This is a genomic window from Pseudomonas sp. HMSC066A08, assembly GCF_001813025.1.
In the GTDB taxonomy this organism is placed as follows: Bacteria; Pseudomonadota; Gammaproteobacteria; order Pseudomonadales; family Pseudomonadaceae; genus Pseudomonas; species Pseudomonas aeruginosa.
Window position 1 is genome coordinate 1 of record NZ_KV811263.1, and the last position, 51,369, is coordinate 51,369.

The following is a 51,369-nucleotide window of genomic DNA, read 5'->3' on the forward strand; positions in this document are numbered from 1 at the left end:
CCTCGGCATACTTGTTGGTCAGGCCGCTGCCCTGTGCCTGCATGACCCGCTTGCTGGTGTAGTTCTCCGAGGCGATCAGTTCGAGATGGTCTTCCTGGCGGGCCTCTTCGGCGTCCATCGCGGCGAGCAGCTCGTCGTCGTAGCCGCGGATCTGGTCATGCTTGCTGAACATCGCTGGGTCTCCCTGCGGCGCCGGAACCGCGCCGGAATGGCTGCAACGGGACACGCGGTCCCTTTGCCAGCGATGGTATGACCGGCCCTGCCGGCCCAGATGCCTATGCACGCCACGGGGAAGTGCGTTTGCGACATGTCGGAAAACCCCGAAAACGGACACTTTTCATGGTGGGAACCGCTCCGGACGCCCAGAATGCCCGTTGGAAACCACGTCAGGAAGACACTCCGGCCCCCGGGCCGTTCTCCATGCGCACGGAGCGAGACATGTCCAAGCCCGCCGCCCGTCTGGGCGATACCAATGCCTGTCCACTGCCCGGACACGGCAGCAACCCCACTGTCAGCGGTTCCCCCGACGTCCTCATCAATGGCCTGCCGGCTCTTCGCGTCGGCGACAGCAGCGCCTGCGGTGACGCCGTCGCCGAAGGAATAGGCTGCATCCTGGTCAACGGCCAGCCCATTGCCTTCCTCGGCAGCGCGACCGCCCATGGCGGGGTGATCGTCAGCGGTTCCGGCGACGTCCTCGTCGGCACCCAGCACACCCCCGCACCGTTCGTGGCGCCGACGCCAATGCCGGGTGGGTTCAATTGCCAGTTGCGGTTGTCTGCCGCCAATGGGCAGCCATATTCTCACCTGTCATACCGCGCCGTACTCGAGGATGGTTCGGTCCGCCAGGGTGTGACCGATTCTGCCGGTGCGACGCAGCCGATCCGTACGGCTACGCAGATGACAATCATCAGTATCCAACTGCTGCCGCCAGCGATTGCTGCTTGTTGTAGCCGACACGATCCTGCTCAGGGCGGTGGTCTGACGATGCCGCTGAGCGGAGTGCGAACCGCGCCGGCCAAAGGACAGAATGTGAATACGGTTCCCTTGAGCAAGGACGACAAGTCCCGAGCGCTGACCAGCGGCGAACTGGCGATGGCACAGAGCTTGTTCAAGGATTCGATCGACTACTCCAGAGTGAAGGTCCACAACGAGGAGTACCTGCCTTTCGGCCTGCAACCAGACAACACGGCCATGACCCCGAACGGCGAGTTGTACTTCAATCCCGACTACTACAAGGACGACTTTTCCATTTCGGCCACGGACCAGCACTGGTTCATGCACGAGATGGCGCATGTCTGGCAGTACCAGTTGGGCTATTGGGTAAAGCTGCATGGACTATTGCTGCATCCCGGTTCGCTCTGGGGTCTGCTGGGCGATCCTTACCGGTACGAGTTGAAGCCTGGCGACAAGCTTCAGGATTTCAACATGGAGCAGCAGGGCGACATTCTGGCCGACTATTACTGCTGGACAATCGGAAACCCGACCAGAAGCACCAGCGGTCAAGCAGTTGCCAATATCGGGTTGCATCAGTCCGTACTCAGTGACTTCCTGAGAAATCCCAATGACAAGAATCTCCTTCCTTAGGCTGCTGTCGATAGTGTTCGCCATCGCCTGTGTCAGCCATGTCCAGGCCATGTCCCGTCATCACGATGGCGCGGCGCGGGTCTGGATGCAGGGTGGCCGGCTCTGCCTGGGCGTCGGCGCCGACTATGAGGTCGGCGGCTTCTTTTCCGGCACTGCGCAGGTCGACGAGAACCAGGTCGGTCTATATGCCATACAGGTGAGCCAGCAACAGGCGCCGGCCTGGGTGCAGAACCGGCCTCCGGGCACGCTGGGTGCGTTTGTGCGCCTGCGTTCGGATACCTGTGTCGAATACGGTCGGGCAATCGGATCGTTCGATACTCAGGTTCCGGCCAGGCGCTTGGAGCCCGGCGTCTACGAGGTGATGTTGCAGGCTGGCGACCAGAAGAAGCGGCGAGCCTGGTTTTACAAGCGCTTCTGTCTCGCCGGCAAAGATGGGGAATGGTCGGTTTCCGGGGTTCACCGTGTCGAAGGGACTGCCGAATGGCGTTGCGACGAGTAGTCGGGAACCTGCTCGGGGGCGTGCTATCCGGCGATGCCAGCGATAGCCGGAGGCGGACTGGAGGCCTCCATGGCCTGTCGCTCGCGGGTCTTGTCATGGCGCTGCTCGCTTCCGGCGTAGGCCATGCCCGCACAGCCTTTCCCGTCGAGTCCCGGCCCATCGGGGGCGACGAGTCATTTTTTCGGTTGGCCGAAACCTCCGAGAGTCCGGTGGAGTACATGGGCAGGCTCCCACCGCGGAATCCGCGAATCGAGGAGGGCCGTTTTGACGAGGAGAGCGGCCTGTTGCGCTACAAGGTACGCAACGACGATGTGGAGCCTGGCCGGGATTTCTTCTTCCTGGCCAAGATCCTGGACTTCGATTGGTCCTACTACCTGTATCACGATCTCTACGCCGCATCGTTCCGCTTCCTTTCGGTCAGGGCCGTTGCAGTGCTGGACTCCGGTGACCGGCAGGCCGCCTAGCTGCCGGCCAGGACGGACATGTCATATCTCATGGAAAGTCCTGCGCTCGAAAGGGCGCTGTATCGGAAGGCCCTCGACCAGGGCGCTCCCGATCTGCCGTGCATGAATGCCCGGGACCGTGCCGGGTAGCCAATGCCGCGTTGCACGAGGCCCCGGCCAGGAATGTAGGCCAACGCCGGAACCCCTGACTTCCACATGCCCATACAAGCGATGCGAAACGCCCCGCGCTGCGGCTAAACTGCCAGCTCTTCGTCCTGCGAGAACACCATGAAACGCCCGCTGATCTTCCTTTCCGCCGTGCTGCTCGGCGCATCCCTGCAGGGGTGCGGGGGCGGCGATGAGAAACAGGCCGCCGTGCCCGCGCCACCGGCCGATTCCTGCACCGGCCATGAACTCGAAGTGGCCTTGCCACCGGCCGGCAAGCCACTGTTCGGCTACGACTTCCTCTCCCGCCAGTGCGGCTACAACGATGCAACCGTGGTCTTCGGCGCCGCCGACGGCGGCAAGCGCCTGGAGATCGTCCTCACCGACACCGGCCTGCCGGCGCCGCCGACCGAGGGCGACGCGCTGGCCTATCGGGCGGCGCAGGACAAGCTGCGCGAGATGACCCAGACCAACCTGACCCTGCTTCACAAGACCCGCGAGACCGCGCTGAAGAACGGCACCGCCGAGCGCTTCGGCGGCGAGGACTACCTGCCGCTGATCGATACCACGCGGATGGGCGACCCGCTGGGAGTGATGGTCCCGGCCAAGGGTGAGGAGGGCGTCTCGACCCTCAGCGGAGTGATCAAGAACCGCTACGTACTGACCCTCAGCACCCGCGACACGCCCAATGGCGGCAGCGCCACGGCGATGCGCCAGGTGCTGGTGCCGTTCGTCGAGCAGATGAAGCTGACCAAGCTACCCTGACAGACTGTGTCGGCACGTACCCGTGCCGGCACGACCGCACGGAGCCCCACAAGGGCTCGGCAACCGTTCCATCCGAGGCCCACATGACCGATCACACCCAACAGTTCGCCAGCGACAACTATTCCGGCATCTGCCCCGAAGCCTGGGCGGCGATGGCCGAAGCCAACCGTGGCCACGAACGCGCCTATGGCGACGACCAGTGGACCGCGCGTGCTTCGGACTACTTCCGCCAGTTGTTCGAGACCGATTGCGAAGTGTTCTTCGCCTTCAACGGCACCGCCGCCAACTCCCTGGCCCTGGCTGCGCTGTGCCAGAGCTACCACAGCGTGATCTGCTCGGAGACCGCCCACGTCGAGACCGACGAGTGCGGCGCGCCGGAGTTCTTCTCCAACGGCTCCAAGCTTCTGCTGGCGCAGACCGAGGTCGGCAAGCTGACCCCGGCGTCGATCCGCGACATCGCTCTCAAGCGCCAGGACATCCACTATCCGAAGCCGCGCGTGGTGACTCTCACCCAGGCCACCGAGGTCGGCACGGTGTACCGCCCGGACGAGCTGAAGGCGATCAGCGCCACCTGCAAGGAGCTCGGCCTGCACCTGCACATGGACGGCGCGCGCTTCTCCAACGCCTGCGCCTTTCTCGGCTGCTCGCCGGCGGAGCTGAGCTGGAAGGCCGGGGTCGACGTGCTCTGCTTCGGCGGCACCAAGAACGGCATGGCGGTGGGCGAGGCGATCCTGTTCTTCAACCGCGACCTGGCCGAGGACTTCGACTACCGCTGCAAGCAGGCCGGCCAACTGGCCTCGAAGATGCGCTTCCTCGCCGCGCCCTGGGTCGGCGTACTGCAGGACGATGCCTGGCTGCGCTACGCCGATCACGCCAACCGCTGCGCACGCCTGCTGGCCGAGCTGGTGGCCGACGTTCCGGGCGTCAGCCTGATGTTCCCGGTAGAAGCCAACGGCGTGTTCCTGCAGCTTTCCGAGCCGGCGATCGAAGCCTTGCGCGCGCGCGGCTGGCGCTTCTACACCTTCATCGGTGAAGGTGGCGCGCGTTTCATGTGTTCCTGGGATACCGATATCGAGCGGGTCCGCGAACTGGCGCGGGACATCCGCCTGGTGATGGGCGCCTGAGTCCGCTCTCGGCCGCCTCCATGGCGCGGGGCGGCCGCTCGTTCCCCAAATCCTGTGGATAACTCTGTGGGCTAACTGTTCGGGAGCTATGCAAAAGTGCTCCCTGGAACGTCCTTCCTGTCTCCGCCTGAGACGCCGAAAGCCTTTATTCACGCGGCTCCACTCCAGTGGCGGGATAACCAGTCCAATCCACAAACACTGTGGAACCGAATGTGAATAACGTGTTCGCAGTCGCTTCCGGGCGGCGCCCCGCCGGGCTCTCCGGAGGCTGGTCGGTTTTTGAGCGAAAACAGCCGTTTGTGAACAGAGGATGACGGTTCGGGTGAAATGCGCTGACGAAACGGTGACGGGTATTGTCCCCTCCAGGCCCATGCAAGCCTGTGGATAGAAAAGAAGGGAGCGAAGTGGGCGCAAAAGTCGAAAACACCCTGCGCGGACGTAACAGCTTGAGGAAAAAGACAAAACTCTTCCGTTCCGAAGTCGCTGGGAGAATGGAAGCAATCGCCCAGGGGAATTTCCCCCAATTCCTGTTGAGGTCGATGTGAAGAGCCTGTTTATAGAGTGCGGAGAGCCAGAGGGGGCGCGCCTTTCAGGGTACTGGTCAAGAATTGATCGGATATTCTGTCAACAGGTGGTGGGCTTGCTTTAGGGAGCTTGTGTATAAACGCAAGGTTGCCCACAAAAGGCCTGGAAAGTCTTGTGGACAACCTGTATGGATAGCGCCAGAAGCCGCATAGGGCTGGGCCTGCGCTGGCTTGATCAATAAATGATCGGTGCATATGGGAAGAGCCGGATTGCCAGAGAAGGCAGAGGTTTTTCTTCATGCTGTGAATATTTTTTTGTTTTTCCCCAAGGGAAGTGCAAAGCCCTGTGGAAAAGTTGTTCGCTCACGCTTGGGCGGGCCGTACGGCGGGGTCTCTGGCGTATTGATCGTTAAATGAGCAGGAGAGTGCGGCCAGCCCGAGCGTGCGGCGAAGCGCGATTTACCCGGAAGGGAAGCCGGATGGGCTTGCGGAGCCCTCGCGCCACGGAGGGGTATTGTCGGTATGTTGTTCCTGGAGCCGCAGGACATAGGGGAGGCGATGGATTGCACAACTTGTGGATAAGTCTGTGATCAACCTAGCCTGGAAAGGGCTTCCCGGAGGCAGGGAAGGGCTGAGTAACCGGGCCCTGAAATGCACTTGTATCTTTAAAATTTACCTTTTATTTCAAATGCTTGAGTGAATATATGGCGAGCATCCACGCGGCGAGGGAACACCTGTATGGAATTCCAGTCCGTATGTGGACAACCTTGGCGCCCTGGTGTTTTCCAGTATGAGAAGGTCAGCTTCGCCGTGGCTCTGGTGGTTGGCCGGAGCCTTGATTACCCTTGGCTTTTGCCAGGAAAGTGGGATGGATCATGGATGATCGGATGTCAGACAAGCCGCTCGGCCGCTTGTTGCTCGAAGGCCTCGGCGAGATCGCCTGGATCGCCGTGCTGGTGGCCCTTGGCGTCCTCCTGCCGTTGCCGCTGGTAGCGCTGGGTTGGGCGCTGCTGCTGGGCGCCGAGTGGGCCACGGATCGTTGGCGCGGCAAGGTGCCGTATCGCCTGCAACAGGCGCTGTTCTTCTGGGTTCTGGGTGGCGGCATCGCCCTGGGCCAGGCACTGCCGGGCTTCTGGCTGGGACTGGGTGGTGGCTTGCTGGCGGTGATCGGCGGCGTGCTGTTGCAGATCCGTTTCGAGCGCGGCCTGCGCCTGGAGCGCCAGGCTCCGCAAGCGCTGGACGTACCGCTGCCGGCCGGAGGTAGCGCCTGGGGCGGCGCAGCGCCCGAGCGGACCCCCGAGGGCGAGGCGATCCGCCTGTTCGACGGCGGCGAGATCGCCATGGGCGGCCCGCTGGTATGCCACTACCTGATGCCCGACGGCTGCTTCATCCCCGACTGCAATCCTTCGGCACGCTTTTCCAGCGATGGCCGCCACTTCGTTTCGCCGCTACCGAGCCGAGGCGCCTGGGGCCTGGCGATCTTCGACCGGCAGGAGCGGTTGCTCTACCGCTGTGCCGTGGACAACTTCTGGGAGCTGGACAGCGTCACCGAGCGCGAGGTGATCGGGCGGCACAGTCCGCTGACGTCCAACGCACCGCAGCGCCTCGAGCTACAGATGCTGAAGGCCGGCAGCGAGGCCGAGTCCTTCGTTGCCATCGGCGACCTCTGGCTGCCCGAGAGCGAATGGCAGCGCTGGAGCAGGGATCTGCGAGCGCAACCGTTACCGACCCCGCTTGGCGGACCCGCGCTGGAAATCCGCCCCTGGCTGCCGGACAGCCTGCTGGCCCTGGACGATCCTTTCGCGCCGCTGCGCGCCAACCGCGGCGAGCTGTGGATAAACGGCGAGGCCAGCGGCCTCTACCTGTCCCGTGAAGCGCCGCCATTGGTTTGGAACGATGACGGCCGGGCGCTGGCGCTGCAGGCTGCAGGCGAGCCGCTGGGGCAGGGTACCTACTGGCTTTGGCGAGAGGACGGCGGTCTGCGTGCGCTGGGCGAGCCGTGGTCGGCGTTGCCTGCCGAGCCCCATGCCGGCGGGCCCGAATTGCTCGGGCTGGAGAGTGGCTGGCTGCGTTTCGGCCTGGACCTGGCGCAACCCTGCCTGACCTACGAACGCTACGGCACGCTGGGTTCGTACAGCCATTCCAGCCTCTACCTTCTGCACGCTCGCGATGCGGACGACCGGCCGCGCTGGCGTGAGGCCGACATGCCGCGCCTGGACCTGTTGCTGCCGCTGGATGGCGCGGCTGGCAGGCCGGGATGCCTGTTGCAGAGCGCACCGCTGGCCGATGGCAGCCGGGCCGTCTGGGAGTGGTTGCGCGACGATCAGGAGGCGGAGCGTGGCGCCTATGCCTTGCGCCTGGGCGACTGGCGCCTGGATGGCGAGTGGACGCTCGACCACCGCGTGTCCGATTGCGGTCGCTACCTGGCCGTGGTGGCCTTCGCCGAGGCGCCGACCCTGCCGCAGCGCCTGGCCATACTCGATAGCCGGGAGCGGCGCCTGGAGTGGCTCGCCGAGCCGCTGGCCGATCTACACCTGCAAGGTTTCATCGATGGCCAGGTGCATCTGCTCCACCTGCTCGGCCGCAACGCCTACCAGCCGCCGGGCGGGCCGGGCGAAGGCGACCCCGGCCTGTTGCGACGCTTCGACGAAGGCTTGCCCGAGCCCGGCGCCTGGCACGCATTCGGCCGCTTCCACGACGACTGGCGGCATTACTACGAGCAGGCGCGGGTGGCGTTCGATGGCACGGCCTGGCGGCTGTGCCCCGCGTCGCGCTGGCTGGAGGCACCGCCGCGGCCCTGGAGCGACGGCGACTTCGTCTTGCCGTCGGTGGGCGCGGAGGACGCCGCCTGGGGCTTCGGTTTCCACTACGAGGGCATGCACCGCGACGAGGACGTGCGCGCCGGGTTCAGCCGCGACGGCTACCTGCTGACCGCGTCGGGCATCGGCTTGGGCAACCTGGCGGCGCCAATGATCTGGTCGGCGGACGGTCGCTACCTGGCGCTGACCCGGCACGTCCAGCGCTACGAGGAAAGCGACCTGGAACGGGACCAGTGGCGCCTGCTGCTGCTCGACGTGCAAGAGCGGACGTTGCGTCGCTACCGCGACGACCTCGGCGAGTACCCGTGCTTCGACAGCTTCGACGACGACCTGTGCTTCCGCTGCGCGGGGACGGGGCGCTACGTGCTGGCCCTGGACTCGCTGCTGAAGGCTCCCGCCGAGCCGCTGCAGGCCTGCGCCGGACGCTGGCTGCCGGCCGAGGAACTGCCGCGGCGGCGCTACTGGGAGCGCCTGGCGTTTCCCTCGCGCCCTCAGTAGTCGATGACCACGTCGCCCTTGAGTACGCTGCAGCAGGAGAGGATGTAGCCTTCGGCGACATCCTCGTCGGTGATCCCGCCGTTGTGCTCCATCTCCACCTCGCCGGCGGTCTTCATCACCTTGCAGGTGCCGCAGATGCCCATCCCGCAGGCCTTCGGAATGTGCAGGCCGAGCTTGGCGGCGGCAGCGTGCACGGTTTCCCCGGGGCTGACGCGGATGCTCTTGCCGGTGGCGGTGAATTCCACCTGGTGCTGGTCGGCGACCGGTACCTCCGGCGCCTCGGCGGCTTCTGCGGCCAGTTCCCTGACGTCGGCGCGGACCTCCGGCGGAGTCGGCCCGAAGGCTTCCTCGTGGTAGCGGCTCATGTCGTAGCCGTGGCCCTGCAGCAGGTGCTTCACCGCGCTCATGTAGGGCGTCGGGCCGCAGCAGAAGATTTCCCGCTCGAGGAAGTCCGGGGCGATCAGTTCCAGCATGCGCAGGTTCAGGTAGCCACGGTAGCCGGCCCAGGCTTCGCCGAGGCCGTGGCGCTCGCAGATGATGTGCAGGCTGAAGTTGTCGATCCGCGAGGCCATGTGCTCCAGCTCGCGGTGGTAGATGATGTCCTTCGGCGAACGGGCGCTGTGGACGAAGACCATGTCGACGTTGGCGTTGGTGTCGAAGAACCAGCGCGCCATGGACATCACCGGGGTGATGCCGACCCCGCCGGAGAGGAACAGCACCTTGTCGGCCGGGAAGTCGATGGCGTTGAACAGGCCGACCGGGCCGTGCACCGGTAGCTCCTGGCCTTCCTTGAGGTTGTCGTGCAGCCAGTTGGAAACCCGCCCACCCGGTACCCGCTTGATGGTGATGGAGAAGCTGTAGGGCACCGAGGGCGAGCTGGAGATGGTGTAGGAGCGCATCACCGGCTCGCCGTCGATCTCCAGCTCCAGGGTGACGAATTGGCCCGGCTTGAAGAAGAACAGGATCGGCTGGTCGGCCATGAAGCAGAAGGTGCGCACGTCCCAGGTTTCCTGGATGACCTTGACGCAGCGCACGAGGTGCCGGCCGTTGGCCCAGGTCTGGGTGGTGACCGGATTGAGGAAGTTGCTCGACATGATGATCTCTCCGCGCGCCCGGGGCCGGACGATGGCCTGATGGGGCGGATTGTGCGCATCGCCGTGGCCGCTCATTTACCTGCCAGCGACATTTACATGCTTATCGCGACCTGCCTGCTGGGGCGCGGCCCGGAGCGTCGGAAACGGATGCGGTCATGTCGCCCATGGATAAGGTCGGTGGCGGGCGCGGGCCCACACTCCAGACCAGCCGAGACGAGGGTTTGCATGAACCCCGGGAGGGTAGAGCCCGGACGTGTAGAGCGACTGACCTTCATTCCCGCCACGGCGGGGCCCGTCCATCGGCAGGGCGGGATTCCGGACGCCGCGCCGGGATGAGGAAGGCTGTGAACGCCACCTTGCGTAGCAACCGTATCAGCCACTTTTTCCGCCGCCACCCGCGCGGGGGCGGCATGAGGAGTTACCGATGGACGTCACTTCCACCCTGAGTCTCGGCGATCCCCTGGAACCGGCCCGCAAGGCCACCGCCGACATGCTGCGCAGCCGCGACCACGGCTTTTCGCTGCCGCAACCCTTCTACTGCGACCAGCGCCTGTTCGAGATCGACATGCAGGAGATCTTCCACAAGGAATGGCTGATCGCCGGCATGACCTGCGAGATTCCCGCCAAGGGCAATTTCCTCACCCTGCAGATCGGCAAGAACCCGGTCCTGGTGATCCGTGGCGCCGAAGGCCAGGTGCATGCCTTCCACAATGTCTGCCGGCACCGTGGCTCGCGCCTGTGCGTGAGCGAGAAGGGCAAGGTGGCCAAGCTGGTCTGCCCCTACCACCAGTGGACCTACGAGCTGGATGGCCGCCTGCTGTTCGCCGGCACCGAGATGGGCGCCGACTTCGACATGAAGGAGTACGGCCTGAAGCCGATCCAGGTGAAGACCGCCGGCGGCTACATCTTCATCAGCCTGGCGGAGAACCCGCCGGCCATCGACGACTTCCTGGCGACGCTCGAGCACTACATGGAGCCGTACGACATGGAGAACGCCAAGGTGGCGGTGCAGACCACCATCCGCGAAGCCGCCAACTGGAAGCTGGTGATCGAGAACAACCGCGAGTGCTACCACTGCAACGGCTCCCATCCGGAACTGCTGAAGACCCTGCTGGAGTGGGACGACGTCACCGACCCGCGCGCCAGCCAGGCGTTCAAGGACCAGGTGGCGGCCTGCACCAGCGCCTGGGAGGCCGAGAAGATCCCGTACGCCCATGCCAGCTTCGGCCTGCGCAATCGCATCGTGCGCATGCCGCTGCTGGACGGCACGGTGTCGATGACCATGGACGGCAAGCAGGGCAGCAAGAAGCTCATGGGCCGGATCAAGAACCCCGACCTCGGCTCGATGCGCATCCTGCACCTGCCGCACTCCTGGAACCACTGCATGGGCGACCACCTGATCGTCTTCACCGTGTGGCCGATCAGCGCCCAGGAGACCCTGGTCACCACCAAGTGGCTGGTGCACAAGGACGCGGTGGAAGGCGTCGATTACGACGTGGCGCGCCTGCGCGAGGTATGGGACGCGACCAACGACCAGGATCGTCGGCTGGCCGAGGAGAACCAGCGCGGGATCAACTCCGATGCCTACCAGCCTGGTCCATACTCGAAGACCTACGAGTTCGGCGTGATCAATTTCCTCGACTGGTACAGCGAGCGCATGCTGAACAACCTTGGCGAGGAGTCCGCCCACGTGCGCAAGGTGGCCGGCAGCTGAGCCGGACGAGGCGCCCCCTGGCGGGGCGCCGCTGCGGAGGAAAGGTCATGGACAACCTGCTGTTCTACGTCAGTTCCGCTTTCGTCAGCCTGCTGCTGGCCTGGAACCTGTTCGCCTGCTGGCGCCGCCAGCGGCCGCCGGAGAAGTCCCGGCCCTGAGCCCGCGCGCTCGCCTTGCCTCCCGCCTCCGCCCCCTGACAGCCTCCCGGCAAAAGGACTAAGGTGAGAGGACTCAACCTGAACGGGCCGCTCAAGGGCGGCCTCTGGAGGCAAGCGTGGAAAACAATCCCCTGTGGGCCGAACTGGGCAAGCACTGGAAACTGGTGGCCCTGCGCGGCGTGGCGGCGCTGGTGTTCGGCGTCCTGACCCTGCTCTCGCCGGCCCTGGCGCTGACCGTGCTGGTGCTGTTCTGGGGCGCCTACGCGCTGGTGGACGGAGCGTTCGCCCTGATCGCCGCGTTCAACATGCGCAGCGATGGGCAGTTCAACTGGCCTCTGGCGCTGGTCGGGGTGATCGGCGTGGCGGCCGGCCTGGTTGCGTTCTTCTGGCCGCAACTGACCGCCATCGGCCTGCTCCTGATCATCGCCGGCTGGGCGCTGGCGATGGGGATCTTCCAGATCGTCGCGGCGATCCGCCTGCGCAAGTCGATCCAGAACGAGTGGTGGATGATCCTCTCTGGCGCCATCTCGGTACTGTTCGGCGTGCTGATGATCGCCAACCCCGGCGCCGGGGCGCTGGCGGTGGTCTGGGTGATCGGCGCCTACGCGGTGTTCTTCGGCGTGCTGCTGGTCATGCTCGCGCTGCGCCTGCGCAAGACCTCGACCCTGAAGGCCTGACGCGGTGGCGGCGAAGCCGGCGGAGGAAACGCGCTGGTGCCTGTGGCGCCAGGACGACAACGGCAATGCCTTCGTCATGCGCCGCGACCTGACGCGCGACGAGGCCTGCGCGCTGGTCAAGAATTACCAGGCGCGCGGGCATCGGCAGCTGTATTGGGCGAGTCCGCAGGCGCGCGACTAGCCGGATGCCCCGGCGATCCGCTCGACCAGCGCCTCCAGGCGCTGCTCCACCGCCCGCAGGCGCGGCGACTCGCCGTCGTTCGCGCCGAGCTGGCGGGCGCAGAGATTGAGCGCGGAGAGCACCACCAGCTCGTTGCTGGTGACGTAGGGAAACTTGCGCTTGTTGGCGTCCACTTCCGCCTGCAGCAACGCGGCGGCGTCCGCGAGGGCCCGCTCCTCGCCGGCCGGCACGCGGATCGAATAGTCCCGACCGAGGATCGACAGGACCTGGACGCCGTCGCGGCTCATGCGCTAACCGGTTGCTGCGCGCTGAGGCGCTCGACCAGGGCTTCCAGGCGGGCCTGGGTGCCGCTCTGCTTTTCTTCCTGCTCGAGCATGGAGAGTTGCAGGGTTTCGTTTTCCTCGGTGGCCTGGCGCAGCTGCTGCTGAAGCTGGTCGTGGCTGTCGCGCAGGGCCTGGTTCTGTTGCAGCAGCTCGGCTACCAGGGTTTCCAGGCGTTCCAGGGTGTTCTCCAGCATGATCTCGTCCCAGTCGTTCAAAGGGCGCGCAGGATAAAGAAAAGCGTCTGCCGAAGCCAGGTCCGTGGTCGGTTGCCAGGCTTCGGCACCCGGCTTCACCAGTGAAAGCTGCCGCCCAGCGAGTAGTGCCCGGGGTCGGCGACGAAGGGATCGCGATCGGTGGCCGGCGGGCAGTTGCGCCGTTTCAGGCAGTCTTCGGCACGCTCGGCGTAGCTGCGTTCGTCGCCGCTGACGCGGACGTCCGGAAGGATGCCGGAGAAGGAGGGATAGCCCTGGGCGCAGCCGACCAGGAACAGGAACGGCAGAAAAGGGAAGAGGCGTCGGCTCATGGGGATACTCCGGTGGGCGGGGATCATTGGGGTTGCTCGACGATGCGACGGATGGTGCCGCCGCAGATGTCGGTGAAGCAGCGGTCGTAGTCGGAACTGCAGTTGAAGTTGCCGGAGCCGCCGAAGCCGTTGTAGCCGAACGAGGAGGAATAGCCTGGTGCCAGGCACTCCTTGCGCGCCTGCTTCTTGCTCTTGCCCTGGCTGCAATAGTGGTAGCTGCGCCGTTCCGCTTCGCGCAGGCGGTTTTCGTTCTGCCATTCCAGGCGCGCGAGGCTTTCGCACTGGCTCTGTTGCGTGCGGCACTGGGCGACGCAGGTGCGTCCCGCCTCGCTTGGCGGCATCACGTACTGGTAGCGGACGGAGGGGCCGCAGCCCGAGGTCAGGGCGAGCGCGAGCGCAACGCCTGAGAGGTTCAGGTGTCTGTTCATGGTTTCTGGTTGGGAAAGGGTGGAGCGGGGATCAGTCGTCCGCGACGTATTCCAGGATGTCGCCCGGCTGGCAGTCCAGGAAGGCGCAGATCTTCTCCAGGGTGTCGAGGCGGATGCCCTTGACCTTGCCGTTCTTCAGCAGGGACAGGTTCTGTTCGGTGATACCGATGGCTTCCGCCAGCTCCTTGGAGCGGACCTTGTTCTTCGCCAGGATGACGTCTAGTCGGATGATGATCATGAGGTCGTCATATGAAGGCTCTTACTTCTTCGTCCAGTTTCCTGGCTTCGCTCATCATCAGGCCGAACGAGCAGAGAAAGATCGCCTTGAGAAACTCGTAGGCCGCTTCGGAAGTGAGTCCTATCGAAACGCTCAGGACACGCTCGCCGTCGGGCAGGTCGAGAGATAGTACAAGACCTTGCAGCGTATTGATAAATGGCTGGAGCAAGAGTGCCAGGAAGGACAGCAGGCCGATGTGCACCAGGGTCCTGGCGTTGCGCTGCGACCAGCGTTCGCCCTTGGCCAGGCGGCGGAAGAACAGGCCGGTGAGCGCCAGGCCGAACGCGGAAAGCAGGGTCGGCAGGTAGTCCAGCAGCATCAGCAGCGCCCGGCTGCTCCAGGACAGGACGAAGCCGTCGCTGGCCAGGCGCGGCATTTCATCGCTCCAGGCCTGCAGGTAGCCCTGCTCGCTGAGGCCGGAGAACCAGAGGTGGGTGTTCGCTCCGAGTTCGATGCAGGCCATGCCCCAGGCCAGGATGGCGCAGAGCATGCCGAGCAGATAGAGCTTGTGGTTGCTGAGATGCGTGGACAGCGCCATGCCGGGTTCCCCTGTGTGTTTCGCGTCTGGATGGCGAAACTAGGGAATAAATTATCGTAAAACAATAATTTATCGTCACCACGTCATAATCTGTGATCTGGCGCACAGTGCGTTCTGACCCGCTTCAGCGGATCACGCCTTCCTCGCGCAGGAGCTTGAAGATGGCTTCGGCGCCGGCTTCCGCCGATACATCCTTGAGTACCTGCCCGGTACCGCCGGAGGCCTTGGCGGTGGCGGCTTTCATCCGCTCGGCGCCGGTCTTCGCCTTGATTACCTTGAGCCGCTTCGGTCGCGGCCGGGCCGGTTGCAGGCTGTCTTCGGCGAGCAGCGGGTCGTCGGCCACCTCCACCTCATGGGCCTCGATCTCGCCACGCCTAGCCGGGCCGAAGGCGCTCTGCCGGGCCGCCGGCGCGGCATTGTCGACGCTGGCGACGAACGGCAGGCGTACCCGCAGCCGGCGTCGCTGGCCGCGAGGCAGAGCCTGGAGGACCTGGGCGCTGCCGTCTTCGACCTTCTCGACCTCGGCCAGGCCGACCACCAGTGGCCAGCCCAGGCGCTCGGCGAGGAGGAAGGGCAGCATCCCGGAGCCTTCCCCGGTTTCCGCCTGGCTGCCGGTGAGCACCAGTTGCGCGCGGGAGTCGCGCAGGTGCTCGGCCAGTGCAGGCAGGGCGTCGGCGCCGGCCGGCTGTTCCAGCACGGACAAGCGTTCCAGGCCCATGCCGAGATAGCCGCGCAGCGCCTCGGCGTGCGGGTCGCCGGCGTGCAGAACCTGCAGGCGCGGGCCGCTCAGGCGCAGGCCGAGTTCCACCGCGCGGGCGTCCTGTTCGGCGCGGCGAGGGCGTCCGGAGGCGGGATGGGCGCCGATGGAGACCAGCGCGACGATGTTCAGCTCAGTCATGGTTCGATACCGATGAAAGGTACGTGGAAGCGGGTTCAGGCCGCATCGCGGGCGGCGCCGTTGCGGTGTGCCTCGGCCAGGCGGATCAGCGCGCGGAGGATTTCCGTCGAGTCGCCGATCACCGAGAGATCGGCGCGCTTGATCATGTCGCAGCCGGCGTCGCGGTTCACCGCCACCACCTTGTCGCAGGCGCCTATGCCCTGCAGGTGCTGGATCGCCCCGGAGATGCCCACCGCCAGGTAGACCCGCGCGGTGACCCAGGTACCGGTGGCGCCGACCTGGCGGTTGCGCGGCATGTGCCCGTCGTCCACCGCCACCCGCGAGGCGCCCTCGGTGGCGCCGAGGGCGGCGGCGGCCTGGTGGAACAGCGTCCAGTCCTGCACGCCGTTGCCGCCGGAGAGAATGAACTCGGCCTCGGCCATGGGAATCCGCGCAGGGTCCACGGCCACCGGGCCGAGGTCCTCGATGCGTGGCAGGTTGCGCGCCACCTGCTCGGCCATGTGCAGTTCGCGAACCTCATGGCGGGTCTCGCTGACCGGCTCGGCGCATTCCGCCGCGGCCAGCAGCAGGCGCGGCAGGGCGCGCTGGATGTCCTCGCGGCCGGCGCCGGCGCGGCCGATGCAGCGGCCGTCCTCGACCTGCCAGACGCGTCCGGCCGGCCGTTCGCCGAGCGCGGCGGCCAGGCGCCGGCCCAGTTCGCCACCGCCGTTGCGACTGTCCGGGAACAGCCAGTGACGCGGGGCGAGCTGGTTCTCCAGGTTGCGCAGGGCGAGTATTCGCTGCTCGGGCGCGTAGCCGTCGTATTCGCCGCCGGAGAGGTGCAGCAGGCGGTCGACGCCGGCGCTGTCGAAGGCGCTTTCCTTGTGTTCGCCGAACACCACGGCGAGCACCGCGCCGTCGTTGCCGGCAAGCTTGCGGGCCAGTCCGAGGAGGTCCTTGTCGTGGCTGGAGAGACGGCCTCCGACCATGTCCGGGACTACCGCGACGAGGAATGCCGGTTGCTCGACCACATGCAGCGGCAACTGCGCTTCCTGCGTTACGCTGGCGCGGCGCGCGCCGCTGCCCTGCTGACCGCCGGAGCGATCGATGCGGCGGATACCGTTGGGGCCGACGAAGCCGACGGCGTGCGGGTTCTTGCGGACCACGCCGTGGGGGCCCATCCAGCGCACCTCGCCGCCTTGGGCGGAGTGCATGGCCGCGTGCAGCGGATGCAGGCGGTTGCGGGCGATCCATTCGGCGCGTGGATCGCGACGGACGATGTCGTTCATGCGGAATGCTTCCTGTGGCTGCGGCTACCCGATCCCGCGGCCCCCTCCCTGGAGGGAGAGGCCGCTATCCGTGCTGCCCCGGTCAGCAGCGGATTCGATGCGAAGCTTGACACTCTCATCAATGCACCTCCGCCACGGCTTCACGCCGCACCGGCTTTTTTGCCGGCGCTTCCGCCTGTTCTATCAGCGCTTCCGCCACCAGCTCGGCGATGTCCTTGATCTCCGGCCGCGGCGCCACCACGCCTTCGAGCATCGCGGTGCACTGCGGGCAGCCGACGGCCACCAGCTCGGCGCCGGTCTCGCGGATGTCGGCCATGCGCATGTCGGGAATCCGTTGCTTGCCGGGGATGTCGGTGATCGGAGCGCCGCCGCCGCCGCCGCAACAGCGCGAGCGGAAGCCGGAGCGTTGCATTTCCTTGACCTCGATGCCGAGTGCGCGCAGGACGTTGCGCGGCGCCTCGTACTCGCCGTTGTAGCGGCCCAGGTAGCAGGGGTCGTGGTAGGTGACGCTGCCGGCCTTGCTGCGGCCCAGTCGTAGCGTGCCGGCACGCAGCAGTTCGTCGATGAAGGTGCTGTGGTGCAGCACCTGGTAGTCGCCGCCGAGGGCGCCGTATTCGTTCTTCAGCACATGGAAGCTGTGCGGGTCGCAACTGACGATGCGGGCGAAGCGGTATTTCGCCAGGGTCGCGATATTGCGCCTGGCCAGGTTCTGGAAGGTCGCCTCGTCGCCCAGCCGGCGCGCCACGTCGCCGCTGTCGCGCTCCTCCAGGCCGAGCACGGCGAAGTCCACCGCGGCCGCCTTGAGTATCTTCACGAAGGCGCGCAGGGTGCGCTGGTTGCGCATGTCGAAGGCGCCGTCGCCGACCCAGAACAGCACCTCGGCGCTCTTCTTCTCGCTCATCAGCGGCAGGTTCAGGTCGGCCGCCCAGTTCAACCGGCCGCCGGGGGCGAAGCCGCCGGGGTTGTCGGTGGCGATCAGGTTGTCCAGCACCTCGGCGCCCTTGTTCGGCGTGGCGCCTTTCTCCAGGGTCAGGTGGCGGCGCATGTCGACGATGGCGTCGACGTGCTCGATCATCATCGGGCATTCCTCGACACAGGCCCGGCAGGTGGTGCAGGACCACAGGGTGTCGGCGTCGACCAGGGCCTTGCCCTCCAGCGCGACGATCGGCTGGTGCGGGCCGCCGCCGTGCTCGCCCAGCGGTTTGCCTGGATAGGGGCTGCCGGCGAACTTCGCGTCGTTGCCGCCGGCCAGGCCGATGACCATGTCCTGGATCAGTTTCTTCGGGTTCAGCGGCTGGCCGGCGGCGAACGCCGGGCACATCGCCTCGCACTTGCCGCACTGCACGCAGGCGTCGAACCCGAGCAACTGGTTCCAGGTGAAGTCGCTGGGCTTTTCCACGCCCAGCGGCGCCTGCGGATCGGCCAGGTCGAGCGCCTTGAGGCCGGTGGAGCGGCCGCCGCGCCCATCTTTTCTGGAGAACCGTTCGGCGCGGCGGTGCCAGGCCAGGTGCAGGGCACCGGCGAAGGCGTGCTTCATCGGCCCGCCCCAGGTCATGCCGAGGAACAGCTCGGACACACCCCAGGCCACGCCGATGGCGAGGAGGCCGGCGAGGAACCAGCCGCCGAAGCCTTCCGGCAGGATCCCGGCCACCGGCAGGGTGGCGAGGAAGAAACTCGCGGCGAACGCCAGCAGGCTCTTCGGCAGGCGCATCCAGGGGCCCTTAGACAGCCGCGAGGGTGGGTCGAGGCGGCGGCGGGCGACGAACAGCGCGCCGACGAACATCAGCGCCGTGGCCGCCAGCAGGGCGAAGCCGAGGATCCGGCCGTGCAGCCCGAAGCCGTGCACCAGGATCGCCAGCAGCGCCGCCAGGACGAAGCCGCCGGCGGTGGCGACGTGGGTCCTGGACATGTACCTGTCGCGCTCTACCACATGGTGCAGGTCCACCAGGTAGCGACGCGGCATCTGCATGAGGCCGCCGATCCAGTCGACCTTGGCGGGTCGGCCGCGGCGCCACATGAGGAAGCGCTTCGCGGCGCCGAGCACGGCAAGTGCCAGGGCGGCGAAGAGCAGGAGGGGGAGGAGGGTGTCGAGCATTTCTGGTCTCCCTGCGGGACGTCAGGCGGCGCTGGATCGGCTCCTCTCCCGCTTGCGGGAGAGGGGGGCGACCGTGCCGGTCGGATGCCACGAGGCGTGTCTTAGAAATCCTTGCACAAGCGCAGCGCGTCATAGATCGCCGCATGGGTGTTGCGCTGGGCCACGCAGTCGCCGATGCGGAACAGCAGGTAGCCTTCTCCGGGCTGGCTGAGGCAGGGCTGCGGCTGGATCGCGAACAGCGCCTCGACGTCGATCTGGCCCTTGTTCCGCGAGCCCTGCTTGAGCGCGTAGTAGAGGCTCTCGTCGGGGCGCACGCCGTTTTCCACCACCACCTGGTCGACCACCCGCTCTTCCCGCGCGCCGGTGTATTCGTTCTCCAGCACCGCCACCAGCTTGTCGCCCTCGCGGTAGACCTTCTCCAGCATGAGGTCGCCGGTCATGATCACTTCCTTGGGATACATGCTGCGGTAGTAGGTGGGGAAGGTGGTGCCGCCGATGGCCACGCCCGGCTTGATGTCGTCGGTGACGATCTCCACCTGGGCGCCCTTGTCGGCGAGGAAGTCCGCCACCGACATGCCGCTGAACTCGCAGATGGTGTCGTAGACCAGCACGTTCTTGCCTGGCTCGACCGTGCCGTCGAGCACGTCCCAACTGCTCACCACCAGGCCTTCGGCGGCGCCCCAGTGTTCGTTCTGCTCGAGGAACGGATGTCCGCCGTTGGCCAGCACCACCACGTCCGGGCGCAGGTCGAGGATGGTCTCGGGGTCGGCCGCGGTGCCCAGGCGCAGGTCGATGCCCAGGCGCGCCAGCTCCAGTTGGTACCAACGGGTGATGCCGGCGATCTGGTCGCGTTGCGGCGCCTTGGCGGCGGTGGTGATCTGGCCGCCGAGCTGCTCCTTCTTCTCGAACAGGGTCACGTCGTGGCCGCGCTCGGCCGCCACGCGGGCAGCTTCCATCCCGGCCGGCCCGCCGCCGACCACCACCACCTTGCGCTTCGGCCCGGCGGACTTCTCGATGATGTGCGGCACGCCCATGTATTCGCGGGAGGTCGCGGCGTTCTGGATGCACAGCACGTCCAGGCCCTGGTACTGGCGGTCGATGCAGTAGTTGGCGCCGACGCACTGCTTGATCTGGTCGACCTGGCCCATCTTGATCTTGGCGATCAGGTGCGGGTCGGCGATGTGCGCGCGGGTCATGCCGACCATGTCCACGTAGCCGCCTTCGAGGATGCGCGTGGCCTGGTTGGGATCCTTGATGTTCTGCGCGTGCAGCACCGGCACGTCGACCACTTCCTTGATGCCGGCCGCCAGGTGCAGGAACGGCTCCGGCGGGAAGGTCATGTTGGGGATGACGTTGGCCAGGGTGTTGTGGGTATCGCAGCCGGAGCCGACCACGCCGATGAAGTCGAGCATGCCGGTATCGCTGTAGTACTTGGCGATCTGCTTCATGTCCTCGTGGGACAGGCCGTCCGGGTGGAACTCGTCGCCGCAGATGCGCATGCCGACGCAGAAGTCCTCGCCGACCTCGGCGCGCACCGCCTTGAGCACCTCGAGGCCGAACTTCATGCGCCCCTCGAAGCTACCGCCCCATTCGTCGGTGCGCTTGTTGACCCGTGGGCTCCAGAACTGGTCGATCATGTGCTGGTGCACGGCGGACAGCTCGACGCCGTCCAGGCCGCCTTCCTTGGCGCGGCGGGCGGCCTGCGCGTAGTTGCCGATGACCCGCCAGATCTCCTCCACCTCGATGGTCTTGCAGGTGGCGCGGTGCACCGGCTCGCGGATACCCGACGGCGACATCAGGGTCGGCCAGTGGTAGCCGTCCCAGCGCGAACGGCGCCCCATGTGGGTAATCTGGATCATGATCTTGGCGCCGTGCTTGTGCATGGCGTCCGCCAGGTTCTGGAAGTGCGGGATGATCCGGTCGGTAGACAGGTTCACCGAACTCCACCACTGCTGCGGGCTGTCGATGGCGACCACCGAGGAGCCGCCACAGATGGCCAGGCCGATGCCGCCCTTGGCCTTTTCCTCGTAGTACTTCACGTAGCGCTCGGTGGTCATCCCGCCGTCGGTGGCGTAGACCTCGGCGTGGGCGGTGGAGAGCACGCGGTTGCGGATGGTCAGCTTGCCGATCTGGATCGGCTGGAACATTGCTTCGAAGGCCATGACCCTTTCCTCGGCTTACAGGGGTTTGACGACGAACAGGCCGTCTTCGTGACCGTCCTCGGCGCCGCTGTAGACCTGTTCGGCCACGGTGCGCAGGCTGCTGCCACGGGCGGCGAGGATCTGGTCCATGGCGCCGGCGAACCAGCCGGTGAACATGTAGTCGACCTTGCGATTGACCTTGCCGTAGACGTAGACGAAGGCGGAGTGCCGCAGGCGGACCTCGGCGGTGCCTTCCTCGAGGTTGATCCGCTCGATCTCGAACAGGCCCCAGCCGCGCTGGGACAGGCGCTTCATGTAGTGCTCGAACACCGCCACGCCCTCCAGGCCGTGACATTCGGCTTCCTTCTCGCACCAGTGCCAGGCGGACTTGTAGCCGGCCTTGTAGAGGATCTCGGCGTAGGCGTCGGCGCCCAGCACTTCCTCGATGCCCATGTGGTTGTTGACGAAGAAATGTCGCGGTACATAGAGCATCGGCAGGGCGTCGGTGGTCCAGACGCCGGTCTCGCTGTCGACCTCGATGGGCAGTTGGGGGGCGTGTTTGGCCATGGTGTAAGCTCCGATTCTTTTGACTCCCTCTCTCCCTTCAGGGAGAGAGGCGGGGAGAGGGAAGATGGGTGCGATGCAATGCCCCTCCCTGGAGGAAGAGGCGACGAGTCGGGAGTGGGCCGGGAGTTACTCGCCCCAGACGTCCTGCAGGACCCTTACCCAGTTCTCGCCCATCACCTTGCGCACCACGCGCTCGGGCATGCCGCGCTCGAGCAGGGTCTCGGTGAGGTTGGGGAATTCGCCGACGGTGCGGATGCCCAGCGGGTTGACGATCTTGCCGAAGTTGGTCAGGCGCCGGGCATAGCCCTTGTCGTGGGTCAGCCACTCGAAGAAGTCGTGGCCGTGGCCCTGGGTGAAATCGGTGCCGATGCCGATGGCGTCCTCGCCGACGATGTTCATCACGTACTCGATGGCCTCGGCGTAGTCGTCGATGGTCGAGTCGATGCCTTTCTTGAGGAACGGCGCGAACATGGTCACACCGACGAAGCCGCCATGATCGGCGATGAACTTCAGCTCCTCGTCGGACTTGTTGCGCGGGTGTTCCTTGAGACCGGACGGCAGGCAGTGGGAGTAGCAGACCGGTTTCTTCGATTCGAGGATGACCTCTTCGGAGGTCTTGCTGCCGACGTGGGAGAGGTCGCACATGATGCCGACCCGGTTCATCTCCGCGACGATCTCCCGACCGAAGCCGGAGAGTCCGCCGTCACGCTCGTAGCAGCCGGTGCCGACCAGGTTCTGGGTGTTGTAGCACATCTGCACGATGCCCACGCCGAGCTGCTTGAACACCTCGACGTAGCCGATCTGGTCCTCGAATGCGTGGGCATTCTGGAAGCCGTAGAGGATGCCGGTCTTGCCCTGCTCCTTGGCCTTGCGGATGTCCGCGGTGCTGCGCACCGGGATCACCAGGTCGCTGTTGTCGCGGATCAGCTTGTTGCTGGCGACGATATTGTTCACCGTCGCCTGGAAGCCTTCCCATACCGACACGGTGCAATTGGCGGCGGTCAGGCCGCCCTTGCGCATGTCCTCGAACAGTTCGCGGTTCCACTTGGCGATGATCAGACCGTCGATGACGATGCTGTCGGCGTGCAATTCGGCTGGGCTCATCTGGCATACCCCTTTCAGGCTGGGCGCGCCGGGACTTGTGCCGACGCTTTGGGGGCAGCATATCGTCGGGGCCCGGCGCGACCCGGCCCGAAAACGACCAGGGTCGTGCCGAAAGCGTCAAGCGTGCGACCGCAACGACGGAGGGCAATGTCGCGGATGGAACAGGTGCTGGCCGCCCGGGACCGGCAACGGAGCGCGCGCGCCCCTGCCGGTGCGGGTTCAGAGGCCGAGTTCGCCGAGCGGCGGATGGTCGTCCGGCCGGCGCCCCAGCGGCCAGCGGAACAGCCGCTGGTCCTCGCGGATCGGCAGGTCGTTGATGCTGGCGTGACGTTCGTACATCAAGCCCTGCTCGTCGAACGCCCAGTTCTCGTTGCCGTAGGAGCGGAACCAGTTGCCCGAGTCGTCGTGCCATTCATAGGCGAAGCGCACGGCGATGCGGTTGCCGGTAAACGCCCAGAGTTCCTTGATCAGCCGGTACTCCTGCTCGCGCTGCCACTTGCCGCTGAGGAATTCGACGATCCGCTCGCGGCCGCGGATGAAGGTCGAGCGATTGCGCCAGACGCTATCGGGGCTGTAGGCCAGCGAGACGCGCTGCGGGTCGCGGCTGTTCCAGCCGTCCTCGGCGGCGCGGACCTTCTGCGCGGCGGTTTCGGCGGTGAAGGGGGGAAGCGGGGGACGGACGTCGCTCATGGCGGGCTCCTCGGTCTGCGGTGGTTTTCGATGGGAACAGCGTAGGGCAGGGCGAACGCGGCCGAATGACGTCGATACCACGGATCCTGCCAATCCCGCCTCGCTCCCTGGCTGTTTGCCAGGCTGGCCAGACCTACCCCGGAGAGGGCTATGATGGCCACCACCGGAGTGGACAAGGATCGACCTCGCGCAATGACCTCCACCACCTACCTCGGCCTGCTGCTGGTCGGTATCCAGGTACTCGGCTTCGTCGCCGCCATCCATGCCGTGCTCACCGTGCGCACCGCCCAGGGCGCGATCGCCTGGGCCACCTCGTTGGTATTCATGCCGTACCTGACCCTGCTGCCGTACCTGGTGTTCGGTCGCAGCCGTTTCGACGCCTACATCGAGGCGCGGCGCCAGGCCAACCGCGAGATGCACCTGGCGGCCGCCGAGCTGGACTGGCGTCCCTGGGTCGAGGAGGCCCTGGCGGCCCGCCAGGTCAGCGGCTACAAGGGGCTCAAGGCGCTGGTGCGGATGACCCGCACGCCGACCCTGGCGAACAACCGGGTGCGCCTGCTGGTGAACGGCGAGGCCAGCTTCGAGGCGATGTTCAAGGCGATCTCCGCCGCCCGTCAGGTGATCCTGGTGCAGTTCTTCATCGTCCGCGACGACGCCCTCGGCCAGCGCCTCCAGCAACTGCTGCTGGAACGCGCGGCCAACGGCGTCGAGGTGTTCTTCCTCTATGACGCCATCGGCAGCCACGCGCTGCCGCACCGCTATGTCGAGCGGCTGCGCCAGGGCGGCGTGCAGGTGCATGGCTTCAGCACCGGCAGCGGCATGCTCAACCGCTTCCAGGTGAATTTCCGCAACCACCGCAAGGTCGTGGTGGTGGATGGCGAGTGCGGTTTCGTCGGCGGGCATAACGTCGGCGTCGAGTACCTCGGCGAGAAGCCGCCGCTGGCGCCCTGGCGCGACACCCACATGGAACTGCGCGGGCCGGCGGTGGCGTGCCTGCAGGAAAGCTTCGCCGAGGATTGGTACTGGGCGACCCACAGCCTGCCGCCGCTGATCCTGCCGCCGCAGTACGACAGCGAGGGCGCGCTCTGCCAGGTGGTCGCCAGCGGCCCGGCGGATGCCCAGGAAACCTGCTCGCTGTTCTTCGTCGAGATGATCAACGCCGCCCACGAGCGGGTCTGGATCACCTCGCCGTATTTCGTTCCCGACGAAGCGGTGATGGCCGCCCTGCGCCTGGCGGTGCTGCGCGGCGTCGACGTGCGCCTGCTGATCCCCTCGCGCCCGGACCACCGCACGGTGTATGCCGCGTCCAGCCTCTACGCGCTGGAGGCGATCCGTGCCGGAGTCAAGGTGTTCCGCTACCAACCCGGCTTCCTCCACCAGAAGGTGGTGCTGGTGGACCGCGACACCGCCGCCGTCGGCAGCGCCAACCTGGACAACCGTTCGTTCCGCTTGAATTTCGAGGTGATGGTGGTGACCGTCGACGAGGGCTTCGCCGGCGAGGTGGAGGCGATGCTCGAGGCGGATTTCGCCGAGTCGCTCGAATTCACTCCGGAAGACCGCCGCAGCGTGCGCCGCCTGCAGCAACTGGGGATGCGCGTGGCGCGGCTGGTCTCGCCGATCCTCTGAAAACCTTCGCGGACTCTGCACGTCGGCAAAACTGCGTTGGAAACGGCTTCTTCCCCGGCCGTTTTCGCCCGGCTTCTCCAGCTCGCCAGATCGTCGGCAGGTCCTGAGCGACGCCTCTGCCGCCCGCCGACCGCGCGGGCGTGCAGCTTTTCCCTAGCCAGCGACTACAAAAATCATAATTTCGCTATTCCCCGGCTCTGAACAGAATGCGGCCATCACGCAACCGCAGAACAAGAACGACCAGAGTCCGAGGAACCGAGCCATGACCGACCTGAATCGCACCGCCTTGCCCTCGCGCACGGACGGGATCGTGGAAAAGACCGACACCCTCGTCGTCGGCGCCGGCCAGGCCGGCGTGGCGATGAGCGAGCACCTGAGCCGGCTCGGCGTGCCGCACCTGGTCCTGGAGCGCAACCGCATCGCCGAGGCATGGCGCAGCGGACGCTGGGACTCGCTGGTGGCCAACGGCCCGGCCTGGCACGACCGCTTCCCGGGAATGGAATTCGACATCGATCCCGACGGTTTCCCCGGCAAGGACCAGGTGGCGGCCTATTTCGAGGCCTACGCGAAGAAATTCGACGCGCCGATCCGTACCGGCGTCGAGGTGAGGAAGGTGGTGCGCAATGTCGGCCGCCCCGGCTTCACCGTGGAAACCTCCGCCGGGACCATCGAGGCCAACCGCGTGGTCGCCGCCACCGGCCCGTTCCAGCGTCCGGTAATCCCGCCGATCGCGCCGCGCGACGAGCGTATCCGGCAGATCCACTCGGCCCACTACTACAACCCGCAGCAGTTGCCCGAAGGCGCGGTACTGGTGGTCGGCGCCGGTTCGTCGGGGGTACAGATCGCCGACGAGCTGCAACGTGCCGGGCGCCAGGTCTACCTTTCGGTGGGCGCCCATGACCGTCCGCCGCGTTCCTACCGCAACCGCGACTTCTGCTGGTGGCTGGGCGTGCTCGGCGAATGGGACGCGGAAGTCGCCAAGCCCGGCCGTGAGCATGTGACCATCGCCGTGAGCGGTGCCCGCGGCGGACATACCGTGGACTTCCGCGCCCTGGCGCATCAGGGCGTGACCCTGGTCGGACTGACCGAATCCTTCGTCGATGGCGTCGCGACCTTCCGGCCGGACCTGGCGGAGAACCTGGCGCGCGGCGACGAGAACTACCTGGCGTTGCTCGACGCCGCCGACGCCTATGTCGCCCGCAACGGCCTCGACCTGCCGGAAGAGCCCGAGGCGCGCCGCCGGCTGCCGGACCCGCAGTGCGTGACCGATCCGATCCTCGAACTGGACCTGGCCGAGGCCGGGGTGGGCAGCATCATCTGGGCCACCGGCTATGCCGTCGACTTCGGCTGGCTGCAGGTCGATGCCTTCGACCGCAACGGCAAGCCGCGCCACCAGCGTGGCGTGTCCAGCGAACCCGGCGTGTACTTCATCGGCCTGCCCTGGCTGTCGCGGCGCGGCTCCTCGTTCATCTGGGGCGTCTGGCACGACGCGCGCCATGTCGCCGACCACATCGCCATCCAGCGCAAGTACCTCGCATACCGCGACGCCGTCCAGCGCCAGGAGCAGGACCGCGCCTCGCAAGCTCCGCAAACCAGCCTCCAGGAAGTCAGCTGATGCCTACCCATACCCGTATTCGCATGTTCAACACCAAGGACACCTACCCCAACCAGTCCCTGGACAACGATCTCTGCCAGGCCGTGCGCGCCGGCAACACGGTGTACGTGCGCGGCCAGGTCGGCACCGACTTCGACGGCAACCTGGTCGGCCTCGGCGACCCGCGCGCCCAGGCCGAGCAGGCGATGAAGAACGTCAAGCAACTGCTGGAGGAAGCCGGCAGCGACCTCTCGCACATCGTCAAGACCACCACCTACCTGATCGATCCGCGCTACCGCGAGCCGGTCTATCGCGAGGTCGGCAAGTGGCTCAAAGGGGTGTTCCCGATCTCCACCGGACTGGTGGTCTCGGCCCTCGGCCAGCCGCAGTGGCTGATGGAGATCGACGTGATCGCGGTGATTCCCGACGACTGGCAGCAATGAGGAGGCGCGCGCCATGACCTTTTCCATCGTCGGCCGCTGTGCCGAAACCGGCCAGCTGGGCATCGCCATCAGCTCGTCGAGCATCGCCGTCGGCGCCCGTTGTCCCTGGCTGCGCGCCGGCACTGGCGCGGTGGCTACGCAGAACATCACCCTGCCGGCGCTCGGCCCGCAGATCCTCGACCGCCTCGACCAGGGCCTGGCCCCTGGCGAAGCGCTGGACCAGGCGCTGAGCAGCAACGGCTATGGGCAGTATCGCCAGGTCACGGTGATCGACCAGCACGGCCGCACCGCGTTGTTCACCGGCCGCGAGGCGCTCGGCGTCCACCATGCGCGGGCCGGCGAACAATGCGTGGCGGCCGGCAACCTGCTGGCCGCGCCGGAAGTGATCGAGGCGATGGTGGATGCCTTCGAGAACGCCGAAGGCCTGCTCGCCGAGCGCCTGCTGGCGGCGATGCGTGCCGCGCTGGCCGCTGGCGGCGAAGCCGGGCCGGTGCATTCGGCGGCGCTGTCGGTGGTCGGCGACCTGCTCTGGCCGGTGGTCGACCTGCGCGTCGACTGGGTCGAGCACGACCCCATCGGCCAGCTCGAGCGACTGTGGCTCGCCTACAAGCCGCAGATGCAGGACTATGTGACCCGCGCCCTCGACCCGACCCGTGCGCCGAGCTACGGCGTGCCCGGCGACGAGTGAGCGGGTCGTTCCCTTCCTCGACGGCGCAGCGCGAGACCTGCGCCCTGGAGTTCGACATGCCCGGCAGCCGCGACATCCTCGCCGACCTGGTGGCCTTCGACACCGTCAGCCGCGAGTCCAACCTGGCGCTGATCGACTACGTCCGCGACTACCTGGCGTGTTTCGGCGTCGACAGCGAACTGTTCTTCGATGCCGACGGCCGCAAGGCCAATCTCTATGCCACCATCGGCCCCAGCGACCGTGGCGGCGTCTGCCTTTCCGGGCATACCGACGTGGTGCCGGCGGACGGCCAGGCCTGGAGCGTGCCGCCGTTCCGGCTCAGCGAGCGCGATGGCCGCCTCTACGGGCGTGGCACGGCGGACATGAAGGGCTACCTGGCCTGCGTGCTGGCGGCCGTCCCGGCGTTCCTCGCCGCGCCGTTGCGCCTGCCGGTGCACCTGGCGTTCTCCTACGACGAGGAAGTCGGCTGCCTGGGCGTCCGTTCGCTGCTCGCGGCGCTGGAGCGGCGTCCGCACAAGCCGTTGCTGTGCATCATCGGCGAGCCCACCGAGCTGAAGCCGGTGCTCGGCCACAAGGGCAAGCTGGCCATGCGCTGCGAGGTGCACGGCGCGGCCTGCCATTCGGCCTACGCGCCGCAAGGGGTGAATGCCATCGAATACGCTGCGCGGCTGATCGGTCGCCTCGGCGAGATCGGCGCGCGCCTGGCGGCACCGGAGCGCCACGACCGGCGTTTCGACCCGCCCTATTCGACGGTGCAGACCGGACTGATCCAGGGCGGCCGGGCGCTGAACATCGTGCCCGCCGAGTGCCGCTTCGACTTCGAGGTCCGCGCGCTGCCGGCGGACGACCCGCGACAGGTCGCCGAGGAACTCCGCGACTATGCCGAAAGCGAACTGCTGCCGCGGATGCGCGCGGTGGAGCGAAGTACCGATATCCGCTTCACGCCGCTATCGGCCTATCCCGGCCTGCTCACCGCAGACGACAGCCAGGCGGCGGAGCTGATCGGTCTGCTCAGCGGTTCGACGGATTTCTCCACCGTGGCCTTCGGCACCGAGGGCGGGCTGTTCCACCAGGCCGGTATCCCGGCGGTGATCTGCGGTCCCGGCAGCATGGACCAGGGCCACAAGCCGGACGAGTTCGTCAGCCTCGCTCAGCTCGAGGCGTGCGACGCCCTGCTGGCGCGCCTGGCGGCGTGGCTGCGGGAGCCTTGAGCGGCAGCACCGCGCGATCCTGGCTGGGACTGGCGGCGAAGCGTGCGCGGTAGCTGCGGGAGAAGTACGAAGGCGACTCGAAGCCGCAGGCCAGGCTCACCTGTAGCACGCTGAGGTCGGTCTGGCGCAGCAACTGGCGGGCCTTGTCCAGGCGCAGGCCGAGGTAGAAGTTCGAGGGCGTGTCGTCCAGGTGCACGCGGAACAGCCGTTCCAGCTGGCGGCGGGTGACCTGGATGCGCTCGGCCAGCTCCAGGGTGGTCAGTGGCGGCTCGGTATGCCGCTCCATCTCGCCGATCACCTGCACCAGCTTGCGGTTGCTCACGCCATAGCGGGTCGCCACCTGCAGGCGCTGGTGATCCTGGCGCGGGCGGATGCGGCCGAGCACGAACTGCTCGGAAACCTGCACCGCCAGTTGCGGGCCATGGGCCTGGGCGATCAGGTCGAGCATCAGGTCGATGGAGGCGGTGCCGCCGGCCGAGGTGATGCGCGGACCGTCGATCTCGAACAGCTCCTGGGTCACGCTCAGTTGCGGGTAGGACTCCTGGAAGGCGCCGATGGCCTCCCAGTGCAGGGTCGCGCGGCGCCCGTCGAGCAGACCGGCCTCGGCCAGCACCACGCTGCCGGTATCGATGCCGCCGAGGGTCACGCCGTTGCGGTCGAGCTTGCGCAGCCACTGCACCAGGGCCGGGGTGACCGCCCGCAGCGGCTCGAAACCGGCCACCACGAACAGCAGGTCGCCTTTCTTCAACGGCTCCAGCGCGCCGTCGCTGTTCACCGACATGCCATTGCTGGCCAGCACCGGGCCGCCGTCGGCGCTGAGCACGTGCCAGCGGTAGAGGTCGGCGTGGAAGCGGTTGGCCACTCGCAGTGGCTCCACGGCGGAAACGAAGCCCATTACCGAGAAGCCGGGCAGCAGCAGAAACCAGAAGTCCTGGGACATGGGGCGCTCCGGGGTCGAGGTTGCGCAGCCTGTGTGTAGCGCAGGCCCGCCGCGCTTGGCAATGGCCAGGTCGCTGCAGTGCAAGAGCTGGTCGCCGCAGTGCGCTTCGCCGCCATCCCGGCTGCGTACCTTGGTCGCCAGGGCCGGTCTCGCAAGGGGCCGGCGCCCACCTCGCAGAAAAACAATCAATAGCCGCACGAGGGGAGACCGATGAAGACGACGATTCGCCAGCTGGGCTGTGCCCTGCTGATCCTGGCCAGTGGCGCCGCCCTGGCCGCAGAACCCGAGCAGTGCCGCACAGTGCGCCTGGGCACGGTGAACTGGACCGACGTGGTCGCCAGCAGCGCCGTGGCCGAAGCCTTGCTCGATGGCCTGGGCTACCAGGTGAAGCAGACCAGCGCCTCGCAACAGATCGTCCTGGCCGGCCTGGCCGACAAGCAGCTGGACCTGTTCCTCGGCTACTGGCAACCGACCATGCAGCCGGTCGCCAGGCCTTACCTGGACAAAGGCCGGATCGAAGTGATCGAGCCGCCGACCCTGGCCGACGCGCAGTCCACCTATGCGGTGCCTAGCTACGTCGCCGAGGGCGGGCTGAAGACCTTCGCCGACATCGCCCGCTTCAAGGACAAGCTTGGCGGCCGCATCTACGCCATCGAGCCGGGCAGCGGCTCGAACCGCATCACCCGGAAGATGATCGACGACAACCGTTTCGGCCTGAAGGGCTTCCAACTGGTGGAGTCCAGCGAGGCCGGGATGCTCACGGCGGTGAAGCGGGCGATCAAGCGCAAGCAGTGGGTGGTGTTCTTCGGCTGGAAGCCGCATCCGATGAACCTGCAGATCGACATGACCTACCTCACCGGCAGCGAGGATGTGTTCGGTCCCGACGAAGGCGCGGCCACCGTCTCCACCATGACCGCCGCCGGCTACCAGGCGCAGTGCGGCAACGTCGCCCGGCTGCTGCACAACCTGCGCTTCAGCAGCGCACAGGTCAGCCAGGTGATGGCACCGATCCTCGATCGCACCCAGCCCCTCGACGCCGCGCGCCAGTGGCTGAAGGCCAACCCCGAGCCACTGAAGGCCTGGCTGGATGGCGTGAGCACCTTCGACGGCAAGGACGGCCTGGCCGCGCTCCAGGCCTCGCTGAAGTAATCCGCACCTATCCGTTCCGCCCGGCGCGGCCGGGCGGGGCTTCGTACACCCGAATACAGGAAGCTACCACCGTGAACCATGAAGTCATCGTCACCTGCGCGGTGACCGGCGCCGGCGATACCGTCGGCCGGCATCCGGCGATCCCGGTCACCCCGAAACAGATTGCCGAGGCCGCCATCGAGGCGGCCAGGGCCGGCGCCACCGTCGCCCACTGCCACGTCCGCGATCCCGCCACCGGCAAGCCCAGCCGCGACGTGGCGCTGTACCGCGAAGTGGTCGAGCGTATCCGCGAAAGCGACACCGACGTGATCATCAACCTCACCGCCGGCATGGGCGGCGACCTGGAGATCGGCAAGGGCGAGCGGCCCCTGGAGTTCGGTGCCGGCACCGACCTGGTCGGCCCGCTGGAGCGGCTCAGGCATGTCGAGGAGCTGCTGCCGGAAATCTGCACCCTGGACTGCGGCACCCTCAATTTCGGCGACGGCGACTACATCTACGTCTCCACCCCTGCGCAGCTGCGCGCCGGCGCCCGGCGCATCACCGAGCTGGGGGTCAAGGCCGAGCTGGAGATCTTCGATACCGGCCACCTCTGGTTCGCCAAGCAGATGCTCAAGGAAGGGCTGCTGGAGGATCCGCTGTTCCAGATCTGCCTGGGCATTCCCTGGGGCGCGCCGGCCGATACCACGACCATGAAGGCGATGGCCGACAACCTGCCGCCGGGGGCGACCTGGGCCGGCTTCGGCATCGGCCGCACGCAGATGCCGATGGTCGCCCAGGCCATGTTGCTGGGCGGCAACGTACGGGTCGGCCTGGAGGACAACATCTGGCTGGACAAGGGCGTGCCGGCGAGCAACGGCAGCCTGGTGGAGCGCGCCATCGAGATCATCGAGCGCCTCGGCGGGCGCGCCCTGAGCCCGGCGGAAGGGCGCCGCAGGATGAACCTGAAGCCGCGCTGATTTCTTCCTCCCCGCCCCGTTGGGGGCGGGAACAACATCTGGAGATGTCCATGTCCTTCGTCACCGAGATCAAGACCTTCGCCGCCCTCGGTAGCGGCGTCATCGGCAGCGGCTGGATCGCCCGCGCCCTGGCCCACGGCCTCGACGTCGTCGCCTGGGATCCGGCGCCGGGCGCCGAAGCGGCGTTGCGCGCGCGCGTCGCCAATGCCTGGCCGGCCTTGCGGAAACAGGGCCTGGCGCCCGGCGCGGCGCAGGAGCGCCTGCGCTTCGTCGCGAGCATCGAGGAATGCGTGGGCGACGCCGATTTCATCCAGGAGAGCGCCCCCGAGCGGCTCGACCTGAAGCTCGACCTGCACGCCAGGATCAGCGCCGCGGCGCGGCCCGACGTGCTGATCGGTTCGTCTACCTCGGGCCTGCTGCCCAGCGAGTTCTACGCCGAGGCGAGCCACCCCGAGCGCTGCCTGGTCGGCCACCCCTTCAATCCGGTCTACCTGCTGCCGCTGGTGGAGGTGGTCGGCGGCGAACGCACCGCTGTCGAGGCCGTGCGGGCGGCGATGCGGGTCTACGAGTCGCTGGGCATGCGTCCGCTGCACGTACGCAAGGAAGTGCCCGGCTTCATCGCCGACCGCTTGCTCGAGGCGCTCTGGCGCGAGGCGCTGCACCTGGTCAACGACGGCGTGGCCACGACCGGCGAGATCGACGATGCGATCCGCTTCGGCGCCGGCCTGCGCTGGTCGTTCATGGGCACCTTCCTGACCTACACCCTGGCCGGTGGCAACGCCGGCATGCGCCACTTCATGGCGCAGTTCGGTCCGGCGCTGCAACTGCCCTGGACCTACCTGCCGGCGCCGGAACTCACCGAGGCCCTGATCGACCGGGTGGTGGAGGGCACCGCCGAGCAGCAGGGCGCGCGCAGCATCGCCGAGCTCGAGCGCTACCGCGACGACTGCCTGCTGGCGGTGCTCGGGGCGATCAGGGAAACCAAGGCCCGGCACGGCTTCGCCTTCGCCGAGTGACATGACGCGCCTTCCGTCCCGCCGGGCGGAGCGCAACCACGGAGCCTGCCATGAGCCAAGCCCTGACGACCTACGAAACGCCGGTCCTGTCCGAGTGGGTGGACTACAACGGCCACTTGCGCGATGCCTTCTACCTGCTGGTGTTCAGCTACGCCACCGATGCGCTGATGGCGCATATCGGCCTGGACAGCCAGAACCGTGACGCCAGCGGACACTCGCTGTTCACCCTGGAATGCCACCTGAACTTCCTCCATGAGGTGAAGGAGGGCGCCAGGGTCGAGGTGCGCACGCAACTGCTCGGTCACGATCGCAAGCGCCTGCATATCCACCATGCCCTGTACCTGCCTGGAAACGGGCAGGCGCTGGCGCTGAGCGAGCAGATGCTGCTCCACGTCAGCCTCGACGGCCCGCGCTCGGTACCGTTCGAAGGCGAGGTGCTGGCGCGGGTCGAGGCGCTCGCCGAGACACATCGCGCGCTCCCCGTGCCGGAAGGCGTCGGTCGGGTGATCGGCCTGCCGCCGGTGCGCTGAGCGCGATGGCTGCGAAGTATCCGCTGTCTCCGGCGATGTGGCGCTTCGTCGAGCACAGCCGGGCGTTCGCCAGCGACAGTCCGCGCCTGGATGCGCAACGTGCGGCCTACGCGCGGATGTGCAAGGCGTTCGCGCCGCCGCGGCCGGCCGGTTTGCGGGTGCTCGACTCCTGTTTGCCGGCCGCGCCGCCGGTGCGCGTGCGCCGCTATCGCCCCGACCGCCCGGCACCGCCCGGCGGCTGGCCGGCGCTGCTCTACCTGCACGGTGGCGGCTGGATGCTCGGTGGCCTCGATTCACACGATTTCATCTGCGCCGACCTGGCGGCACGCCTGGGCCTGCTGGTGCTGGCGGTGGATTACCGACTGGCGCCGGAGCATCCGTTCCCGGCGGCATTGCAGGATTGCCTGCGTGCCTGGCAGGCGCTGAGCCTGGGCGAGCTGGACGAAGCGCTGGATGGGCGACGCCTGCTGGTAGCCGGCGACAGCGCCGGCGGCAACCTGGCGGCGGCGCTGTGCCTTGCCCTGCGCGATGGCGGCGCGCCGTCGCCGGCCGCGCAGATATTGCTCTATCCCTTGCTGTCCGCCGCGCCATCGCCCTCGCGGATCGACTGCGTCGACGCCCCGTTGCTCGGCCTCGGCGATGTGCAGGCGTGCCTGGACGCCTACCTGCCGCTGGCGGCGCTGCACCGACAGCCGCTGGCGCTGCCGCTGGAGGCCGCCGATTTCACTGGCCTGCCGCCGGCCTTCGTGGCGGTCGCCGAATTCGATCCGCTGCGCGACGATGGCGAGCGCTATGGCGCAGCGCTACGCGCGGCGGGTGGCGAGGCAGGGTTCTATCCGGGAAGCGGACTGGTCCATGGCTGCCTGCGCGGCCACGGCATCGACGAGGTGGAGGCCCTGCACGAGGCCTTGCGGCGGGCCGTGCAGGGCTTCCTGGCGGAGGACTCAGGCGAGCGCCAGGCGGGTGAGGAATCCACCGCCGAGCACCAGCCAGGCGAATAGCAGTGCGGCCAGCAGCAGCGGCTTGAGGCCGGCGCGGCGGATCGCCGAGAGGTGCGTGCCGAGGCCGAGGCCGGCCATCGCCATGGCCAGGAGGAAGGTGTCGAGGTCGTTGACGTGGCTGACCAGCGCCGGCGGCAGGCTGACCAGCGAGTTGAGCCCGGCGACCAGTACGAAGCCGACGGCGAACCAGGGAATGGCGATCTTGGTCGCGCCGCTGTGCTGCCGGCGGTGCGCCTTGTCGCGTGCCAGCCAGGCCGAGAGCAGGATCAGGAAGGGCGCCAACATCATTACCCGGACCATCTTGGCGATCACCGCGGTATCCGCTGCCTCGATGCCGATCGAGCGACCCGCGGCGACCACCTGGGCCACCTCGTGCACCGTGGCACCGATGTACACGCCCCAGGTGCCAGGGTCGCGCGGTAGCAGCCCCCAGACCTGGTCGAACTGGAACAGCGCCGGATAGAGGAAGATGCCCAGGGTGCCGAACACCACCACGGTGGAGACCGCCACCGCGACCTGTTCGGCACGGCCGCGCACCACCGGCTCGGTGGCCATCACCGCGGCGGCGCCGCAGATCGAACTGCCGGCGCCGATCAGCAGGGTGGTGGTGCGGTCCAGGCCGAACAGCCGGGTGCCGAGCAGGCACGCCAGGCCGAAGGTGCTGGCGAGCATCAGGGCGTCCAGCAGCACGCCGTGCAACCCGACGCCGGCGATGTCCTGGAAGGTCAGGCGCAGGCCGTAGAGGATGATCCCGGCGCGCAGCAGGATCTGCTTGGAGAAGCCGACGCCGGCGGCGCTGCCGGCGGCGATCCGAGGGTACAGGGTGTTGCCGACGACGATGCCGAGCACGATGGCCAGGGTCAGCGCGCTGATGCCGTTGTGCTGCAACCATTGCGAACGACCCAGGAGGATCGCCACGCCGGCCAGGGCGGCGCTGAGCAGCAGGCCGGGGATGAGTTTCTGGACCTGGGCCAGGGGTCTGGTACCGGTCTTGACGGGGAGGGTGTGCATCCTTCGCTCCTCAGGTGAGGTCACGGGACGCAGGTTAGGTAGCGGGCATGAATTTGTGAAACGAATAGTTTCTGTATTAAATACCTGAAAAACAGGTAGGTGAGTCCATGGCCCTCAGTTTCCGTCAACTGCAGATCTTCTGTGCGGTGGCTCGCTGCGGCAGTACCACGGCGGCGGCGGAATCCATCTCGCTGTCGCAGTCGGCCACCAGCGCCGCGCTCAACGAGCTGGAGTCGCAGCTTTCCACGCGCCTGTTCGACCGGGTAGGCAAGCGCCTGCAACTGAACGAAGTCGGCCGCCGCTTCCTGCCCCAGGCATTGCGCCTGCTCGACGGGGTGGCGCAACTGGAGCAGCAGTTCGCGGTTTCCGCCGCGCCCCAGGCGAGCCTGACGGTGGCGGCCAGCAGCACCATCGGCAACTACGTGCTGCCGCGCCTGCTGGCCTCCTTCGAGCGCGAGCAGCCGGGCGTGAGGGTCAACGCCAGCATCGGCAACACCGGTTCGGCGGTGCAGGACGTGGTGACCTTCGCGGCGGACATCGGCCTCATCGAAGGCCCCTGCCACGAGCCGGGCCTGCGGGTGGAGCCCTGGCTCGAGGACAGCCTGATCGTGGTGGCGGCGCCCGGCCACCCGCTGGCCTCGCGCACCCAGGTCTCCCGCGAGGCCCTGCGCCGGGCGCGCTGGTTGCTGCGCGAGCCCGGCTCGGGCACGCGCGAGGAGGTCAGCCACGCCCTGCTGGGCCACCTGCATTACCTGGAAGACAGCCTGGACCTGGGCAGCTCCGAGGCGATCAAGCACAGCGTCGCCGCCGGGCTGGGCATCAGTTGCCTGTCGCGCTGGGTGGTCGAGGAACAGTTGGCCTCCGGCGCGCTGGTCGAACTGCGCAGCAGCCTGCCGCCGTTGTGCCGGCGCTTCTACATGCTGCGCCAGCGCGACAAGTTCCTCTCGCCGGGCTTCGAGCGTTTCTGGGAACACTGTCGGGCGGGACTCGGCGCCGGCTAGCCGGCTTCCGGCAAAAAAATCCCCCTGCCGCGCCCGACGCGCGGAGGGGGATGAAAAAGGAGCCAGGAACGGCCCTCAGTGTGAGTCTGGCGTTTTCCGGAAGCCGTCCGCTGCATTCCGCAAGCCGCTGGAGGCGATTGTGGCGGTGTCGCTGGCGGTCGAATTAGCCGAAAACGACCTGTCCATGCCCAGGCGGGACAGCCCCCTTGCCGGGAGCGGCGCGGGCTCCGCAGAATCGCCGCAGACACCCAGCGAAGGAGCTGCCGCGATGATGCACGCCGATCTGATCGACCAGGACGATTTCCGCGAACGCCTGCAGGCGCTGGGCTTCAGTGTGCCGCCGGAGGCGACCCCGGAGCAGGCCTGCGAATACGCCGTGCGCGGCCTCAGCCCGGAGCGCGCCCAGGCGCTGCGGCGGCTGGTGGAGGACATGCTCGGCGGGCACGCCACGCTGCTCCCGGCGGTACGCGAGGCGATTTCCCGGCAACTGCTGCCGGCGCTGGTGCCGCGGGGCTGATAAGGCCCTGCCCGCTCCCGTGGACGGGGCGGGCAGGGACGCGCCGTCAGATCCGCACGCTGGCGAAGGTCGACTCGCCCTGCGCCTGGCTCAGGGCCGACAGCGCCGAGGAGTTGGGCATCAGCGCCAGGTCCTGCGGGATCGGCATCAACACCACCGGCTGGCCCAGCGGCTGACCCTGGCGCTCGTCGCGCGGCGGGATGCCGAAGTACTCGCGGTAGCACTTGGAGAAGTGCGGGGTGGAGACGAAGCCGCAGACCGAGGCCACCTCGATGATCGACATGGACGTCTGCTTGAGCAACTGGCGGGCGCGGATCAGGCGCAGCTTCAGGTAGTAGCGCGACGGCGAGCAGTGCAGGTACTTCTGGAACAGCCGCTCGAGCTGGCGACGCGAGACGTTGACGTAGACCGCCAGTTCGTCGAGGTCGATCGGTTCCTCCAGGTTGGCCTCCATCAGCGCGACGATCTCCTGCAACTTCGGCTGGTTGGTGCCGAGCATGTGCTTGAGCGGCACGCGCTGGTGGTCCTGCTCGTTGCGGATGCGCTCGTAGATGAACATCTCGGAGATCGCCGCCGACAGCTCGCGGCCATGCTCGCGGCCGATCAGATGCAGCATCATGTCCATCGGCGCGGTGCCGCCGGAAGAGGTGAAGCGGTTGCGGTCGATGGAGAACAGGCGGGTGCTCATGGCCACCCGGGGGAAGGCTTCCTGCATCGCCGCCAGGCATTCCCAGTGCACGCTGCAATCGTAGCCGTCGAGCAGGCCGGCGCGGGCCAGCGCCCAACTGCCGGTGCACACCGCACCGAGGCGCCGACCCTGGCGGGCCTGGGCCTGGAGGAAAGTGACGTGCTCGCGGGTGACGCTGCGCTGGATGCCGACGCCGCCGCAGACGATCACGCAATCCACCGCCGGGGCGTTGTCGGTACCGGCGTCGGGGGTGATCTGCAGGCCGTCGCTGGCCCAGACCTGGCGGCCGTCCAGGCTAAGCGTATGCCAGCGGTAGAGTTCGCGTCCCGAGAGCTGGTTGGCCATGCGCAACGGTTCCACCGCCGAGGCCAGGGAGATCAGGGTGAAGTTGTCCAGCAGCAGGAAGCCGATGGACTGCGGATTTCGGTTCTGTGGCGGGACTCCGGGCGCGTACGTGGTCATGGGTGTATCTCCTCACGCTGAGCAAGCAGGCCTCTCACGAGGCTTTTTTTATGATTGTTGGAATTTCCGGGTGGCTGCTTGGGCCACGCCGTCGGCGTTGCTTGTAACCAGAGCAAGGCAAATGCCATGCCTATATTGATTGGGCGTTCAATCAAAAAAGCCGGAAGGCTTTAGCCCGGTATTTCCACTCGGGCCTGGCACAACGACAGCATGGGCGACGGCTGGCGGCGCGCCGCGCGCCTGGGCATTTCGGTAGCACCAGGGCAGCCCCCGGCGAGAAGGCGGGGCAACGGCCGTGGCGACAAAGGTAACGACGGGCGGCGAGCCGTTACCCCGCAGTGTGACGGATGGCGACCGCTCGGTCACGCGCCATATGCGCCAAAAAGTGGCGTCTCGATCGTTTCGTGAGCAATTCCGGTTCAGCACTCGATGGCGTTCACCGCCAGGCCCCCGCGCGAGGTTTCCTTGTACTTGTCGTGCATGTCGGCGCCGGTGTCGCGCATGGTGCGGATCACCTTGTCCAGCGAGATGAAATGCTGGCCGTCGCCGCGCAAGGCCATTTGCGCCGCGTTGATGGCCTTCACCGCGGCGATCGCGTTGCGCTCGATACAGGGCACCTGGACCAGCCCGCCGACCGGGTCGCAGGTCAGCCCGAGGTTGTGCTCCAGGCCGATCTCGGCGGCGTTCTCGACCTGCGCCGGGGTGGCGCCGAGGACTTCCGCCAGCCCGGCGGCGGCCATCGCGCAGGCCGAGCCGACCTCGCCCTGGCAGCCGACCTCGGCACCGGAGATCGAGGCGTTCTTCTTGCACAGGATGCCCACCGCGGCGGCGGCCAGCAGGTAGTCGACGACGTCGCGGTCCTGGGCGTCGGGATTGAACTTCATATAGTAGTGCAGCACCGCCGGGATGATCCCTGCCGCGCCATTGGTGGGCGCGGTGACCATGCGCCCGCCGGCGGCGTTCTCCTCGTTCACCGCCAGGGCGAACAGGTTGACCCATTCCATGGCGCTGAGGGTCGAGCCGATCACGTTGGGCTTGCCGATCTCCTGCAGGTTGCGGTGCAGGCGCGCGGCGCGGCGTTGCACGTTGAGCCCGCCGGGAAGGATGCCTTCGTTGCGCAACCCGTTGTCGACGCAATCGCGCATCGCCTGCCAGATGCGCCGCAGGCCTTCGCGGATGTCGGTCTCGCTGCGCCAGATGCGTTCGTTGGCCAGCATCAGCTCGGATACCCGCAGGTTGTGGCGCTTGCACAGCAGCAACAGTTCCTCGGCGCTGGAGAAGTCGTAGGGCAGCACCGTGTGGTCCTGGTCGAGCTGCCCCGAGGCGGCCTGTGCCGCATCGACCACGAAGCCGCCGCCCACCGAGTAGTAGGTCTCCTGGTGCAGTTCGTCTTGCTCGCCGTAGGCGACCAGGGTCATGGCGTTGGGGTGGTAGGGCAGGTTCTCGTCGAGCAGGCGCATGTCGCGCACCCAGTCGAACGGTACCGGTACGCGGCCGTCCAGTTGCAGCAGGCCGCTATCGAGCAGCGCGGCCATGCGCGGGGCGATCTGGGTCGGGTCGATACGATCCGGCCATTCGCCCATCAGGCCCATGATCACCGCGCGATCGGTGCCGTGGCCGACGCCGGTGGCGGACAGCGAGCCATACAGGCGCACTTCGAGACGCCGCACCGCCGACAGCGCCTGGCGTTGGCGCAGGGCAGCGGTGAACAGCGCGGCGGCGCGCATGGGGCCGACGGTATGCGAACTGGACGGGCCGATACCGATCTTGAAAAGGTCGAACACACTGATAGCCATGCCGGCCTCCGGGATTGCCGCGGCATCCGTGCCTGCGTAGTGGGGGTGGCGGCTCCTCCGCCCGCGATTCCTGCGCATCATCGGGCTTTCCCTGGGGCGGGCCGCATCCGCCACCGACCCGGCCATGTCCAAAAGCGCCGCGTCCGCGGCCGGATCGGGGAACCTCTGCGGCCGAGGGGCGTCTGCACCTGCACGGCGTCGGAATGAGAACGGGCTCGCGCCGCTCCGAAAACGGCATCCGCTGGTCGCCGGCAAAGACCACTATGATTGAATGCGACACAGCGGGTACTGAATGCGACCCCGCCTGCACTGGTTGCGACCCACCCTGTAGGCGACGGATGCGTCCTGTTTCATGATCGTTCACGAATTGCCCGCTGAGGGCCGCTACCGGTCGGCCCGATACAGACAGACCGCCGCGCCCTTCGGGGTAGCGCCGGCGCCTTACCCTGCAGAGGAGTTCGCTATGAAAGGTTGCAAGTCTTGGCTGCTGGCCGTGTCTCTGTGCGCACCGCTGGCAGCCCAGGCCGCGGAGCCCGAATCCTGTGCGTCGGTGCGTTTCGCCGACGTCGGCTGGACCGACATCACAGTGACCACCGCGGTCACCCGCCAGGTCCTCGAGTCCCTCGGCTACAAGACCAAGGTCAATCTGCTCTCGGTGCCGGTGACCTACCGCTCCCTGGCCAACAACGACCTCGACGTATTCCTGGGCAACTGGATGCCCACCATGACCAACGACATCAAGCAGTACGCCGAGAAAGGCACGGTCGAGACGCTGCGCGCCAACCTGGAGGGCGCCAAGTACACCCTGGCGGTTCCCCAGTACGTCTACGACGGCGGCCTGCGCAGCTTCGCCGATATCGCGAAGTTCTCCGACAAGCTGGGCAACAAGATCTACGGCATCGAACCGGGCAACGACGGCAACCGCGTCGCCCAGAGCATGATCGACAAGAACGCCTTCGAACTGGGCAAGTTCAAGTTGGTGGAATCCAGCGAGGCGGGCATGCTCTCGCAGGTGCAGCGGGCCATCCGGCGCAACCAGTGGGTGGTGTTCCTCGGCTGGGAGCCGCACCCCATGAATACCCGCTTCCAGATGAAGTACCTGGAAGGCGGCGACGACTTCTTCGGCCCCAACTATGGCGGCGCGACCATCTACACCAACGTGCGCAAGGGCTACGCCCAGGAGTGCGCCAACGTCGGCCAACTGCTGAAGAACCTCAGCTTCACCCTCGAGATGGAGAACAAGCTGATGGACGCGGTACTCAACGAAAACAAGAAACCCGAGGAAGCCGCTAAGGCCTGGTTGAAGGATCACCCGGAACAGCTGGATGCCTGGCTGGCCGGTGTCACCACCCGCGACGGGCAGCCTGCCGCAGCCGCGGCCAAGCTGGCGTTCGCCAAGTAGGCGACCGGTCGTTCATTTCCCGCTCTTGATGGACCCTGATTATGTTCCTGACTGATCACAAGCTCCCGCTGGGAGAGCAGATCGCCGGTTTCGTCGACTGGCTGACCCTGCATGGCGCATCGTTCTTCGACAAGATCTCCGACACCCTGGAGTTCCTCATCCATGGCGTCACCAACGGCTTGCTCTGGTTCAACCCGCTGGTGCTGATCGCCTTGCTGGTAGGGCTGGTGCATTTCATCCAGCGCAGCTGGGGGCTGACCGTGTTCGCCCTGGCCTCGTTGCTGCTGATCCTCAACCTGGGCTACTGGCAGGAGACCATGGAAACCCTCGCCCAGGTGATATTCGCCACCCTGGTGTGCATCGCCGTGGGCGTGCCGCTGGGCATCGTCGCCGCGCACAAGCCGTGGTTCTACACCGCGCTGCGGCCGCTGCTGGACCTGATGCAGACGGTGCCGACCTTCGTCTACCTGATCCCGACCCTGACCCTGTTCGGCCTCGGCGTGGTACCGGGCCTGATCTCCACGGTGATCTTCGCCGTCGCCGCGCCGATCCGCCTGACCTGCCTGGGTATCCAGGACGTTCCGGCGGAGCTGCTCGACGCCGGCAAGGCCTTCGGCTGCTCGCGCTGGCAACTGCTGACGCGCATCGAGCTGCCGCACGCGATGCCGAGCATCGCCGCCGGCATCACCCAATGCATCATGCTCTCCCTGTCGATGGTGGTGATCGCCGCGCTGGTCGGCGCCGATGGCCTCGGCAAGCCGGTGGTGAACGCGCTGAACACCGCCGACATCTCCCTCGGCTTCGAAGCCGGCCTGGCCATCGTCCTGCTCGCCATCCTGCTCGACCGGGTGTGCAAGCAGCGCGCCGTGAAGGGGAAATAAGCCATGACCGCGATCCGATTCGACCATGTGGACGTCATCTTCGGTACCCACACCAAGGAAGCCCTGAAGCTCCTCGACCAGGGCCTCGGCCGCGCCGAGATCCTCAAGCGCACCGGCCAGGTGCTCGGCGTCGAGGACGCCTGCCTGGACGTCAACCGCGGCGAGATCTGCGTGCTGATGGGACTTTCCGGCTCCGGCAAGTCGAGCCTGCTGCGCTGCATCAACGGCCTGAACAAGGTCAGCCGCGGCAAGCTGCTGATCGAGCACGAAGGTTCGCAGGTGGACATCGCCAACTGCTCGCCGGCGACCCTCAAGGCCATGCGTACCAAGCGCATCGCCATGGTGTTCCAGAAGTTCGCCCTGATGCCCTGGCTGACGGTGGCCGAGAACGTCGGCTTCGGCCTGGAGATGCAGGGCCGCCCGGCCGCCGAGCGGAAGAAGCTGATCGACGAGAAGCTCGAGCTGGTCGGTCTCTCGCAGTGGCGCGACAAGCGTCCCGACTCGCTCTCCGGTGGCATGCAGCAGCGCGTCGGCCTGGCTCGCGCGCTGGCGATGGATGGCGACATCCTGTTGATGGACGAACCGTTCTCCGCCCTCGACCCGTTGATCCGCCAGCAATTGCAGGACGAACTGCTGGTGCTGCAACGGCAACTGCACAAGACCATCGTGTTCGTCAGCCACGACCTCGACGAGGCGCTGAAGATCGGCACCCGCATCGCGATCATGAAGGACGGCCGGATCATCCAGCACGGCAAGCCGGAAGAGATCGTGCTGAGCCCGGCGGACGACTATGTGCGTACCTTCGTCGCCCATACCAACCCGCTCAACGTGCTGTGCGGCCAGAGCCTGATGCGTGGCCTCGACCAGTGCATCCGGCAGAACGACGAGATCTGCTTCGACCAGGGCCGCGACTGCTGGATCGGTCTCAGCGAAGGCGACGTGCTCAAGGGCGCGCGCCAGGGTAGCAACGTCATCGACCTGCAACGCTGGCGCCAGGGCGACCCGGTGGAGAAGCTGCGCCGCGAACCGACCCTGGTGGATGTCAGCATCCGTATGCGCGATGCCCTGCAGATTCGCTACCAGACCGGCCACAAGCTGGTCCTTCAGGAGCAGGACAGGGTGGTCGGAGTGCTCGGCGACAGCGAGCTGTATCACGCGTTGCTGGGCAAGAACCTCGGCTGATCCCCCACGGCCCACTCGGGACCGCTGCGAATGCCCGGCGCTGCCGGGCATTCGCGTTTACCCTCCGCGCTTTTTCCGTCTGTTCTTCCTTTCGCACGCTCCCGCGCGCCGTTTCCTACGGCATGCGCCGGGCGACCGGGAGGCAGAAAAGAAAGGCCCGGCGTTTCGCCGGGCCAAGTACGCACCTGATTGGAGAGGGCGCCCTGGCGGCGCCGGGTTCAGGCCTGGGGCTGGGTTGGCGCCGGCACCGGCTGGTAGGTGCGGCGGTCGCCGACCTGGGCCTCGTAGTCGGCGCGCATGGCCTTGTGCAGGCCGAACATGAACAGGATCAGCACCGCCGAGAACGGCAGCCCGGCGAGCACCACGACGGTTTGCATCGCCGTGAAGTTGCCGGCGAACAGCAGACCGATGGTGACTAGCGTGACGACGGCCGACCAGAGGATACGCAGCCAGTTCGGCGCGTCCTCGTCCAGTTCGCCGCCGCTGCGAGAGAGATTGGCCAGCATCACCGAGCCGGAATCCGCCGGGGTGAGGAACAGCACGAAGCCGACGAAGATCGACAGGCCGATGACGATCTTCGACAGCGGGTAGTGTTCCAGCAGCAGGTAGATCGACATCGACGGCTGTTCCAGCGCGGCCTTGCCCAGGTCGGTCGCGCCGTGGTTCATCACCAGGTCCAGGGCGCTGTTGCCGAATACCGACAGCCAGGCCAGGGTGAAGCCCAGCGGGATCAGCAGCACCCCGCAGACCAGTTCGCGCACGCTGCGACCGCGGGAGATGCGGGCGATGAACATACCGACGAAGGGCGCCCAGGAAATCCACCAGGCCCAGTAGAACAGGGTCCACAGGCCCAGCCATTCCTCGCTCTTGCCGGCGCCGGCACCGGTGTAGACGTAGAGGTCGAAGGTCTTCAGCACCAGGCCGTCGAGATAATCGCCGAGGTTCTGTACGAAGCCGTTGAGCAGTTCCAGGGTCGAACCGCAGACCAGCACGAACAGCAGCAGCGAGCTGAACAACACGATATTCAGGTTGGACAGCCGGCGGATGCCTTTCTCGACACCGGAGACCGCCGCCAGGGTGGCGACCAGGCTCATCGCCAGGATCACCGCCAGCAGGGTGCCTTTGTTGTGCGGCATGCCGGTCAGGTACTCGAGACCGGACGACACCTGCAAGGCGCCGATGCCCAGGTTGGTCACCAGCCCGAGAAGGGTGACGAAGATGCCGAAGCAATCCACCGCGTGGCCCGCGGCGCCTTTCACCCAGCGCTCGCCGAGGATCGGATAGAGCGCCGAGCGCAACGCCAGCGGCTGGCGATGGCGATAGGCGAAATAACCGACGGCGAGTCCGACCAGGGCATAGATCGCCCAGCCGTGCAGGCCCCAGTGGAGGAAGGTCAGTTGCAGCGCCTGGCGCGCCGCCTGAGGGCTGCCGGGAATGCCTTCGGGCGGGTGGTAGAGGTGGTCGATCGGCTCGGATGCGGCGAAGTAGAGCAGCGAGATGCCGATCCCGGAGGAGAACAGCATGCCGGCCCAGGCGCCGTAGCTGAAGTCCGGCTTTTCATGTTCCTCGCCGAGCTTGAGGGTGCCGAAGCGCGAGAAGGCCACCCAGGCGACGAAGAACAGGTAGGCGCCGATGGCCAGCATGTAGTACCAGCCGAAGCTGTGCGACAGCCACGCCTGGATGCGGCCGAGCAAGGCTCCGGCGCTGTCGGGATAGAGGATGAGGGCGGCGGTCAGAACCAGGATCAGTGCGGTCGAGCCGAAGAACACGATCGGATTCAGACGTACCTGCTCGTTTGTTTTTATTGGCGAAGCAGTACTCATTGGAGGATGACCCCATGGCAGTGAAAGCATGGCGGCTTATGGCCGCGGACTACAGACACAGCATTGCCACCCCACTTGAAGCCCGGATTCTGCGATCCTTGGCGGACTTCGGCGACGAGGTGATGAACGGCGCGGGCCAGGTTGCACGCAGGCTGGGAGCCGCTCATGGACGCCGAGCTTATTCTTAGTTGATTGAACGTTCAATAAAAACAAAATAGACTGGCCACCAATGACGTCGGTCGGTGCCCGCACGCACCCATCGACGAGAGGAGATAGCAATGCCCAAGGTCGGTATGCAGCCCATCCGCCGCTCGCAACTGATTCACGCCACCCTGGAGGCGGTCGATCAGGTCGGCATGGGAGACGCCAGCATCGCCCTGATAGCCCGCCTGGCGGGTGTTTCCAACGGCATCATCAGCCACTACTTCCAGGACAAGAACGGCTTGCTGGAAGCGACCATGCGGCACCTGCTCAGCGCCTTGAGCAAGGCCGTACGCGAACGCCGCGCGGCGCTCTACGACGACAGTCCGAGGGCGCACCTGCGAGCGATCGTCGAAGGCAACTTCGACGACAGCCAGGTCAATGGTCCGGCGATGAAGACCTGGCTGGCGTTCTGGGCGACCAGCATGCACCAGCCGGCACTGCGTCGATTGCAGCGGGTCAACGACCATCGCCTGTATTCGAACCTGTGCTACCAGTTCCGCCGCCAGCTCTCGGCGGACGACGCCCGCGCCGCGGCACGCGGCCTGGCGGCGCTGATCGACGGCCTGTGGTTGCGTGGCGCGCTGACCGGCGACGCCTTCGATACCGACGAGGCCCTGAACATCGCTTACGACTACCTCGACCAGCAGTTGGCAAAACAGTCGGGGTAGGGACGAAAACCCCCGCGGCGCCGCCTTGCGCCTGCGATACCGATAAGAGAGGACTGCAACATGGCCCGATTCGAAGAACAGAAGCTCTACATTGGCGGTCGCTACGTGGAGGCCAGCAGTGGCGCCACCTTCGAGACCATCAACCCGGCCAACGGCGAAGTGCTCGCCAAGGTCCAGCGGGCTTCCAGGGAAGACGTCGAGCGGGCCGTGCAGAGCGCCGTCGAGGGGCAGAAGGTGTGGGCGGCGATGACCGCCATGCAGCGCTCGCGCATTCTCCGTCGCGCCGTCGACATCCTCCGCGAGCGCAACGACGAACTGGCCGCCCTGGAAACCCTGGATACCGGCAAGCCGCTGGCGGAAACCCGCTCGGTGGACATCGTCACCGGCGCCGACGTGCTCGAGTACTACGCCGGCCTGGTCCCGGCCATCGAAGGCGAGCAGATTCCCCTGCGCGAAACCAGTTTCGTCTACCCCCGCCGCGAGCCGCTGGGCGTGGTCGCCGGCATTGGCGCCTGGAACTACCCGGTGCAGATCGCCCTGTGGAAATCCGCCCCGGCCCTCGCTGCCGGCAACGCAATGATCTTCAAGCCCAGCGAGGTCACCCCGCTGACCGCCCTCAAGCTGGCCGAGATCTACACCGAGGCCGGCGTGCCGGACGGCGTGTTCAACGTGCTCACCGGCAGCGGACGCGAAGTCGGCCAGTGGCTGACCGAGCACCCGCTGATCGAGAAGATCTCCTTCACCGGCGGCACCTCCACCGGCAAGAAAGTCATGGCCAGTGCTTCCAGTTCGTCGCTGAAGGAAGTGACCATGGAGCTGGGCGGCAAGTCCCCGCTGATCATCTTCCCCGACGCGGACCTCGACCGCGCCGCCGACATCGCCGTCATGGCCAACTTCTTCAGCTCCGGCCAGGTCTGCACCAACGGCACCCGGGTGTTCATCCACCGTTCCCAGCAGGCCCGCTTCGAAGCCAAGGTACTGGAGCGCGTGCAGCGCATCCGTCTCGGCGACCCGCAGGACGAGAACACCAACTTCGGCCCGCTGGTCAGCTTCCCGCACATGGAAAGCGTGCTCGGCTACATCGAGTCCGGCAAGGCGCAGAAGGCTCGCCTGCTGTGCGGCGGCGAGCGTGTGACCGATGGGGCGTTCGGCAATGGCGCCTACGTCGCGCCGACCGTGTTCACCGATTGCAGCGACGACATGGCCATCGTCCGCGAGGAAATCTTCGGGCCGGTGATGAGCATCCTGGTCTATGACGACGAAGACGAGGCGATCCGCCGTGCCAACGATACCGAGTACGGCCTCGCCGCCGGCGTCGTGACCCAGGACCTGGCCCGCGCCCACCGCGCCATCCATCGCCTGGAAGCCGGCATCTGCTGGATCAATACCTGGGGCGAGTCGCCGGCGGAAATGCCAGTCGGCGGTTACAAGCAATCCGGTGTCGGTCGCGAGAACGGTCTCACCACCCTGGCTCATTACACTCGCATCAAGTCCGTGCAAGTGGAGCTGGGCGACTACGCCTCGGTGTTCTGAGCCTCGACGCAGCGCTCGACCCCCTAACCAGGCCGGTCCCAGGCAACGCTCCCTGACACCGGCCATTCCGAACTTCCAGACACCGGCGCGCCAGCGTCGCGGCCGGTGTCATGCCGAGAAAAGAGGAAGGCCTGCATGTCCCAGGAATTCGACTACATCATCATCGGAGCCGGCTCTGCCGGTAACGTACTCGCTACCCGCCTCACCGAAGACGCCGACGTCAGCGTCCTGCTGCTCGAAGCCGGCGGTCCCGACTACCGCTTCGACTTCCGCACCCAGATGCCGGCCGCCCTTGCCTTCCCGTTGCAGGGACGGCGCTACAACTGGGCCTACGAGACCGACCCCGAGCCCTACATGAACAACCGCCGCATGGAGTGCGGTCGCGGCAAGGGCCTGGGCGGCTCCTCGCTGATCAACGGCATGTGCTACATCCGCGGCAACGCCCTGGACTTCGACGGCTGGGCCAAGGAGCCGGGCCTCGAGGACTGGAGCTACCTCGACTGCCTGCCGTACTTCCGCAAGGCGGAAACCCGGGACATCGGTCCCAACGACTACCATGGCGGCGACGGCCCGGTCAGCGTGACCACGCCGAAGGCCGGCAACAACCCACTGTTCCATGCGATGGTCGAGGCCGGCGTGCAGGCCGGCTACCCGCGAACCGATGACCTCAACGGCTACCAGCAGGAAGGCTTCGGCCCCATGGACCGGACCGTCACCCCGGAAGGCCGTCGCGCCGCCACCGGGCGCGGCTACCTGGACCAGGCCCGCGGCCGGCCCAACCTGACTATCGTCACCCACGCCCTGAGCGACCGCATCCTGTTCAGCGGCAAGCGCGCCATCGGCGTCTCCTATCTGGTGGGCAACGGCGACAACCCGGTCACCGCCCACGCCCGCCGCGAAGTATTGGTATGCAGCGGCGCGATCGCCTCGCCGCAATTGCTGCAACGCTCCGGCGTCGGCCCGGCGGCTCTGCTGCGCGACCTAGACATCCCGGTAGTGCATGACCTGCCGGGCGTTGGCGCCAACCTGCAGGATCACCTGGAGCTCTACCTGCAGTACGCCTGCAAGCAGCCGGTGTCGATCTACCCGGCGACCAAATGGTGGAACCAGCCGGCCATTGGCGCCCAATGGCTGTTCCTCGGCAAGGGGCTCGGCGCCAGCAACCAGTTCGAGGCCGGCGGCTTCATCCGAACCCGCGAAGCGTTCGAATGGCCGAACATCCAGTTCCATTTCCTCCCGGTGGCGATCAACTACAACGGCAGCAAGGGCGTGCAGGAGCACGGCTTCCAGGCGCACATGGGCTCGATGCGCTCGCCGAGCCGCGGGCGCATCCACCTGAAGTCCAGGGACCCGCGCCAGCATCCGAGCATCCTGTTCAACTACATGTCCCACGAGCAGGACTGGCAGGAGTTCCGCGACGGCATCCGGCTGACCCGCGAGATCATGAACCAGCCGGCGCTGGACCCCTATCGGGGCCGCGAGTTGAGCCCAGGGGTGAACGTGCAGTCGGACGCCGAACTCGACGAGTTCATCCGCAACCATGCTGAGACCGCTTTCCACCCATCCTGCTCGTGCAAGATGGGCAGCGACGACATGGCGGTGGTCGATGGCCAGGGACGGGTCCATGGCATGGAAGGACTGCGAGTGGTGGATGCGTCGATCATGCCGCTGATCATCACCGGCAACCTCAATGCCACCACCATCATGATGGCCGAGAAGATCGCCGACAGGATCCGCGGTCGCCAGCCGCTGCCGCGCAGCACGGCGAAGTACTACGTGGCCGGGGATGCGCCGGTACGCGGCAACCCCGTGCGGGCCTGAGGAACGCGCAAACAAGAACGCCGGCGATAGCCGGCGTTCCTGCGTCTAGCCCCGGCGTGGCGGGACCGGGCGGGTGCGCCCGCTGCCATCGATGGCGACGAACACGAACACCGCCTCGGTGACTTTGCGCCATTCGCTGGACAGCGGGTCGTCGCTCCACACCTCGACCAGCATGCGGATCGAGCTGCGGCCGACTTCCAGGGTCTGGGTATAGAAGGAAAGCTGGGCTCCTACCGCGACCGGCACCATGAAGGCCATGCGGTCGATGGCGACGGTGGCGATACGGCCGCCGGCGATCTTGCTGGCCATGGCGGTTCCCGCCAGGTCCATCTGGGATACCAGCCAACCGCCGTAGATATCGCCGAAACCGTTGGTTTCGCGCGGCAGCGCGGTAATCTGCAAGGCCAGGTCTCCCTGGGGAATGGGGTCTTCTTGTTCAAGCTCGATCATAGGTAAGGGCCTCGTGCCCCCCGGATTTCTTGTTCAAGCGCGGTTTAGGGGAAAACTCTCCCAAAACGCCTGCCGGTGCAAGGTCTTGGGACAGCTTTCAGAGGCGCCCGGGCATTATATAGAGGAGTAGGGCGGCCGACGACCGCCCGGTTCTCTCTTCGACCGACTGTGTGGACATTCTTCGATTTGCTATGGTTTCGCTCCTGCGTCCCCGGGTCGCAGGTCGACACGCCTGCCGGTCGAACCCCGCTCATGCTTGCTGAACGAATAAAGAGAACAATCCCGACATGCCATCCGCGAATGCTCCCGAGGCGCCGGCCCAGCGTCCATTGACCCGCAGCGACTACAAGACCCTGTCCCTCTCCGCCCTGGGGGGAGCGCTGGAGTTCTACGACTTCATCATCTTCGTGTTCTTCGCCACCGTGGTCGGCAAGCTGTTCTTCCCGGCGGACATGCCGGAATGGCTGCGTCAGCTGCAAACCTTCGGCCTGTTCGCCGCCGGCTACCTGGCGCGGCCGCTGGGCGGCGTGATCATGGCCCACTTCGGCGACCTGCTCGGGCGCAAGCGCATGTTCACCCTGAGCATCTTCATGATGGCGGTGCCGACCCTGATCATGGGCCTGCTTCCGACCTACGCGCAGATCGGCATCTGGGCGCCCCTGGCGCTGCTCCTGCTGAGGGTGATCCAGGGCGCCGCGATTGGCGGGGAGGTGCCGGGGGCCTGGGTCTTCGTCGCCGAGCATGTACCGGCACGGCATGTCGGTTATGCCTGCGGGACGCTGACTTCCGGCCTGACGGCGGGCATCCTGCTGGGCTCGCTGGTGGCTACTGCGATCAATAGCTTCTATGGCGCGACAGAAGTGCAGGACTATGCCTGGCGGATTCCCTTCCTGCTCGGCGGGGTGTTCGGCCTGTTCTCGGTCTATCTGCGCCGCTGGCTGCACGAGACGCCGGTATTCGCCGAGCTGCAGCAGCGCAAGGCACTGGCAGAGGAAGTGCCGTTGAAAGCGGTGGTCCGCGATCATCGTGGCGCCGTCCTGGTGTCGATGCTGCTGACCTGGGTGCTGTCGGCCGCGATCGTGGTGGTCATCCTGATGACACCTACCGTGCTGCAGAGCGTATACGGCTTCGATGCCGCCACGGCGCTCAAGGCCAACAGCCTGGCGATCGTCTGCCTGACCCTTGGCTGCGTCGTCGCCGGGCGTATGGCGGATCGTTTCGGCGCGGGGCTGACTTTCGTTGCCGGTAGCGTGCTGCTGGCGCTGGTGTCCTGGAGCTTCTACGGCAGCCTCAAGGCCCACCCGGACTGGCTCTTTCCTTTATATGCACTGACCGGCTTCTTCGTCGGCATCGTCGGCGCCGTTCCCTACGTGATGGTCAATGCGTTCCCACCGGTGGTGCGTTTCTCCGGCCTGTCCTTTTCCTACAACCTGGCCTACGCCATCTTCGGTGGGCTGACGCCGATGGCGGTGGCCCTGCTGCTCAAGCAGAGCCCGATGGGGCCGGCTTACTACGTGGTGACTCTGTGCCTGGTCGGCTTCCTCGTCGGGCTCTACCTGCTGGCGCAGAAAAAGCCGGCTGGCGAGGCGGTTTCGGTGGGGTGAAAGCGGTTCCGGCGGTTATTTGAATTATTTTTGAAATAAACGTTGACGCCAGTTTCTATCTCCCTATAATGCGCA

48 protein-coding genes and 1 pseudogene are annotated in these 51,369 nt (G+C 66.7%); 28 read left to right on the top strand and 21 right to left on the bottom strand.

Annotated elements, in window-relative coordinates; genetic code table 11:
* A pseudogene (glyA, locus tag HMPREF2886_RS32905) lies at positions 1-172 on the bottom strand (serine hydroxymethyltransferase); the annotation flags it as partial.
* 266 nt (positions 173-438) lie between these two features.
* Here glyA and HMPREF2886_RS04225 point away from each other — a divergent pair.
* The 6 genes from HMPREF2886_RS04225 to HMPREF2886_RS04250 all read left to right on the top strand — a co-directional run bounded on the left by HMPREF2886_RS04225 (position 439) and on the right by HMPREF2886_RS04250 (position 8,421).
* On the top strand, positions 439-1,584 hold the full coding sequence (locus HMPREF2886_RS04225) for a PAAR domain-containing protein (RefSeq protein ID WP_070746839.1): 1,146 nt from the start codon (positions 439-441) through the stop codon (positions 1,582-1,584).
* Positions 1,562-2,083, top strand: a complete 522-nt coding sequence (locus HMPREF2886_RS04230; RefSeq protein WP_235584027.1) for a hypothetical protein — start codon at positions 1,562-1,564, stop codon at positions 2,081-2,083. The genes HMPREF2886_RS04225 and HMPREF2886_RS04230 overlap by 23 nt, the downstream gene beginning before the upstream one ends.
* A 95-nt stretch (positions 2,084-2,178) precedes the next feature.
* Positions 2,179-2,547, top strand: a complete 369-nt coding sequence (locus HMPREF2886_RS04235) for a hypothetical protein (protein WP_124138344.1) — start codon at positions 2,179-2,181, stop codon at positions 2,545-2,547.
* 267 nt (positions 2,548-2,814) lie between these two features.
* Positions 2,815-3,456 (top strand): hypothetical protein, encoded by a 642-nt coding sequence (locus HMPREF2886_RS04240; RefSeq protein ID WP_033972244.1) that lies wholly within the window; start codon positions 2,815-2,817, stop codon positions 3,454-3,456.
* Positions 3,457-3,539: 83 nt separating this feature from the next.
* The gene (locus HMPREF2886_RS04245; protein ID WP_003105702.1) at positions 3,540-4,580 is read left to right on the top strand and encodes a threonine aldolase family protein; all 1,041 of its coding nucleotides are present in this window, start codon (positions 3,540-3,542) and stop codon (positions 4,578-4,580) included.
* Between the two features lie 1,411 nt (positions 4,581-5,991).
* Positions 5,992-8,421 carry a ferredoxin gene (locus tag HMPREF2886_RS04250; RefSeq protein ID WP_070746841.1) on the top strand — a complete coding sequence of 810 codons (2,430 nt, stop codon included), beginning with the start codon at positions 5,992-5,994 and terminating at the stop codon, positions 8,419-8,421.
* On the opposite strand, the gene gbcB is transcribed toward HMPREF2886_RS04250, so the two are convergent.
* Positions 8,415-9,515, bottom strand: a complete 1,101-nt coding sequence (gbcB, locus tag HMPREF2886_RS04255) for a glycine-betaine demethylase subunit GbcB (protein WP_070746857.1) — start codon at positions 9,513-9,515, stop codon at positions 8,415-8,417. The genes HMPREF2886_RS04250 and gbcB overlap by 7 nt on opposite strands.
* A gap of 424 nt (positions 9,516-9,939) precedes the next feature.
* On the opposite strand from gbcB, the gene gbcA reads away from it, so the two are divergent.
* From gbcA to HMPREF2886_RS04270, 3 genes are all read left to right on the top strand, one after another.
* Positions 9,940-11,229 carry a glycine-betaine demethylase subunit GbcA gene (gene gbcA / locus HMPREF2886_RS04260; RefSeq protein ID WP_033972247.1) on the top strand — a complete coding sequence of 430 codons (1,290 nt, stop codon included), beginning with the start codon at positions 9,940-9,942 and terminating at the stop codon, positions 11,227-11,229.
* A 274-nt stretch (positions 11,230-11,503) separates the two neighbouring features.
* Positions 11,504-12,064, top strand: a complete 561-nt coding sequence (locus tag HMPREF2886_RS04265) for an HdeD family acid-resistance protein (protein WP_003096765.1) — start codon at positions 11,504-11,506, stop codon at positions 12,062-12,064.
* Positions 12,065-12,068: 4 nt separating this feature from the next.
* A complete protein-coding gene (locus tag HMPREF2886_RS04270; protein WP_070746845.1) occupies positions 12,069-12,245 on the top strand; it encodes a hypothetical protein in 177 nt (58 codons plus the stop codon).
* On the opposite strand, the gene HMPREF2886_RS04275 is transcribed toward HMPREF2886_RS04270, so the two are convergent.
* The 13 genes from HMPREF2886_RS04275 to HMPREF2886_RS04335 all read right to left on the bottom strand — a co-directional run bounded on the left by HMPREF2886_RS04275 (position 12,242) and on the right by HMPREF2886_RS04335 (position 23,097).
* Positions 12,242-12,532, bottom strand: a complete 291-nt coding sequence (locus HMPREF2886_RS04275) for a cell division protein ZapA (RefSeq protein ID WP_003105708.1) — start codon at positions 12,530-12,532, stop codon at positions 12,242-12,244. The genes HMPREF2886_RS04270 and HMPREF2886_RS04275 overlap by 4 nt on opposite strands.
* Complete coding sequence (locus HMPREF2886_RS04280; protein ID WP_003105710.1) at positions 12,529-12,762, bottom strand: hypothetical protein; 234 nt, start codon at positions 12,760-12,762, stop codon at positions 12,529-12,531. The genes HMPREF2886_RS04275 and HMPREF2886_RS04280 overlap by 4 nt, the downstream gene beginning before the upstream one ends.
* A gap of 95 nt (positions 12,763-12,857) precedes the next feature.
* A complete protein-coding gene (locus HMPREF2886_RS04285; protein ID WP_031688945.1) occupies positions 12,858-13,091 on the bottom strand; it encodes a hypothetical protein in 234 nt (77 codons plus the stop codon).
* Positions 13,092-13,114: 23 nt separating this feature from the next.
* Positions 13,115-13,519, bottom strand: a complete 405-nt coding sequence (locus tag HMPREF2886_RS04290; protein ID WP_033972248.1) for a hypothetical protein — start codon at positions 13,517-13,519, stop codon at positions 13,115-13,117.
* A 31-nt stretch (positions 13,520-13,550) separates the two neighbouring features.
* Complete coding sequence (locus tag HMPREF2886_RS04295) at positions 13,551-13,757, bottom strand: helix-turn-helix domain-containing protein (protein ID WP_003096753.1); 207 nt, start codon at positions 13,755-13,757, stop codon at positions 13,551-13,553.
* Positions 13,758-13,764: 7 nt separating this feature from the next.
* Complete coding sequence (locus HMPREF2886_RS04300) at positions 13,765-14,334, bottom strand: hypothetical protein (RefSeq protein ID WP_003096751.1); 570 nt, start codon at positions 14,332-14,334, stop codon at positions 13,765-13,767.
* A gap of 124 nt (positions 14,335-14,458) precedes the next feature.
* Complete coding sequence (locus HMPREF2886_RS04305; protein WP_033972250.1) at positions 14,459-15,232, bottom strand: electron transfer flavoprotein subunit beta; 774 nt, start codon at positions 15,230-15,232, stop codon at positions 14,459-14,461.
* A gap of 35 nt (positions 15,233-15,267) precedes the next feature.
* The gene (locus HMPREF2886_RS04310; RefSeq protein ID WP_058173315.1) at positions 15,268-16,500 is read right to left on the bottom strand and encodes an electron transfer flavoprotein subunit alpha; all 1,233 of its coding nucleotides are present in this window, start codon (positions 16,498-16,500) and stop codon (positions 15,268-15,270) included.
* A 118-nt stretch (positions 16,501-16,618) separates the two neighbouring features.
* Positions 16,619-18,595, bottom strand: a complete 1,977-nt coding sequence (gene dgcB, locus HMPREF2886_RS04315) for a dimethylglycine demethylation protein DgcB (protein ID WP_033978531.1) — start codon at positions 18,593-18,595, stop codon at positions 16,619-16,621.
* Positions 18,596-18,696: 101 nt separating this feature from the next.
* Complete coding sequence (dgcA, locus tag HMPREF2886_RS04320; RefSeq protein ID WP_003114446.1) at positions 18,697-20,757, bottom strand: dimethylglycine demethylation protein DgcA; 2,061 nt, start codon at positions 20,755-20,757, stop codon at positions 18,697-18,699.
* 15 nt (positions 20,758-20,772) lie between these two features.
* Positions 20,773-21,303: a DUF5943 domain-containing protein gene (locus tag HMPREF2886_RS04325; protein ID WP_003107282.1), complete on the bottom strand. Its 531-nt coding sequence runs from the start codon at positions 21,301-21,303 to the stop codon at positions 20,773-20,775.
* 126 nt (positions 21,304-21,429) lie between these two features.
* Positions 21,430-22,407, bottom strand: a complete 978-nt coding sequence (locus HMPREF2886_RS04330; protein WP_057388725.1) for a dipeptidase — start codon at positions 22,405-22,407, stop codon at positions 21,430-21,432.
* A gap of 219 nt (positions 22,408-22,626) precedes the next feature.
* On the bottom strand, positions 22,627-23,097 hold the full coding sequence (locus HMPREF2886_RS04335) for a nuclear transport factor 2 family protein (RefSeq protein ID WP_070746847.1): 471 nt from the start codon (positions 23,095-23,097) through the stop codon (positions 22,627-22,629).
* Between the two features lie 153 nt (positions 23,098-23,250).
* Between HMPREF2886_RS04335 and cls the strand changes: the two genes are divergently transcribed.
* From cls to argE, 5 genes are all read left to right on the top strand, one after another.
* Entirely contained in the window at positions 23,251-24,723 is a 1,473-nt protein-coding gene (gene cls, locus HMPREF2886_RS04340; RefSeq protein ID WP_079387302.1) for a cardiolipin synthase, read from the top strand.
* Positions 24,724-24,985: 262 nt separating this feature from the next.
* Entirely contained in the window at positions 24,986-26,338 is a 1,353-nt protein-coding gene (locus tag HMPREF2886_RS04345) for a flavin-containing monooxygenase (RefSeq protein WP_052151879.1), read from the top strand.
* Complete coding sequence (locus HMPREF2886_RS04350) at positions 26,338-26,760, top strand: RidA family protein (RefSeq protein WP_003096732.1); 423 nt, start codon at positions 26,338-26,340, stop codon at positions 26,758-26,760. Before HMPREF2886_RS04345 ends, HMPREF2886_RS04350 begins: the two co-directional genes overlap by 1 nt.
* A gap of 13 nt (positions 26,761-26,773) precedes the next feature.
* On the top strand, positions 26,774-27,448 hold the full coding sequence (locus HMPREF2886_RS04355; RefSeq protein ID WP_033978532.1) for a DUF1028 domain-containing protein: 675 nt from the start codon (positions 26,774-26,776) through the stop codon (positions 27,446-27,448).
* A gap of 56 nt (positions 27,449-27,504) precedes the next feature.
* Complete coding sequence (argE, locus tag HMPREF2886_RS04360; protein WP_070746849.1) at positions 27,505-28,659, top strand: acetylornithine deacetylase; 1,155 nt, start codon at positions 27,505-27,507, stop codon at positions 28,657-28,659.
* On the opposite strand, the gene cdhR is transcribed toward argE, so the two are convergent.
* Complete coding sequence (cdhR, locus tag HMPREF2886_RS04365) at positions 28,589-29,599, bottom strand: HTH-type transcriptional regulator CdhR (RefSeq protein WP_033972258.1); 1,011 nt, start codon at positions 29,597-29,599, stop codon at positions 28,589-28,591. The genes argE and cdhR overlap by 71 nt on opposite strands.
* Positions 29,600-29,809: 210 nt before the next feature.
* On the opposite strand from cdhR, the gene HMPREF2886_RS04370 reads away from it, so the two are divergent.
* The 5 genes from HMPREF2886_RS04370 to HMPREF2886_RS04390 all read left to right on the top strand — a co-directional run bounded on the left by HMPREF2886_RS04370 (position 29,810) and on the right by HMPREF2886_RS04390 (position 34,251).
* The gene (locus HMPREF2886_RS04370; RefSeq protein WP_003096718.1) at positions 29,810-30,748 is read left to right on the top strand and encodes a choline ABC transporter substrate-binding protein; all 939 of its coding nucleotides are present in this window, start codon (positions 29,810-29,812) and stop codon (positions 30,746-30,748) included.
* A gap of 71 nt (positions 30,749-30,819) precedes the next feature.
* Positions 30,820-31,704 (top strand): 3-dehydrocarnitine:acetyl-CoA trimethylamine transferase CdhC, encoded by an 885-nt coding sequence (locus tag HMPREF2886_RS04375; RefSeq protein ID WP_033972265.1) that lies wholly within the window; start codon positions 30,820-30,822, stop codon positions 31,702-31,704.
* A gap of 50 nt (positions 31,705-31,754) precedes the next feature.
* Positions 31,755-32,720, top strand: coding sequence for an L-carnitine dehydrogenase (locus HMPREF2886_RS04380; protein ID WP_003106031.1), 966 nt, complete (start codon positions 31,755-31,757; stop codon positions 32,718-32,720).
* A gap of 50 nt (positions 32,721-32,770) precedes the next feature.
* On the top strand, positions 32,771-33,250 hold the full coding sequence (locus HMPREF2886_RS04385; protein WP_033972276.1) for a thioesterase family protein: 480 nt from the start codon (positions 32,771-32,773) through the stop codon (positions 33,248-33,250).
* 5 nt (positions 33,251-33,255) lie between these two features.
* A complete protein-coding gene (locus HMPREF2886_RS04390) occupies positions 33,256-34,251 on the top strand; it encodes an acylcarnitine hydrolase (protein WP_033972277.1) in 996 nt (331 codons plus the stop codon).
* On the opposite strand, the gene HMPREF2886_RS04395 is transcribed toward HMPREF2886_RS04390, so the two are convergent.
* Positions 34,195-35,262, bottom strand: a complete 1,068-nt coding sequence (locus tag HMPREF2886_RS04395; protein ID WP_057388730.1) for a YeiH family protein — start codon at positions 35,260-35,262, stop codon at positions 34,195-34,197. The genes HMPREF2886_RS04390 and HMPREF2886_RS04395 overlap by 57 nt on opposite strands.
* A gap of 107 nt (positions 35,263-35,369) precedes the next feature.
* On the opposite strand from HMPREF2886_RS04395, the gene HMPREF2886_RS04400 reads away from it, so the two are divergent.
* Both HMPREF2886_RS04400 and HMPREF2886_RS04405 read left to right on the top strand, forming a co-directional pair.
* Positions 35,370-36,263: a LysR family transcriptional regulator gene (locus tag HMPREF2886_RS04400; RefSeq protein WP_070746851.1), complete on the top strand. Its 894-nt coding sequence runs from the start codon at positions 35,370-35,372 to the stop codon at positions 36,261-36,263.
* Positions 36,264-36,531: 268 nt separating this feature from the next.
* Positions 36,532-36,780, top strand: coding sequence for a hypothetical protein (locus HMPREF2886_RS04405; protein WP_033972281.1), 249 nt, complete (start codon positions 36,532-36,534; stop codon positions 36,778-36,780).
* Positions 36,781-36,826: 46 nt separating this feature from the next.
* Here HMPREF2886_RS04405 and HMPREF2886_RS04410 read toward each other — a convergent pair whose 3' ends face one another.
* Both HMPREF2886_RS04410 and HMPREF2886_RS04415 read right to left on the bottom strand, forming a co-directional pair.
* Positions 36,827-37,930 carry a choline metabolism transcriptional regulator GbdR gene (locus HMPREF2886_RS04410; protein WP_003096699.1) on the bottom strand — a complete coding sequence of 368 codons (1,104 nt, stop codon included), beginning with the start codon at positions 37,928-37,930 and terminating at the stop codon, positions 36,827-36,829.
* A gap of 419 nt (positions 37,931-38,349) precedes the next feature.
* Positions 38,350-39,726, bottom strand: a complete 1,377-nt coding sequence (locus HMPREF2886_RS04415; RefSeq protein WP_033972282.1) for an L-serine ammonia-lyase — start codon at positions 39,724-39,726, stop codon at positions 38,350-38,352.
* 463 nt (positions 39,727-40,189) lie between these two features.
* Between HMPREF2886_RS04415 and HMPREF2886_RS04420 the strand changes: the two genes are divergently transcribed.
* The 3 genes from HMPREF2886_RS04420 to choV are packed head-to-tail and all read left to right on the top strand — an operon-like array spanning position 40,190 to position 43,191.
* On the top strand, positions 40,190-41,128 hold the full coding sequence (locus HMPREF2886_RS04420; protein WP_003104841.1) for a choline ABC transporter substrate-binding protein: 939 nt from the start codon (positions 40,190-40,192) through the stop codon (positions 41,126-41,128).
* A 41-nt stretch (positions 41,129-41,169) separates the two neighbouring features.
* Complete coding sequence (choW, locus tag HMPREF2886_RS04425) at positions 41,170-42,009, top strand: choline ABC transporter permease subunit (protein ID WP_003096692.1); 840 nt, start codon at positions 41,170-41,172, stop codon at positions 42,007-42,009.
* Positions 42,010-42,012: 3 nt separating this feature from the next.
* Complete coding sequence (gene choV, locus HMPREF2886_RS04430) at positions 42,013-43,191, top strand: choline ABC transporter ATP-binding protein (protein ID WP_003096690.1); 1,179 nt, start codon at positions 42,013-42,015, stop codon at positions 43,189-43,191.
* 218 nt (positions 43,192-43,409) lie between these two features.
* Here the strand turns inward: choV and HMPREF2886_RS04435 are convergent, their stop codons facing one another.
* Positions 43,410-44,960 carry a BCCT family transporter gene (locus tag HMPREF2886_RS04435; protein ID WP_039027442.1) on the bottom strand — a complete coding sequence of 517 codons (1,551 nt, stop codon included), beginning with the start codon at positions 44,958-44,960 and terminating at the stop codon, positions 43,410-43,412.
* A 332-nt stretch (positions 44,961-45,292) separates the two neighbouring features.
* Here HMPREF2886_RS04435 and betI point away from each other — a divergent pair, with 332 nt between their 5' ends.
* The 3 genes from betI to betA all read left to right on the top strand — a co-directional run bounded on the left by betI (position 45,293) and on the right by betA (position 49,240).
* Positions 45,293-45,886: a transcriptional regulator BetI gene (betI, locus tag HMPREF2886_RS04440; protein ID WP_003096684.1), complete on the top strand. Its 594-nt coding sequence runs from the start codon at positions 45,293-45,295 to the stop codon at positions 45,884-45,886.
* A gap of 60 nt (positions 45,887-45,946) precedes the next feature.
* On the top strand, positions 45,947-47,419 hold the full coding sequence (betB, locus tag HMPREF2886_RS04445; RefSeq protein ID WP_070746853.1) for a betaine-aldehyde dehydrogenase: 1,473 nt from the start codon (positions 45,947-45,949) through the stop codon (positions 47,417-47,419).
* Between the two features lie 135 nt (positions 47,420-47,554).
* Positions 47,555-49,240 carry a choline dehydrogenase gene (gene betA / locus HMPREF2886_RS04450; protein ID WP_003136284.1) on the top strand — a complete coding sequence of 562 codons (1,686 nt, stop codon included), beginning with the start codon at positions 47,555-47,557 and terminating at the stop codon, positions 49,238-49,240.
* A 45-nt stretch (positions 49,241-49,285) separates the two neighbouring features.
* Here the strand turns inward: betA and HMPREF2886_RS04455 are convergent, their stop codons facing one another.
* Positions 49,286-49,690, bottom strand: coding sequence for an acyl-CoA thioesterase (locus tag HMPREF2886_RS04455; RefSeq protein ID WP_003096677.1), 405 nt, complete (start codon positions 49,688-49,690; stop codon positions 49,286-49,288).
* A 287-nt stretch (positions 49,691-49,977) separates the two neighbouring features.
* On the opposite strand from HMPREF2886_RS04455, the gene HMPREF2886_RS04460 reads away from it, so the two are divergent.
* Complete coding sequence (locus tag HMPREF2886_RS04460; RefSeq protein ID WP_070746855.1) at positions 49,978-51,294, top strand: MFS transporter; 1,317 nt, start codon at positions 49,978-49,980, stop codon at positions 51,292-51,294.
* The last annotated feature ends 75 nt before the right edge of the window (positions 51,295-51,369 follow it).

Excerpts from the sequence above, each read along its gene's own strand:
- HMPREF2886_RS04385 (WP_033972276.1), top strand. The coding sequence starts at position 32,771 with ATGAGCCAAGCCCTGACGACCTACGAAACGCCGGTCCTGTCCGAGTGG.
- HMPREF2886_RS04325 (WP_003107282.1), bottom strand. The coding sequence starts at position 21,303 with ATGGCCAAACACGCCCCCCAACTGCCCATCGAGGTCGACAGCGAGACC.
- gbcA (WP_033972247.1), top strand. The coding sequence starts at position 9,940 with ATGGACGTCACTTCCACCCTGAGTCTCGGCGATCCCCTGGAACCGGCC.
- HMPREF2886_RS04405 (WP_033972281.1), top strand. The coding sequence starts at position 36,532 with ATGATGCACGCCGATCTGATCGACCAGGACGATTTCCGCGAACGCCTG.
- HMPREF2886_RS04285 (WP_031688945.1), bottom strand. The coding sequence starts at position 13,091 with ATGAGCCGACGCCTCTTCCCTTTTCTGCCGTTCCTGTTCCTGGTCGGC.
- cls (WP_079387302.1), top strand. The coding sequence starts at position 23,251 with ATGGCCACCACCGGAGTGGACAAGGATCGACCTCGCGCAATGACCTCC.
- HMPREF2886_RS04455 (WP_003096677.1), bottom strand. The coding sequence starts at position 49,690 with ATGATCGAGCTTGAACAAGAAGACCCCATTCCCCAGGGAGACCTGGCC.
- HMPREF2886_RS04305 (WP_033972250.1), bottom strand. The coding sequence starts at position 15,232 with ATGACTGAGCTGAACATCGTCGCGCTGGTCTCCATCGGCGCCCATCCC.
- HMPREF2886_RS04310 (WP_058173315.1), bottom strand. The coding sequence starts at position 16,500 with ATGAACGACATCGTCCGTCGCGATCCACGCGCCGAATGGATCGCCCGC.
- dgcA (WP_003114446.1), bottom strand. The coding sequence starts at position 20,757 with ATGGCCTTCGAAGCAATGTTCCAGCCGATCCAGATCGGCAAGCTGACC.
- HMPREF2886_RS04295 (WP_003096753.1), bottom strand. The coding sequence starts at position 13,757 with ATGATCATCATCCGACTAGACGTCATCCTGGCGAAGAACAAGGTCCGC.
- HMPREF2886_RS04335 (WP_070746847.1), bottom strand. The coding sequence starts at position 23,097 with ATGAGCGACGTCCGTCCCCCGCTTCCCCCCTTCACCGCCGAAACCGCC.
- HMPREF2886_RS04395 (WP_057388730.1), bottom strand. The coding sequence starts at position 35,262 with ATGCACACCCTCCCCGTCAAGACCGGTACCAGACCCCTGGCCCAGGTC.
- HMPREF2886_RS04230 (WP_235584027.1), top strand. The coding sequence starts at position 1,562 with ATGACAAGAATCTCCTTCCTTAGGCTGCTGTCGATAGTGTTCGCCATC.
- betB (WP_070746853.1), top strand. The coding sequence starts at position 45,947 with ATGGCCCGATTCGAAGAACAGAAGCTCTACATTGGCGGTCGCTACGTG.
- HMPREF2886_RS04225 (WP_070746839.1), top strand. The coding sequence starts at position 439 with ATGTCCAAGCCCGCCGCCCGTCTGGGCGATACCAATGCCTGTCCACTG.
- HMPREF2886_RS04235 (WP_124138344.1), top strand. The coding sequence starts at position 2,179 with ATGGCGCTGCTCGCTTCCGGCGTAGGCCATGCCCGCACAGCCTTTCCC.
- HMPREF2886_RS04245 (WP_003105702.1), top strand. The coding sequence starts at position 3,540 with ATGACCGATCACACCCAACAGTTCGCCAGCGACAACTATTCCGGCATC.
- HMPREF2886_RS04410 (WP_003096699.1), bottom strand. The coding sequence starts at position 37,930 with ATGACCACGTACGCGCCCGGAGTCCCGCCACAGAACCGAAATCCGCAG.
- choV (WP_003096690.1), top strand. The coding sequence starts at position 42,013 with ATGACCGCGATCCGATTCGACCATGTGGACGTCATCTTCGGTACCCAC.
- HMPREF2886_RS04460 (WP_070746855.1), top strand. The coding sequence starts at position 49,978 with ATGCCATCCGCGAATGCTCCCGAGGCGCCGGCCCAGCGTCCATTGACC.
- cdhR (WP_033972258.1), bottom strand. The coding sequence starts at position 29,599 with ATGTCCCAGGACTTCTGGTTTCTGCTGCTGCCCGGCTTCTCGGTAATG.
- HMPREF2886_RS04280 (WP_003105710.1), bottom strand. The coding sequence starts at position 12,762 with ATGCTGGAGAACACCCTGGAACGCCTGGAAACCCTGGTAGCCGAGCTG.
- argE (WP_070746849.1), top strand. The coding sequence starts at position 27,505 with ATGCCCGGCAGCCGCGACATCCTCGCCGACCTGGTGGCCTTCGACACC.
- choW (WP_003096692.1), top strand. The coding sequence starts at position 41,170 with ATGTTCCTGACTGATCACAAGCTCCCGCTGGGAGAGCAGATCGCCGGT.
- HMPREF2886_RS04400 (WP_070746851.1), top strand. The coding sequence starts at position 35,370 with ATGGCCCTCAGTTTCCGTCAACTGCAGATCTTCTGTGCGGTGGCTCGC.
- HMPREF2886_RS04350 (WP_003096732.1), top strand. The coding sequence starts at position 26,338 with ATGCCTACCCATACCCGTATTCGCATGTTCAACACCAAGGACACCTAC.
- HMPREF2886_RS04345 (WP_052151879.1), top strand. The coding sequence starts at position 24,986 with ATGACCGACCTGAATCGCACCGCCTTGCCCTCGCGCACGGACGGGATC.
- HMPREF2886_RS04290 (WP_033972248.1), bottom strand. The coding sequence starts at position 13,519 with ATGAACAGACACCTGAACCTCTCAGGCGTTGCGCTCGCGCTCGCCCTG.
- HMPREF2886_RS04275 (WP_003105708.1), bottom strand. The coding sequence starts at position 12,532 with ATGAGCCGCGACGGCGTCCAGGTCCTGTCGATCCTCGGTCGGGACTAT.
- dgcB (WP_033978531.1), bottom strand. The coding sequence starts at position 18,595 with ATGCTCGACACCCTCCTCCCCCTCCTGCTCTTCGCCGCCCTGGCACTT.
- HMPREF2886_RS04240 (WP_033972244.1), top strand. The coding sequence starts at position 2,815 with ATGAAACGCCCGCTGATCTTCCTTTCCGCCGTGCTGCTCGGCGCATCC.
- HMPREF2886_RS04420 (WP_003104841.1), top strand. The coding sequence starts at position 40,190 with ATGAAAGGTTGCAAGTCTTGGCTGCTGGCCGTGTCTCTGTGCGCACCG.
- betI (WP_003096684.1), top strand. The coding sequence starts at position 45,293 with ATGCCCAAGGTCGGTATGCAGCCCATCCGCCGCTCGCAACTGATTCAC.
- HMPREF2886_RS04330 (WP_057388725.1), bottom strand. The coding sequence starts at position 22,407 with ATGAGCCCAGCCGAATTGCACGCCGACAGCATCGTCATCGACGGTCTG.
- HMPREF2886_RS04380 (WP_003106031.1), top strand. The coding sequence starts at position 31,755 with ATGTCCTTCGTCACCGAGATCAAGACCTTCGCCGCCCTCGGTAGCGGC.
- HMPREF2886_RS04300 (WP_003096751.1), bottom strand. The coding sequence starts at position 14,334 with ATGGCGCTGTCCACGCATCTCAGCAACCACAAGCTCTATCTGCTCGGC.
- HMPREF2886_RS04250 (WP_070746841.1), top strand. The coding sequence starts at position 5,992 with ATGTCAGACAAGCCGCTCGGCCGCTTGTTGCTCGAAGGCCTCGGCGAG.
- HMPREF2886_RS04370 (WP_003096718.1), top strand. The coding sequence starts at position 29,810 with ATGAAGACGACGATTCGCCAGCTGGGCTGTGCCCTGCTGATCCTGGCC.
- HMPREF2886_RS04390 (WP_033972277.1), top strand. The coding sequence starts at position 33,256 with ATGGCTGCGAAGTATCCGCTGTCTCCGGCGATGTGGCGCTTCGTCGAG.
- HMPREF2886_RS04355 (WP_033978532.1), top strand. The coding sequence starts at position 26,774 with ATGACCTTTTCCATCGTCGGCCGCTGTGCCGAAACCGGCCAGCTGGGC.
- betA (WP_003136284.1), top strand. The coding sequence starts at position 47,555 with ATGTCCCAGGAATTCGACTACATCATCATCGGAGCCGGCTCTGCCGGT.
- HMPREF2886_RS04415 (WP_033972282.1), bottom strand. The coding sequence starts at position 39,726 with ATGGCTATCAGTGTGTTCGACCTTTTCAAGATCGGTATCGGCCCGTCC.
- gbcB (WP_070746857.1), bottom strand. The coding sequence starts at position 9,515 with ATGTCGAGCAACTTCCTCAATCCGGTCACCACCCAGACCTGGGCCAAC.